Below are 57,671 nucleotides of genomic sequence, written 5' to 3' on the forward strand. Positions count from 1 at the left end.
ACTGGCTCATTTCGTTGCTGTAATGCTGGTTAAGGTAGTTTACACATTCTTGTGCCAGCTGCATGCGGATGGTTTCCAGCTGTTCATCTTCGGGAATGTGCTCGTCAATTTCCTCCACTTTAAGTACCCTGAGGAACACCGGCAGGGTTAGGCCCTGGAATACCAGCGTAACCAGGATGACTACAAAGGTGATAAAAAGGATCATGTTGCGGTGCGGAAATGCCGCCCCGGTATTTAAGGTAAGCGGTATTGCCAGTGCAGAAGCCAGGGAAACTACGCCGCGCATACCCGCCCAGCCAATGATGAAGGGCAGTTTCAGGCCCGGACTTTTTTCTCTTTTGCGGATACGCGGACTTAAAAACCGGGGAATAAAGGCCGAGGCATAGACCAGTATGATCCTGGCAATGATGACAATGGCACTGATGATGAGCGCATATTTAATGGCTTCTTCCATGGAATAGCCCTCCAGTCCGGCCACAATGACCGGCAGTTCCAGTCCGATCAGGATAAATACAAAGCCGTTCAGCAGAAAACCTACAGTGGCCCATACTTCCTTGCCCTGTATGCGGGTATGGTAATTTAGAAAATCACCTGAACGGAAAGAAAGGAATAAACCACCGCTGACTACAGCCAATACGCCCGACCAGTGAAATTCTTCTGCTACGATATACATCAGATAGGGAGCTATTAAGGTGATGGGGGTAGTGATATTGGATGATTTGGCCCAGTATTTCAATACAAAGTACAGGAGGTGAGCAATAACCAGGCCCACCACAACACCCATGATGGCCAGGATGAAGAAATCGGTGACGGCATCCTGCAATACAAACTTACCGGTAAGGATGGCTGCAAGTGCAAACCTGAACACGGTGAGGGATGCGGCATCGTTGACCAGGCTTTCGCCTTCCAGTATGGTTAAGCCTCTTTTGGGCATGCTTACACCCTTTAATACTGAAGTGGCGGCTACAGCATCGGGAGGTGAAATGATCCCGCCCAGCAGAAAGCCAAATGCAAGGGTAAAGCCCGGGATAATGCTGACCGAAAAATAGGCTATGGCCAGGGAAGTGATGAGTACCAGGCCGAAGCCCATCGAAAAGATGGAGCGCCGCCATTTCCAGAAATCATTCCAGGAAGTATACCATGCGGCCTCGAACAAGAGCGGGGGCAAAAAGATCAGGAATACGATATCGGGATTGACGTTGATGACCGGCATGCCAGGTATAAAACTGATGCCGAGCCCGCCAATCACTAAAAATATAGGGTAGGAGATCTTCCAGCGCTGACTGAGCAGAAAGAGCAGGGCCATGGCAAAAAACAGTGCAAGGATTAAAAGAAGGTTGGCATGTATCATGTACTAAAATAGGAATTTGCTTAAAATATTTGTGCTTATCCCGTTAAATTTATCTGAGCGGTGCTGTGCCCATACCGGGAAAAGAAGAAATGCCTGAAAAACAAAAAAGCTCCGGTTAATCCGGAGCTTTTTGCGGTGGAGAATAGCGGAGTCGAACCGCTGACCTCTTGCCTGCCAGGCAAGCGCTCTAGCCAGCTGAGCTAATCCCCCGTGTGGCCTGCCGGTGCTCAAAACCACCAGCGTGGGGCAAAAGTAATTAAATTTAGAAACCCTGCAAATTAAATGTTAAAATATGTTGGCTGACCAGTCATTTATTTAAAGCTAATGCTAACTTTGGTACAACTAAACCCATAACATGAAGAAAATATTATTGCTGTTTTTAGCGCTTTTCATTTCTACTGCCTCATTTTCGCAGGGTATCCTGAATCTTTTTGGCCGTTCACAGGACTTGTTCAAGCTATTGTCGGAAGATAAATATACCGAGGCCTACAGTTATTTTGATCCGGCTTTCCAGGCCAAGGTAACAGAAGCCAATATAAAAGACCTGTGGGCAAAACTCTCAGAGAAATTTGGTAAGATGGAAAATGCAGGGGTGGTAAGCAGCAAAACAGAAGGAGATTTTTACACAGTTATCCTTGAAGTGAAGTTTGCCAATGATTCACAGAATTTTTTACTGGCCTTTAATAAAACAGAAAAAATAGTTGGACTTTATCTGCAACCGAAAAGCTCTGCTGCTGTTTATACGCGACCGGTTTACGCCGATACTGCTTTGTATAAAGAAAAAGAGATTTATGTAAAAACACCGGGTCATAGCCTGGTTGGTATGTTAACTGAGCCCAAAAAGGGGAGTGGCTATCCGGTAGTGGTATTGGTGCATGGCTCTGGGCCCCAGGATATGGATGAAACCATGGGCCCCAACAAGCCCCTGAAAGATCTGGCGCTGGGCCTGGCTTCCAAAGGGATCGCCAGCATACGCTATGTGAAAAGGACAAAGGTCTATCCGATGGATTTTGTAGGTGCAAATACCGTTAAGGAAGAAGTTTTGGACGATGCACTTGCTGCCATTGCCCTGGCCAGAACCCTGCCTGAAGTAAATAAAAAACAGCTCTATCTGTTTGGCCATAGCTTAGGCGGAATGCTTGCACCCAGAATAGCCCTGCTTGCGCCTGATCTGAACGGTATTTTACTGGCTGCTGCCCCGGCAAGGTCTTTAACAGATATTATTGTTGAACAGAACAGGTATTTTTTTGAACTTGCAAAAGATACAACGGCTGCAGGAAAACTGATGCTCGATAGTGTGAACAAAAAGCTGGATGTAACCAGGATTACAAAACTGGGGACTATAAAAGCCGATTCTGCTTTATTTGGATTGCCCGCCGCTTACTGGATAGATCTGAACAATTACAAACAGGCAGAAACTGCTAAAAAGTTGAAACAACGCATTTTTGTTGCGCAGGGTGGCAACGACTTTCAGGTTTCAGTAACCGATTATAACCTGTGGAGTGCTGCTTTAGGAAAGAAAAAGAATGCTACACTTAAGTTATATCCCGACCTTAACCATCTGTTGAGTTCCCAGACAGAAAAAGGTACTTTGCAGCAATATGACAGCCCGGCAAATGTGTCTTCAGTATTGATTGATGATATTGTGGCCTGGATAAAAGCAGGGACCTGAGAATTTATGGCAAAATTGTTGCTATGAAACCATTAGTTAAACGTAAAGCTATTTAAATTATGATCAAAAGAATCCATGTGCTTGAAGATGATGAAGATATCAGATACATTATTGGTGTTTTATTGAAAGATGAAGGGTATGAACTACAGCTTTCCTCGTCATTTGATGAACTAAAAAGTAAACTAAAAGACTCTGTGCCTGATTTATTTATTTTAGATGTAATGTTACCGGACGGAGATGGTACTGATATTTGTACAGATCTTAAAACCGATGCATTTACAAAGCACATTCCGATCATTGTAATGTCTGCGAATGACAAGAATAAAGAGCGGAGCATTGCTGCCGGCGCAAATGATTACATCAGCAAGCCTTTTGATATTGATTACATTGTTAAAAGGATCAATAAACTGCTGAATTAAAAAGGTCTTGTTTTTAGGATAAAAGAAAGCCCGGCAATTTTGCCGGGCTTTTTGTTACAGTTGATATTGGTAAATATGATCAGGCAATGATCACTTTTACGCCCTTGTCTTCTATCATTTTTACTGTTTGCGGAGATACCTTACTGTCGGTAATCACATAGTGCACCTGCTCAAATCCACATATCTTACCCAGGCCCCTGCGGTCAAACTTTGTACTGTCGGCCATAATTACCAGTGTCTGGGCAGTTTCAATCATCTTCTGGTTCAGGGTAGCTTCGGCAATATTGGTAATGGAAAAACCAAAGTCGAGGTCTATCCCATCAACCCCAAGGAACAATACACCACAGGAGATCTCGGCGAGGATCTTTTCGGCGTGTGCCCCGGCCACGGAAGAGGAGTTGGGCCTGATCAGGCCGCCCAGTTGTAACACTTCCACATTGGGGCGGTTGCTCAGCTCCAGCCCAACTTTTAAAGCTGGTGTAATTACGGTTAAATGTTTACTGGGGTATAAGCAGCGCGCCAGTTCAAATACGGTTGTCCCCGAGCCGATGCTGATCGAATCGTTCTGTCCGATAATGGACAGTGCTGCTTTGGCTATCTTTTGCTTTTCTTCAGAATTGATAAATTCTTTTTCATTGATGGTACGTTCTGTTGCATAAGGGTTGTTGATAGACCCACCGCCACGGGTGCGGAAAAGAAGGTTTTTGTCTTCAAGGAGTTTCAAATCCTTTCTTATTGTTACGCCCGAAACCTTCATCAGGTCTATAAGTTCAATAATATTTACTTTGCCGTTTTTCTTCAGCTGCTGAATAATAAATTCATGGCGCTCGGTAATGTTCTTCATTTATTAATGGCTTTAAACACTATTTATAGATTGTTAATATTACGAAATTTCTATAATACAACCTATAATTCTCCAAATATAGTAAACTAAAACAATTCACAATTCTTTAATATGAACAGTATTGCAGATTGATGTTGAAGTTTTATTATTGCTTTCTAAATATTTATTTCTCTTTTATTTTGTTTTATTATGTTTAATTTCATTCTTTTGGTAAAAGAAATATCAGAATACATAAAACGGAACAACGCGAAGGCAGATAAACAAATAACCAAATATAAATGAAACAAGAATTAAACTCAGACAATTCCCTGCTTGGCAGGGCAGGCATCCCAAAGCAGCTGGCATGGGGCTATTTAGGGATCATGATTTTTATGATGGGAGATGGCGTGGAGCAGGGCTGGCTCAGTCCCTACCTGATCGGACGTGGAATGACCATCCAGCAGTCGGCCTCGCTGTTTACGGTCTATGGCATAACCATTGCCATTTCTTCCTGGTTTTCCGGGGTACTGGCCGAAGGTTTTGGTCCAAAAAAGACCATGCTGATGGGCTTGCTGCTTTATATTCTGGGTACTGCAGGTTTTGTGGGCTATGGCCTGCCCGATCTGAATTTTGGGGTGATGTTGATTACTTACGCTATAAGAGGCTTTGGCTATCCGCTATTTGCCTATTCGTTTTTGGTTTGGATAACTTATCGCAGTCCCGGTAAAAAGCTGGGCGCTGCGGTAGGATGGTTCTGGTTTGTTTTTACCGGCGGTTTAAACGTATTTGGCGCTTACTATTCGAGCTGGGCAATTGAGCACCTGGGTTATCTGGATACCTTATGGAGTTCTATCTTCTGGGTATTGCTGGGTGCTTTCTTTGCTTTGGTATTAAATAAAGACAAGTTTGAAGCTTCGGCGGGTAAAAATACCTCTTCCAAAGCTGAAGAACTGGCCAAGGGGCTCATCATCATGAAAGAGGAGCCTAAGGTGTTACTGGGCGGGATTGTCCGCATCATCAATACCACGGCGCAATTTGCATTTCCGGTGTTCCTGCCCACTTATATGGCTGCGCACGGCTTTACTACTACAGAATGGCTGCAGATATGGGGTACAATATTTACCGCTAATATCGCTTTTAACCTGATCTTCGGGTTTGTAGGAGATGGTTTTGGCTGGCGGAATACGGTGATGTGGTTTGGTGGCATCGGCTGTGCCCTTACCACTTTACTGTTCTATTATTCGCCGGTATTGTTTGGCAGCAGTTTCTGGATGGTGATGTTCTGTGGTGTTTTATGGGGTGCCCTGCTGGCGGGCTATGTACCTTTGTCGGCCCTGGTCCCATCCCTGGTTAAAAAAGATAAAGGGGCTGCCATGGCCGTATTGAACCTTGGTGCCGGTCTGGCTGTATTTGTAGGCCCGGCCATTGTGGGTATTTTTATTGGCAGCCTGGGTAATGAAGGTGTGGTGTGGATACTTGCCGGTCTGTACCTGCTGAGTGCCATCCTGACCCGCTTTATCACTTTGCCCGATAATGCCAAAACCGCCCATTCCAATGAGCCTGCAGCGGTTGTTGCGGCAAATTAGCTAAGCATACACACAAATAAGCATTTAACAACAATAATAATAAGCATATATGAGGATACTGATTACGGCCCCTTACAATGAGCAGGGACAACAGACATTAGCAGAAAAACTGGGCGAAGTGGTTTATCGTCCATGGAAGGATCTTGGCCGTGCATTTCATGAAGACGAACTGATTGAGTTGTTGGCAGAGACCAAAGCTGATGCCTTAATTACAGAACACGATCACGTTACCGCAAAAGTTATTACAGCTAATCCACACCTTCAGTTTATAGGCGTATGTCGTGGAACCCCTTCCAACGTATCGCTGGAAACAGCTAAGGCAATGGGTATCCCGGTATTTCATACCCCGGCCAGAAATGCGCAGGCAGTAGCCGAAATGTTCCTGGCAACGGTAATTGACCTGATGAGAAATACTTATGCCGGTGTGGCCTGGTTAAAGGACCGGAACTGGACAGCGGATGCGCACACTTCCTACCTGCAGTTTAAAGGGAACGAAATGGCTGGTAAAACCATCGGTATGGTTGGCTTTGGTGCAGTAGGCCAGCGCATAGCCAGTATGGTCGAGAACTTTCCGTGTTCCATTAAATTTTACGATCCTTACCTGGAAAAATTTGATGCCAGGTATACCAAAACTTCACTGGAAGATGTATTTGCCAGCAGTGATATTGTTTCGATCCACCTGCCCGTAAATGAGGCTACCATAGGAATGATCGATAAAAGCCTGATCTCGAAAATGAGACCTGATGCCATATTTGTAAATACGGCACGTGCCAGCGTAGTAAAACGTGACGACTTGCTGGAAGCCTTGGAAAACAAGCGCATCAGAGGTGCTGTGCTGGATGTATTTGACCATGAGCCGCCTGATGAAAAAGATTACCGCATCATTAACCTGCCGAATGTACTGGCTACGCCGCACATTGCTGGGGCTACGCATGAGGTAGAGGACCACCATGTCGAGATCATGAACAACAGGATCATGACGTGGTTTGCACAGGAAAAGGTAAATTAGGTGGGCGATATACAGATTAAATCAGACATGACAAATCAGGAAGCATATATTGTAATTGACATTGGTACTGGAAATGTACGTGTAGCTGTTGCAACTACTTCAGGAGAGATCCTGGGAATTGAAAGAGAGAACCTGCAGAACCATAAGGATGAACATTATCCGGAGGCACTGTATTTTGACCCGAATGCGCTTTGGGAACAGATCCTGCGTTTGGCAGGTAAAGCATTGAGCCAGGCACCGGGTGTTAAAGTGATGGCTTTAACGGCTACAAGTCAGCGTGAAGGCATTGTGCTGATCGGCAAAAAAGGCGAATCGCTGATTGGCCTGCCAAATATTGATCACAGGGGCAGGGAGTGGGACAGCATGATCAAGGACAAGAGTGCGGTGTATCAGCTAACCGGCCGTTACCCTACTTCATTGTTCTCGGCCTTAAAAATTGTAGGGATTAAACACAGAAGGCCAGAAATCTGGAACGAGTTTGCTACCTTTTTGAGCATTAGCGACTGGGTAGAGTATAAGCTGAGCGGTGTGTTGCACTACGAACATTCTCAGGCTTCAGAGACCTTGCTGTATGATGTAGAAAAGCACAACTGGTCGCAACAACTCTGCAATGTATTTGAAATAGACCCTTCGGTACTGCCCGTGCTTACTTTGTCGGGCACTGTACTGGGTACCATTTTGCCAGCTGAGGCCACCGCACTGGCCATCAACCCGGAAGCAAAAGTGATTGTTGGTGGTGCAGATACGCAATTGGCCATCATCAGTACCAAACCACTGGAAAATGATGTGGTCATTGTTTCCGGTACCACTACGCCGATCATTAAAATTACAGGTGAATACATTACTGATGAGCAGGAACGCACCTGGACCAGTCGACATACTGATGAGCGGAGTTTTATCCTGGAAGCGAATGCAGGGGTAACGGGCCTGAATTATCAGCGCCTGAAAGAAATTTTTTATCCGGTTGAAGGTTATGATGTGATTGAAAGGGAGCTTAAGGAAGTTACCCATTTTCAGTGTATTGCCTCGCTGGGCTCTTTGGTAGCCGATGAGAAAACACCACTAACCCGTGGTGGCTTTATATTTGATGCGCCAGTGTCGCATTTGCTAACCAGGGGCAGCTTTGTATGGGCAACCCTATGGGACATTGCCTGCAGCATCAGTGAGAATTATAAAAGTCTTTGTGGTGTAACCACGCATGAACAGGATTATATATGGGCCTGTGGCGGAGGTGTGCAAAGTGCTACGCTGCGACAATTTATTGCAAACCTGCTGCAAAAAAAGGTAATCATCAGGAACAGTTACAGGCAATCGTCGGTAGTGGGTGGTGTATACATCTGTAATAAAGCTTTGGGCAAAGCGGAAATCGAACCTTTTGTACTGGAAGAAACTGTGCCTCAACAAAATGAACAGCATACACGGCTGTACGAAGAATGGAAAAAAACAAGGGCTTCATTTATAGAAATATTTAGTTAAATATGGCACCTTATTTTATAGGAATAGATATAGGCACACAAGGGGCAAGGGTAGTATTACTGGACGCCGCTGGAACAGTGCTGGCCAGTGCAGCTGAGGTATTTCCCCTGAGTGAAGAGTCGAGGGAGGAGCAGTCGCCCGAGGTATGGTGGGCAGCCTGTGTAACCTCCTTAAAAGCGCTGAAAACCAGTGTTCCTGATGTCGATTTTACGGAGGTACTGGCGATGGCCGTAACTTCTACTTCGGGTACAGTGATCCCTTTGGATGCGCAGCACCAGCCCTTGCACAATGCGATCATGTATAGCGACAAGCGTTCGGGTAAGCAGGCCAAAATATGTACTGCGGCAGCTGTTAAATACCACAATAAGGGTTTTACGGCATTTAACAGTTCAAGTGCACTGGCCAAGATCGTTTGGTTTGGTGATACTTATCCGGAAAAGGCAGCGCAGATAGCTAAATGGATCCATGCGGCGGATTACATTACCGGGAAATTAAGCGGGCGTTGGGGCCTGACCGACTATACGAATGCTTTTAAAACGGGCTATGATGTAAGCGATTACGAATGGCCTGAATATTTATATACCCATCTGCCTTTGAAAAAATCCTGGCTGCCGGAAGTGTTCCCTTCGGGAACGGTGATCGGTACTTTGGATCCGGCTGTTGCCGCCTCACTGGGTCTGCCTGCGAGCATACAGGTAACGGTAGGTATTACCGATGGCTGCGCCTCACAGATTGCATCCGGTGCAGTGAAACCAGGTGAATGGAACACGACGATTGGTACCACCATGGTTATTAAAGGGGTAACGAAAAAGCAGATTGTGGATGAAGAGGGCCGTATTTATAGTCACAGGCATCCTGCTGGTTACTGGATGCCGGGAGGTGCAAGCAATACGGGGGCCGACTGGGTAACGAATGAGTTTGGGGATAACCTGGAAGCATTGGGCAAGGCTGCAGAAAAACTGATCCCTACAGACCTGATTGCTTATCCTTTGCGCCAGCATGGCGAGCGTTTTCCTATGGTGGCTCCGGATGCGGTGGGCTTTGAACCGGAAGGTTTATCTATGGCAGAGCGTTTTACCGCCAATATGGAAGGTGTAGCTTATCTGGAGCGCTTTTCTTTTGAATTGATACAGGGCTTTACCAATGAAAAGATCAGCGCTGTTTTTACTGCAGGTGGTGGGAGCAACAGCGAGGTATGGCTGAAAATCCGAAGCAATGTCCTGAACCTGCCCATTTATAAGATGAAGGAAGTGTCGGGCGCTGTTGGTGCGGCAATTCTGGCCGCATCGAACACCCATTTCAGTTCGCTTGCTGATGCGGTGACTGCTTTAACAACCATTGATAAGGAAGTGCATCCGGAGCCAGAACTGGCTGCCGTGTATGATAAAAATTACCACAGGTTTTTAAACCTGTTACTGGAAAAAGGTTACATTAAAAAGGGAGAACTGCATGCTTAATGTTTATTTGCTCCGTCATGGAGAAACACAATACAATGCCGATGGAAACCGCTATTGCGGCAGAACAGATATAAACCTGACGGCAAAAGGAATGTCCCAGGCCAACCTGGTGTACGAGCAACTTAAAGGGATGAGCTTTGATGCCATTTACGCTTCGCCCCTGAAAAGGGCTTTATATACGGCTGAGATTGCTTCAGGAGTTAAAACTGTACAAACAGATGCACGTTTGATAGAGGTAGATTTTGGGAATTGGGAAGGCAAAACGAAAGAAGAATTTATAGCTGAGCATGCAGGGCTTTGGGATAGCTGGATGGAAGATCCGGCAGTAGCAAAGGCTGGTGGTACTGGCGAGAGTGCAGCAGAAGTAGTGGCCCGTGTGGATGATTTTTATCAGGAGCTGCTGCGTAAACATCCTTCAGGCAATGTACTGGTTGTTGGGCATAACGGGATCAACCGTTTATACCTTGCACATAAGCTAGGTATGCCTTTAAAGCATTACCGCCGTATTGTACAGGAAAATTCTTCCATTACTTTGTTCAGTTTGGATGAAGGTGGAGAGTTGAACTTAAAATTATTAAATAGCAGGATAAAATAACCGTTCTCTGAGAAGGTGATTTTATTTTCTAGAAGGAAGCCTATTGTTCGTGTTTTTATATACTTGGTATGCTTGGGTATGACATTGTACGATTTACTTAAAAAATAGCATATTCCTTCTGAGGCTGGAATAAGTTTTAGGAAGGAAAAGTTGGCCGGCTAGCTTTTAGCAGCTTTAATCTTTGATGGGGTAACCATTTCGAGCAGGCTGTCAATCAGGGAAATTTTTAAGATGGGGTGATTGGTTTTGATGACCTGGTCATCCGCATGCATGTCTTTCCCCTTCCAGTTGATATGGAGGCTCTTGGTGCGAATAGGTTTAATTGGGAAGACCGGATCTTTGAGCCCTATTTTGTTGCTGAGATAGGTCTCCATTTTTTTTCTGTCTTTTTCAGTTACAATGACGACGTCAAAAAAACCATCTTCGGAGTCTGCATCTTTACTTATTTTTAATTGCGGACCCAGGTAAGAAATGTTCATGACCTCGATCATGATGGCCTTGTCTTCGATCAACTGCCCATCAATTTCCAGTTTAAACGGAACGGATTGGTAATTTTTACTGATGGAAAAAAGGGTTTCCAGCGCAAGTTTAAATTCCTGTTCAGGAGTTTTAATGTGGGCGGTGTCCATTTTTTCCAGATCCTTCATCAATCTGGGAAAAATACCAAAGCCAAAAGATTCGATAAAATAGGCTGTTTTCTTTAAGCCGACCACCTGGCCAACATCAAACTTTTTAAGGTTGTACTCTGCCCAGGAATGGATATTTATGGCATTGTCTGAGGGGATGTTTAATGAACTGGCAATGTTGTTTGCTGTTCCAAATGGCAGTAAGGCTATGGGGCGTTTGTACTTCAGTTTTTTATTAAGAAGGGTGATGATGGTTTTTCTGATCGTTCCATCACCACCGGCGATTACGATAAATTCTGTCTCCGGTGATATGGATTTCAGTATTTTGTTTTTAGAGGAGCTGTAAACACAGCGATAACCGTGGGATTCGATCAGTTTAACGATGTTTTTTCTGGAATAATCACCTTCTCCAGCAGTGGGGTTGTGTACTAATCTTACCAATTTACCCGGTTTTTTCATATCGACTGAACAATATGGACCTTAATAAGGTTTTGAATGTACCTAAATAATTTATCATGAAGATCCTGATTACAAATGATGACGGCATATACAGCCCGGGAATTGCCGCACTTGCAAAAATTGCGCTGAGGTTTGGCGAAGTAAGGATAGTGGCTCCTGATGTAGAGCAATCGTCCATGGGCCATGCCATTACCCATTCCAGGCCATTATCCATAAAAAAATCACCTATAGCATTTGAAGGTATGGAGGCTTACCGGGTAAATGGTACGCCTGCCGACTGTGCTGCCTTAGGCTTACACATTTATCCGGATACCGATGTGGTGTTGTCTGGTATAAATATGGGGCCAAACCTTGGCAATTCTATGTGGCACTCCGGTACACTGGCAGCAGCCAAACAGGCCGTTTTACTGGGCGTGAAGGGAGTTGCCCTGAGTACTCCGGTAGGGAAAACCGAGCCGGATTTTGAAGGGCTGGGCAAGTATGTAGAACAGGCACTGGCAGAGTTGCTGAATACTACTGCTCTTGGTTTATACAATGTGAACTTTCCGCCCAAGCCTATTGGGATCAGGTGGACAAAACAATCTGTCCGGCTTTATGATGGCAAGGTGGTGCCAGGAATAGATCCCATGCAAAGAAAGCATTACTGGATCACTGTATCGCCACTGGCAGCGGCAGAAGAAGGAACTGACAGATGGGCTGTTGAAAATGGCTTTGTTTCCATTACGCCTTTGCGGCTTGACCTGACCAATGAGATTGAACTGGTGCAGCATTTAGCTGTTGCAAAGTAAATCGTTGAAAGACCGTTAGTCCTGTTTTTTAATTGAGTGTAAATATAAAATCTGTTTCTGCCGAATTGCCTACAAAAAATTTGAGCGTGGTTTTGGGTGATTTTACCAATGGGGCAACGTGAGAGATCGTATCTGCAAATTGCATTTTTAATACCTCCATGTCGGTTTCTTCGGGTACCCGGATCAAAAGATCGCCACCACTGGTCCTGATCTTCCAATCTTCAAATGCTTCATCCTGCTGTAGCATTTTTTTCCATTCCTGTTGATACTTTCCCATAGCCTGCTGTTTATATAAAGTTAAGAACATTTACAGAAAAATAAGGTTTGGAAATATGGAAAAAGAACAATTGCTGCATCATATTGTTATCACAGATAAAATGAACGAATATGTTAAAATTGAGCACTTCGAAATTAATGCTGACGCTGCTGCTGGTTTTTGGTCTGTCGGCAGCCAGTAAAGCCGATGTAATTACCTTGGTGGTAAAAGAGGACCTGGCCAGTTGTACCGGGGTAGCGCCGATGAGCTGTATGCAGGTGAAATATAAAAACAGCAAAAACTGGGAATTGTTTTACAGCCAGATTGCAGGTTTTACCTATAAACCGGGCTACCGGTATGTATTGCTGGTAAACAGGACCAAAAGGAAAAATGTGCCAGCCGATGCTTCTGCTTATGAATACAAGCTTAAAAAGGTAGTAAAAAAGATAAAAATGAAAATTCCTGCTTCTGCCAATACCGCCTGGGATTTTGTACTGAAACATAAATGGAAACTGATTCAGATGAATGGGGTAACGCAAAAAGACTCCCCGGTGTATATGACATTTGACGGGGTGCAGAAACGGGTTAGTGGTAAATCAGGCTGTAATACTTTTTTTGGTGCTTATGAAAAAAGCGATGGTACGCTGAGCTTTCAGCAAATGGCCGGAACCATGATGGCCTGCAGTGAAGAACTGAATAAACTGGAACATCAGTTTCTGATACTGATTGGTGACCAGACCTTTAAATATGACGTGGCAGAGCAGACCCTGAATTTATACCAGAACAACAAACTGGTACTGATGTTTGGGGTGGACCGGCCTTAGCGTATAGAAACCCTATTTGCTTTCAGTATGTTCCTATTGCTGCATTGCTGGTCTGACGAAGCAAAGCTGGCTTTGGTTTGCCTTTTGTTTGGCATTTGCCCTGCCAGGGCCGAAGATGCAGCGGCCAAAGGCCGGCGCAGGTATAGGATCAGATAGAAGAGTAGATAGTTGTACAATTTGAGAATATCGAAAATTTTATACAGCTTTACGGACAAACGTTTCGTATTTTTAATAGGGTAATTAGAGGTATTTATGGCCATCAAACCACTTTCAAACGAAAAGAAGCTACTGCAACGCATTGCAGCGGGGGATGATCGCGCCTTTGCCGAACTTTTTCGTGCCTATCATGAGCCTTTGGCAAAATATGTATATACTTTGCTCGAATCTGTACAGATGTGCGAGGAAATTGTGCAGGATGTTTTTGTAAAACTATGGGAAAACAGAGCCGCACTACCTGCAATGGGTAAGTTTACCAATTATTTATTTATCCTTACCCGTAATTATACCATAAACTGTATCCGCAAAATCATATCCGATAAAAAGCAAAGTAAGCTATATGTGGATGAGGTGATCCATTCTTCATCGGGCGAGGATATTTTTAGCCTAGATCAGGAGTATCAGGACATTATAGCAAGGGCTGTTGCCCAGCTGCCCCCAAGCCAGCAAAAGGTGTTAATGCTGCGGCAGCAGGGGCTTAAGACCCGCGAAATTGCCGAGCAAATGGGTATTTCTACTGATTCGGTAAAGAAATACCAGCAATGGGCAAGCCAGTCTGTTTCCAAGTTTCTGAAATCGCATGCTGCACTTAGTGTAATCCTGATGCTGATAAAAAATTGAATTTATTTTATTTTTTTATATCCCGATTTTGACTTTCCTGCGTCTTTAGTATCAAAACCAGCTAATCAGGCATTTGGCTGGCTTCAAAAGGGATATGAAACAACGATTAGAAGATCTGTTTAACCGCCAGTTGCTACACCAGAATACGGCCGATCAAAAGGCCGAACTGTTAGTGTTAATGGCTGATCCAGCCCATGAAGAGCAGGTGAAAACACTGCTTCATGCTCATTGGGAAGGTTTTGATGCAGAGGCAGATGATACCGAAAATATATTTCAGCCAAAACAGGGTGAAGAAATTTTAGGCAAATTGCTGGAAAATCATATATATCCTGATCAACAATTAACGCGGAAGGTAAAATTATGGACACGCATTGTAGTTGCTGCCGCTGCGGTAACCGCAATTGTATTCGGCATTTGGTTTTATACTCTCCGTCATTTCGAGGGAAGCGAAGCGACGAGAAATCTGTACACCAGCGACATTGCTCCGGGAAAAAATACGGCAACGCTGAAAACAGCAGATGATAAAATTGTTCAACTCAGCGATACCAGGACCGGGGTAATTATGAAAGATGGTAGTGTGGTGTATAATGATAATACTGCCGTCATCGGTAACGCAGAGTTAAAGCTCTTGAATAGAAAAGACAATAGATCTCTTGGTAACCTCAAGATGACGTTGAGCACCCCACGGGGCGGCACATACAATATTACCCTATCCGATGGTACTGTAGCAACCTTAAACGCCGATTCAAAATTAATTTACCCAGCCTCTTTTGCCAATAGCAGCGAACGCAGGGTTAAAATAGAAGGAGAGGTTTATTTCCATGTTACAAAAAATAAACAGCAACCATTTCGGGTGGAAGCCATGGGGCAAATAACAGAAGTACTGGGTACCCAGTTTAACATTAATGCTTATCCTGATGAAGATGGTGTAAAAACTACGCTTATAGAAGGATCGGTAAAAGTCTCATCATTACGAAGAGGTAGGACGTGGAAATCTCGAACTCTAAAACCCAACCAACAATCTACTTTAAGCGCTGACAATGGCCTGGAAGTTAAACAAGTAGAGCCAACCTCCATAATAGATTGGAAAAACAATGAATTCTACCTTGATAAACTAGATTTTAAGCTTGCTATGCGCAAAATAGCTCGATGGTACAATGTAGAGGTTATTTACAGTGGTTCTGTACCGGATAACCTGGAAGCTGGCGGTTGGATTCAACGCAGCAGAAATTTGTCTGATGTGCTGAAGGCCATCGAAGCTGCAGGTCAGGTACATTTTAACATTGAAGGACGAAAACTATACTTAAGTAAATAAAGGGATTGATCACCCTATTTGATTTATTTAACAGAATTAAAACGGATAAAGAAAGGATAAGACAGAAAACGTTGTCAAGGAAGGATACATAAAAAATACAACCAGACCTTTTAGAAAGATCTGGTTGCGGGTTGGCATTAGCCGACAAAAAATATCAACTGTTTGAACTGCAGCATGCCGAGTTTTCGACGACGCAGGCATACTGCCAATTACCAACTAAGCAAATGTATAAACTTTTTAATAAACCATATGGTATGCCTATGCGGCTATACCAGAAAATATTGCTAATTGTGCGCCTAACCACCGTCATTTTAATAGCGTCTCTATTGCATGTCAGTGCAGCAACATTTGGCCAGCGCATTACCATGTCTCAAAATAGCAGGCCACTAAAAGCGGTACTGCGCGAGCTTACCAAACAAAGTGGATATGATTTTTACTATAATGGTAAAACCATTAGCGACAATCAGAAAGTTACGGTAATACTCTCCAATGTCGAATTTCAGAATGCTTTAAACAGCGTACTAGCAGGGCTAAATTTAAGCTACGAGATTGAGGGTAAGATCGTAACCATTAAACCCAAGAAGCCTTCTTTTCTGGATAGGGTGGTATCTGCTTTTGCCAGTATTGATGTTAGGGGTCGTGTGGTTGACGATAAAGGAAATCCGCTTGTTGGCGCTACTGTAGCCATTAAAGGCAAGAACAGATCAGTCAGGGCAGATCAAAACGGCGCATTTTATTTGGAGAATGTCGATGAAAATGATAAGCTGGTGATTAGTTATATCGGTTATCAGACCAGGGAAGTTGATGCTGCTTCTGATATGGGGAGTTTGACGATGACTGTTGCAGATGCAAAATTGGAAGAGGTAGAAATAAATGCAGGATATTATAGGGTAAAGGATCGGGAAAGAACTGGCTCTATTGCAAAAATAACTGCCAAAACAATCGAAAAACAACCCATCAACAATGTCCTGATGGGATTACAAAATCGGATTTCAGGTTTAGATATAATTCAACAATCGGGAGTACCAGGTGCAGGGTTTAACATTCAGATACGAGGTAGGAATAGTATTGGCAGTGGAACCCAACCACTTTATATCATTGATGGTGTACAATATCCATCTACGGGCATAAACACTGCAAATTCTAGCGCAATTTTGCAAAGTAGCAATCCCTTAAGCCTAATAAATCCAAATGACATTGAAAGCGTAGAGGTTTTGAAAGATGCGGATGCAACGGCTATCTATGGATCTAGGGGGGCAAATGGAATAATCCTGATCACTACCAAAAAAGGACAATCTGGGGAAATGGCCGTAAATGCATATATCTCCCAAGGTTTCAGTCAGGTTGGACGGCGCACAGAACTTATGGACACCAAAGAATATCTGGCAATGAGAATGGAGGCATTTAAGAATGACAATCTAAATCCGTCTCCAACTGACTATGATGTGAATGGAGTATGGGATAAGGATCGGTATACTGATTGGCAAAAGGAACTAATTGGAGGGAATGCAAACATAACAAATTCTTCAGTCAGTTTATCTGGTGGGAACGGTACAAGCAAATATCTTGTAAGTGGGAACTATTATAAAGAGGGGACCGTATTCCCGGGCAGTTTTGGTTTTAAGAGGATTGGGGTTCATACCAATCTGGACTTTGGTGCAATTGAAAGCCGATTTAAAGCCAATTTTACTGCTACCTATAGCAATAGCATTAGTAATCTAATGTCTACCGATCTGACAAGCTATATAGCATTGGCACCAAATTCACCAGACCCTTATGATGAATACGGAAAATTAAATTGGAACTACAACGGTTCTCCGGTAGTTTTTAATCCAATGTCGTTCCTGTTATATACGATAGATGCCAATACTGATAACCTGATAACAAATGCAAATCTAAGCTATAGATTGCTTAAAAATCTGCATATCAAAGCTTCTATTGGATACACTACCATAAAAAGAGAAGAGATTGCCAAGTCGCCATTAGAGGCACTCTCACCAAGCTATAATCCAACACCAGCAGATCGATCAAGCCAGTTTGGTAACACTGATAATAGTTCATGGTTAGTTGAACCCCAATTATCTTATGAAAAAACATTTAAGAATAGTAAACTACAGGCCCTTGTTGGGCTTACTTTCCAGCAAAACTCCGCTGATTATAGAAATATAAGGGCTTCTAATTTTAACAGTGATGAATTATTGGGCAATATATCATCTGCATCAGTATTCAGCATAACCCAATCAGATAGCTTTAAATACAAGTATGGAGCGTTGTTTGGTAGATTAAATTACAACTTACATGATAAATATTTTTTTAATTTAACAGCAAGGCGTGATGCCAGTAGCAGGTTCGGTTCGGGAAATCAAATTGCAAATTTTGGCGCAATTGGTACAGCATGGATATTTTCAAAGGAAAAATTCCTTCAAAATTCCGTTTCTTTTATCAGTCTCGGTAAATTAAGGGCGAGCTTCGGAATTACAGGGAATGACCAGATTTCTGATTACCAATACCTGCAATTGTATAACAGTAGTACACCCTATCAAGGTATTCCAACTTTAATCACAACCCGTATATCTAACCCAAATTATGGATGGGAAACCAATAAAAAGTTAGAAATGGCCTTGGAGCTTGGCTTTTTTAAAGATAAAATTACCATGCAAACCGCCTATTTTCACAATAGGTCGTCAAATCAATTGGTAGGAAACCCATTGCCGCCCAGTGTGGGTGCTACTATCATTACCGCAAACCTGCCTGCTATAGTTCAAAATTCAGGTTGGGAATTTGATGCAAGTTTTCAGATCGTTGATAACCAAAATTGGCAATGGACTACCAATTTTAATCTATCAATTCCTAAAAATAAACTTGTCAAATATCCCGGTTTAAGTACTTCAGGTAATTCAACACTATACATTATAGGCGAACCACTTGGTATTAAGAGATATTTAAATACGAGTGTCGATACCCAAACGGGTTTATATATTTTCGATGATACGGATAAAAATGGTCTCCAAAATGATGCGGATAAATACTTACATAAATTTATAGGCCAAAGCCTATATGGGGGACTAGGTAGCACAATTAGCTATAAGAACCTCTCTTTGGATTTCATGTTTTCTTTCTCCAAGATGAACGGCTTTAGTTATTTAAATAACCTTAATTACGCTCCTGGCTATTTTTCTTCAAGTATCCCTTTAAACAACCAACCAAAGGAAGTATTGAGTCGATGGCAAAACCCAGGGGAAAAATCTGATTTGCCTAAGTTTTCTACCACCACATCCAGCTACCTCAACTTTCTTATCGGTAAAGCAAACGGAATCCAATCCTTAGCTGACAATTCGTTTGCAAGGCTTAAAAATGTTTCTATAAGCTACAGCCTTCCAAAAACTTTGATTTCAAAACTTAAAGTTGATCATGTAGCGCTTACCCTTCAGGGGCAAAATATATTTACATTAACAAAATACCCAGGTTTAGATCCCGAAAATAATCAGCTGATCAGCAGGTTGCCCCCGTTAAGAACCTTTCTGATGGGGTTAAAGGTTGCACTATAATAAAAAAGAAAGATGAAAAATTTTAAAATAATTATAACAGTAACGATGTTGATCGTTGTTGGTATTAGCTCATGCAAAAAGTTTGTTGAGATTGACCCACCCAAAAATAGCCTTGTACCAGCAACAGTTTTTAAAAATGATGAACTTGCCACATCAGCTTTGCTAGGCATTTACCAACAAATGGCCCTAAACGATTTCGCTTGCAATGGTGCCAGAAGCATTTCAACACTTTGTGGATTGACAGCCGATGAGCTCATTGGCTACAATGTCCAGACCTATAAACCTTTTTTTGAAAATCAGGTAAATCCTGAAACTTCTATGCTAAGTGCAATTTGGGATACCCCTTATAAAAGGATATTCGATGCAAACGGTATTATAGAGGGGTTATCAAACCAATCTACAGTAACTCCGCAAGTAGTTACACAATTAAAAGGAGAAGCTTATTTCATAAGAGCTTTCTGCTATTTTTATCTGGTCAATCTCTTTGGAGAAGTTCCCCTGCATCTGTCAACAGATTATGAAACAAACAGAAAAGCAATGAGGGTTTCCAAAGAGCAGGTCTATAAGCAAATATTAGCTGATCTTGAAAATGCTGAAAAGTTGCTGGACGAGAGTTATATAACTACCGAGCGCATCAGACCTAATAAATCAACCATACAAGCACTATTAAGTAGGGTTTACCTGTATTTAGGTGATTGGATAAATTCAGAAAAATATGCAGGTTTGGTAATTTCAAAAAGCAATACCTACCAACTTGTCCCTTTAGATAAGGTATTTTTAAAAAATAGCCCAGAAGCCATTTGGCAATTGATGCCAGCGCCAAATTCAAATACTGTTGCCGGAACCTTTTTTATCCTAACCACTGCTCCGGTAAATGTTTCAATACGGCCGGACTTTATACAAAGCTCATTTGAGACGAATGACCTTCGGAAAACTACTTGGATAAAAAGTATTGTAAGCTCTGGTGTCGAATATTCCTACCCATATAAATATAAAGTCAGATCATCTACTGATGTTACGGAATATTCTATGGTTTTTCGTTTAGCGGAACAATATCTTATACGTGCAGAGGCAAGAGCACAACAAAATAATTTAGAAGGAAGTATAAACGACATAGATAAGTTAAGAAGCAGGGCTGGTCTTACATTAATAAAAGATGTAAATCCAAATATTGACAAAGGATCATTGTTAACCGCTATAGCAAAAGAGCGAAAAAGTGAACTTTTTTGCGAATGGGGCGACAGGTGGTTTGATCTGAAACGTACAAATAAATTAAGCTCAGTTCTTTCTGGAATTAAAGCAGGTTGGAAACTCCACTATGAACTTTTCCCAATAAGAATTGCAGAAATCAATAACAATAGTAATATCAGCCAAAATACTGGTTACTGATCTTTTTATGCCATACATGCTTTTTATCCTATAAGTGTGTGTGGCCCTTTTATTTAATTTTATGAAAAATTTATTCAAAGCGCTGTTCGCTTTAGCGATGTTATATCAGCAATCAATCGTTTTTGCCCAAAGACCACAACCAACTTTTAAAGGAACTGTATCTGTAGACGGAAAAAGAAGCTCAGGTATTGATACCATTGAGGTGATTTATCTTAAACCATATAGCCCATACAGAACTAATTATGAAAGCATTTCTGTAACAACTGATACAGCTGGAAATTTCTGCTTTAAACTTCCATATTACATTGAACCAGGCACAATGGGTTTTTGGATGATGAGTAAAGGCAGAGCAATTACCGAAATGGCGAGAAAACGATATTTTTTTGAGAACACAGATGTTATTGAGATTGACATCCGTAAAACTGCCAGCACTTATACCATAAATTTTGCAGGTAAGGGTGCAGAAAAATATACCATTGTTAATAAACTTGCAAAATTAGGCTCACCAGCAGAGATCGATACTGAATTTAGAGATGGGGCGAAGAAATTGCAATTGGGCAAAAAGGATAGTTTAGAAACTAAACTCCATCAGTTAGAAGAATTAACCAGACAATTGGTTAGAAAAAAGGAGGTTATAATCAATAATTCAAGGTTAAGTGAACGGATGAAAAAAATGATCACCTATGAGTACGCTCCAATCTACTCCGATTGGAAACTCAGAATGGAAGGTTTATATATGAGAGCCTACAGAAAGGATCCAGGAAGTCGTTTGTTGATTAAGAAAAATTTTAGTTCAAACAAGGAAAAATTCAAAAACGAATATAACAGCGACTTAGCGCTATGTCCAAATCACTTAAATTTTCTGGCTCTTGAAGAAGCCCGTGATTTATTGATCAACTCACCTACCGATAGCATTTCATTTAAAGAGTTATATAATCTCCTTACTAACAAATATTCTGGTTTAATACGTGAAAGGCTGATAGCGAATTTGTTCCTAGGATTTTCAGGTTATATCCCTGAAATGAAACTTGACAATCAAGTAATTGAAACCCTAATGGAAGATGGAAAAAAATACATAACTATACCATTCGTTAAGCGTATTTATACTTCCCAACAGAAATTAGCTATAGGGAAGCGGGTTTACAATGCCTCATTTAAAGATTTAAAGGGAAATTCAATCAGCTTGTCTTCTTTAAAAAACAAAGTGGTTTTTATAGATGTTTGGTTTACTGGCTGTGGTGCCTGTGCAAAGTTCCATCAGGGTTTTCATCAGGTTTTTTACCCCTTGCTCAAAGGCAATGACAATTTTGTATATCTTTCGATCAGTGCGGATAGTAGCATTGACAAATGGAAACAAGGCATAGGTAAAGTAATTTATACCTCTATGGATTATTTGAATGTACGTGCCGAAAATGGCTTTAACCATCCCTTTCTAAAGCATTATGAATTAAGTGGAGCGCCATTTCTATTGCTTTTAAATAGAAAAGGACAGATTTATGCAAATATTATAAACGGTGCTAAAGATGCTTATGAATTGATACAAGAGGCATTAAAAGCTGATTTATGATCAGCTGTTGATTGGGCTAATATACTGGCTAGCCCAAAAGTGAAGCTAGTATGACCCAGCCCTGCTTTAGCAATGCCTTACCGTCTTCCAGAGCTCGTTTTGGTGGGCAGTGGAACAGTTCATTTCGCAAAAACACATCGCCAGTTTTATGGGTACTACACCGGAAAACCTGAGCAGGATCAGAAGGGAAGGTGGCTTTGGGGATAAGAATTTTAGGGGCTAAAGCAGGTGTTTTTGGAAATGCGGTGAATAGACTGGGAGATGGCTATAGCGAGTTTATTTTGGTGAAATAGAATTTAAAATGCTATTTTTGTAATGGCTGTTATTTTAATAGATGTTAAGATAATGGATGTTAAATAGTTTGGTATGAAATTCTACGGCAGAAAAAAGGAACTTGAAATATTAGAACTTAACCAGGTTCAATCTAAAAAAACGGCTTGTTTTACAGTTATGATTGGACGCCGGCGTATTGGTAAAACCTCGCTGTTACTCGAATCTGTTAAAAATAAGAAATATCTGTATTTATTTGTTTCCCGTAAAAACGAACAGCTCTTGTGTGCGCAATTTCAAAAGGAAGCGCAAGAGGTATTGGGATTGCAGATATTTGGTTCAATTACAGCATTCCAGGATATTTTTGAACAGTTGTTGATTTACTCGACCAAAGAAAATTTCAGCTTAATTATTGATGAATTTCAGGAATTTGAATATGTAAACGCTGCAATTTTTAGTGACATCCAACGGTTATGGGACAAATACAAGGATCAGTCGAAGCTTAATTTCATTGCATGTGGTTCTATTTATTCCATGATGCTGAAAATATTCGAGAACAGAAAAGAACCGCTATTCGGGCGTTTAACGTCAAAGATGGTTATCCAACCCTTCTCCGTAGGGGTAATGAAAGAAATTCTAAAGGATTATAATCCAAAATATACACCAGAAGATTTGCTTTGTATGTATGCGATTACGGGTGGGGTGGCAAAATACATTACTTTGTTAATGGAAGCGGGTGCAACGACTGAGGCAGCGATGTTTGATTTGATAACCCGTCCGGATTCTCCTTTTCTTGTTGAGGGGAAAGACTTGCTCGTATCAGAATTCGGCAGAGAGTATGGCACTTATTTTTCCTTATTGCAATTGATTGCATCTGGAAAAACCACACAAACAGAGATGGATTCTATAGTTGGCAAAAATACCGGGGCCTATCTGGTTAACCTGGAAAAGGAATATTCTCTGATCAATAAAAACAAACCTATGTTTGCGAAGCCGGAGAGCAGGAAGGCGCGGTGGAGCATCAGCGATAACTATATGCGGTTTTGGTTTAGGTTCATTTATCCAAGCCAGTCTATGATTGAACTGGGGAAACACGAGCTGCTCCGTGAATACATTGTTCAAAATTACGAGCAATATAGTGGCTTGATGCTGGAAAAGTATTTTAGGGAAAAACTTTCTGAAAGTGAACGAATTACTGCAATTGGCAGTTATTGGGATAATAAAGGAGAAAATGAGATTGACCTGATTGCGATTAATGATCTGGATAAGACTGGTATTGTAGCTGAAGTGAAACGGAATCCAAAAAAAATAAATATAGACTTACTAAAGATTAAAGCCCAAACTATACAGAAAGAACTGTCCAAATATAAAGTTGAAGTTATGGGTTTTTCTATCAAGGATATGTAGTTGTATTTTCAATTATACCTGATAACGGTATTGAATTTTAGACAGCATACTACACCGGAAAACCTGAGCAGGATTAGAAGGGAAGGTGGTATTGGGGTGATAAGTGAAGACAAATCAACGTTATAGTAATTATTCGAAAATAAATTCATAAGATTGTCGAAGATAAGCTTATCATCATGGCTGGTTATAGCACATATACAGATCTGGAACTTACTGCCTTGCTAAAGGCGAAGGATCGTGCAGCGTTTGAAGAGACTTTCATTCGTTACGAACCACTGTTGTTAAATTTTACCTATAAAAAAATCAATAACCGTGATGAGGCTAAAGATATCCTGCAGGATATTTTTGTGCAGCTTTGGAATAATTTAGATGGGTTGAACATTAGCAGTTTGAGCAGTTACCTGTATACTGCGGCACTTAATAAAATCAGAGACCGGTATAAGCATCAGGTTATCCATGATGAGCACATTGGCAAATTGCAGCAATTGATTGATGGGGCTGCAGCGGGGGCTGATTACCTGATCAGGGAAAAGGATATTACATTGCTGATTGAAAAGGAGATTGCTGCGCTTCCTGAAAAGATGCGGGAGGTATTTTTATTACGGAAAAATGCTTTTTTAAGTAATAAAGAGATCGCAGAAAAATTAGGTATAGCTGAGCAAACAGTAGAAACCCATATGAAACGTGCTTTGAAAACTTTAAAGAACCGTTTGGGACCAGCTGTTGTATTGACCTTCCTGTTTTTGAACTAGTTTGTTCCCAGACTTAAAGCTATTTTAATATTTATTTTACATTACAGTACCCACTACCTTTTTTTGAATCGTCCTGTTTATATAAGGGGTAAAAGAGCAATTTAAAGGTAATATGAAAGCAGCAAAAGCACTTCTGGAGAAATATAGGGCGGGAACCTGTACAGCGGAAGAAAATAAGCTTATTGATAAATGGCTTTTAGAAATCCATGCCGGTGAAGCCAGCGACTTAAAGCTTACCGATTTTGAGCAGATACAGCATGAATTGTGGGTAAATATTGAACGGGAAACAGAAGAACCAAGGGAAACGATTAAACTTTGGCCAAGGATTGCAGTGGCGGTCGCTGCAGTCGCGGCTATTACTTTGGGTATTTGGTTTTATACTGGTAACCCAAGTGTAAATCGTAATTCTGAAATCGTTAATCAAAATGATGTGGCTCCGGGTAAGCATACTGCAACGCTGACATTAGCAAACGGAAAAACGATTCAACTTAGTGATACAAAAAGTGGGATAATTATAGGTGCGAATAAATTGAGCTATAATGATGGGAGCGTGGTTCAGGCTTCTTCTGGTATCCGAGAGCAACTCAGCGCAAGCACTCCCCGTGGCGGTACCTACCAGATCATCTTACCAGACGGCACAAAAGTCTGGCTAAATGCCGATTCAAAAATTTCTTTTCCTTCAGCGTTTTCTGGTAAACAACGCAAGATTTTGCTGGTAAATGGTGAGGCTTATTTTGAAGTTGTTAAAAATAAAAGGATACCCTTCCTGGTTGAAAGCAAGGGACAACAGGTAGAAGTGCTAGGTACCCACTTTAACATTAGTGCATATAAAGATGAACTAAGTACTAAAACAACCTTGTTAGAAGGGAGTGTGCGTGTAGCGAGTTTAGGCTCTGAGCAAATCGCTAATCGTAAATCCGAAACTGTAATTCTCGTGCCGAACCAACAAGCTATCCTCCCTGCTTCGGGAAATGATGGGGCAGCTGGAGCTGGTAAAATAACTGTTAAACAAGTAGAAGCCAGTGATGCAATCGCATGGCAAAAGGGATATTTTGAGTTTAGCAATCAAAATCTGGAAAGTATTATGCGGCAAATTGCCAGATGGTACAATGTTGATGTCAGTTATACAGATCGCGGCCTAAAGGAGAAAACACTAAATGGATCAGTGTCAAGATATGACAAGGTCTCTGGAATATTGAATGTTTTAGAACAGACGGGGGTGGTGAAATTTAAAATTGAAAACAAGAAGATTGTGGTTATGCCATCAAATAAAAACTAAACCAAAGCAATGAAAGCATTTTATAGAGACGATCCATAGCAGCATCCCAGTAAAAGAACAAAGCCAGAAGTGGTTGCACACTTCCGGCTATACGTTCAGGTTAACGAGGTTAACAATGCGAATTATATAAACAAGTAGAACCTAAACAATTCAAACATAATGAATTTTTATAATATTAGCCTATACCGGCCGCGAGCAGGTATGGCGAAAATTTTGTTGGTGATGAAGTTAATCATAGTGCTACTCACAACCGCCATATTACAGGTAAGTGCATCTTCTTTTGCGCAAAAGCTTACCTATACCCAAAAAGGAGCCACACTTAAAGACCTCTTTAAAGAGATTAAAAGACAAACTGGTTATTTCGTCATCTATTCCGTTGATAAAATTGATGACAGTAAAAAGATCAATGCCCATTTTAACAATACAGATTTGAAGGATGTACTGGATGACCTGGTTAAACATGATGTGTTAAACTACTCCATTATAGATAAGAATATTGTTATTAAACCCAAAGCGCCTTCCTTTCTGGAAAAGGTGGTTGAACGGTTTCGGGCGATTGATATCAGGGGCAAAGTAACCGACGAACAGGGACTACCGATGCCACGCGTATCGATACGACTGAAAAATACAGATAAAATAACCCAAACGAATGACAATGGAGAATTTTCAATCGAAGTTCCTGATGCTAAATCAATATTGCAATTTAGTTATCTAGGCTATGCCTCGGTCGAGAGGATTATTGAAAACAACTTTTTTTTGAATGTTACACTAATACAAGAAACGAATACGCTTAGTAGTGTAGAAGTTAATGCAGGATATTACAGAGTAAAAGATAGAGACAGGACTGGCTCTATTTCAAAAGTGACAGCAGAGACTATTGAAAAACAATCAATTAATAATCCAATTATGGCGTTGGTCGGTACTACCACGGGTGTTCAAGTCACCCAACAAAGTGGTGTACCAGGCCGTAATATTAACGTCCAAATTAGAGGCAAAAATAGTATAACCCGAGGCAGTGAGCCACTATATATAGTGGATGGAGTAATTTTTAGTTCATCTCCATTACCAACTGGAGCAGGAAGTAATATACTTGGTGCGGATGGGACTAGTCCGTTAAGTATGATTAACCCTGCAGACATAGAGAGTATAGAGATATTAAAAGATGCAGATGCAACATCAATTTATGGTTCGAGAGGTGCAAATGGCGTAGTACTCATTACTACTAAAAGAAATAAAGAGGAGAAAATAAAAGTAAACGCTTCTATTATTAAAGGAATATCTGAAGTTGGGCATACGGTTAAATTGCTAAATACTTCTCAATATTTACAGATGCGAAAAGAAGCCTATAAAAATGATGGGCTTAACATCGGGACAGGGGATTATGACATCAATGGTACCTATAGTCAAGAAGGATATACAGATTGGCAAAAGGAACTTATTGGAGGAAAAGCACAAAATATTAACACTTCCCTAAATGTTAGTGGTGGAAGCAAAAACATGAGTTATTTATTTTCTGGAAATTTTTACGATGAAGGAGTAGTATTTCCTGGAAATTTTGGTTTTAATAGGGTATCTCTAAGGTCAAATATAAATATTGGTTCTATTGCAGACCGTTTTAGTGCATCTTTTGTCGCTAATTATAGCCATTCAAGAAGTAAACTTCCAACAACTGATTTAACCGGTTATATACTACTCGCCCCCAATGCTCCAAATCCTTACGACGAATTTGGTAGGTTAACTTGGATGAATAATACAGTTGTTGTTAACCCTATGTCTTACCTTCTTAATACTTCGGATTCAGGGACAGGAAATTTTGTCGGAAACCTTACATTGAACTATAACATTTCTAAAAAGCTCACATTTAAAACATCATTAGGATATTCTACAATAATTAAAAATGAAGTTCAAATTAATCCATTATCGGCAATTTCTCCATTTTCTACAAATTACCTAGCAACTCGAAGAATTACATATTTTACCGACGTTTCAAATAAAAATTTTATCGCTGAACCAATAATATCTTTCATTTCTAAGTTATTTGGAGGAGATTTTAATGCTTTAGTCGGAATGAGCCTACAAGACAATCACAATAACGCTAGGTCAATTAGGGCTTCTAATTTTACAAGCGATGATTTAATGGAAAACATTGGCTCTGCCTCTCTCTTGGAAACGAGCCAAAACGGTATTTCCCAGTATCGATACATAGCAGGCTTTACCAGATTAAACTATAGCTTGAATAATAAATACTTTTTAAATGTAACAGCAAGGCGAGATGGTTCAAGTAGATTTGGACAAGACAAGCAATTTGCAAATTTTGGCGCAATTGGTTTAGCGTGGATTTTTTCTGATGAAAACCTATTTAAAAACAATTTATCAATCCTAAAATTCGGTAAGATCAGAGCAAGCTATGGCATAACTGGCAACGACCAAATATCGGATTACGGTTATCTTCAAGTATGGAATACAGGAAGCACCTATCAAGGCTCCCCAACAGTTACCCCTAATTTTTCTGCCCCAAATCCTGACTTCTCATGGGAGCTTACAAAAAAATTAGAGATTGGATTGCAATTAGGATTTTATGATAATAAATTAAAATTAGAAACTGCATTCTATAGAAATCGTTCATCTAATCAACTTCTTAATAAATTTTTACCACTTAGCACAGGTTTGAGTGCAGTTGTAATGAATTTACCAGCTACAGTACAAAATACAGGATGGGAATTTGACAGTAGCTTTCAACTTTTAAAAACCAACACTTGGGAATGGATAACCTCGGTAAATTTAACTTTGCCTAAGAATAAACTATTGTCATATCCAAATCTGGATAAATCAAATGATGCGATAAACTACCAAATCGGAGAACCTCTATCCATTATAAAGGTCTTTAATGTTTCTGTAAATCCACAAACAGGGCTTTATGAAACGGAAGATTACAATAAAAATGGAGCCAGAGATAATGGCGATAGATATATAGTGAAATTTCTAGGCCAGAATTTATATGGAGGTCTATCCAATAAACTAAGCTACAAACAATTTAGTCTTGGACTACTACTATCATTTGCAAAGCAAAATGGAAGAAGTTATTTGTTAACCTCTACACAAACTCCAGGTGTCGGTTTCCCAACGGGGTCTGCTTCATTAAGCAATAGGTTCACAGAGGTGCTAAACCGTTGGCAACAACCCAATGAAATTACTTCTACACAAAAATTTAGTACATCATCCACCAACAGTAGCTTGTTTGCTACAATTAGCAGAAATGGAAATATTTCAGTTGTGGATGCGTCTTTCATAAGGCTTAGAAATATCTATTTGAGTTATTCACTTCCTAAATTATTTCTTTCTAAAGTGAAGATCAGCAGTGCTGAAATAACACTACAAGGGCAGAATATCTTCACTATTACAAACTATGTTGGCTTAGACCCTGAAACGCAAGCCTTGACGCTTCCCCCTCTACGAACAATATCTCTTGGTTTAAATGTTACATTTTAAGTTGATTAATTATGAAACCTATCATTATAAAAATCCTTTTTTTAGGATTTCTTACCCTAAGTTTTTCCTGTACTAAATTCTTAGAAATCGATCCACCTAAAAGTAGTTTAGTTCAAGAAACGATTTTTCAAACCGATGACCAAGCAATTTCCGCGGTAACAGGAATATATGCTAAAATGTCGGCAACAAACAGCTACGCATCAGGCGGCTCTTTAAGCATTTCTTGTCTTGCTGGATTATCATCTGATGAATTAATAGGGTATAACTCCTTAAATATTCCTTTTTATGAAAATCAACTGTCGGCAGAAAATAGTAACATATCAAATCTATACTCAGGCCTATATAACTCTATATACAGCGCAAATGCTGTTCTCGAAGGCTTAATCGCTTCCAACGGAGTTACTGCGCCTGTCAAACGTCAATTAGAGGGCGAAGCTTACTTTATACGTGCATTTTGCTACTTCTATCTTACTAATTTATTTGGAACTGCACCCCTGCAACTTACAACAGATTACAGGATAACACAAGTTGCAAAAAATTCACCCATTGATTTAATATATCAACAAATGACAATGGATTTAAAAGCATCTGAAGCTTTACTGGAAGATGTCTACGTTACAAACGAAAGAGTGAGACCCAATAAGTCTACCGCCCAAGCATTGCTTGCAAGGATTTATCTTTATATGCAGGACTGGGAAAATGCTGAAAAATATGCTTCCACTGTTATTAATAAAAGCAATTTATACTCTTTAGAAAATTTAGATAACGTATTTCTCAAAACTAGTAAAGAAGCAATTTGGCAAATCTTTCCCTTGGCAAATACAAATGCCCAAGACGGTGCTTTATATATACTTACAGCAAATCCAACCTTTGTTTCATTAAAACCCAGTTTTGCATTAAACGCTTTTGAAGTCAACGATAAAAGACAAACCAATTGGGTAAAAAGCATAACTGTAGGGTCAAATACCTACTACTACCCGTTTAAATACAAAATTCGAAGTGCGACAACACCAACTGAATATACAACAGTATTGCGATTAGGTGAACAATATCTTATCCGTGCCGAAGCAAGAATTAACCAAACAGGTAAATTAGTACTTGGTATTGAAGATCTAAATAAAATTAGAGAGCGAGCTAGACCAACTCCAACCATAACCAACCCAAATCCATTACCACCTTTGCTTTTAACAATGGAAAAAAAGGACGCGTTGCTTGCAGTCGAACAAGAACGAAAGGTAGAGTTATTTACCGAGTGGGGGCACCGTTGGTTTGACCTCAAGAGATTAAACAAGGTCAATTCTACACTAATTCAAGTGAAATCCAATTGGCAAGCCACAGATAGTTTATATCCATTTCCTTCAACTGAAATAGATAGAAACTCAAATATTAAGCAAAATGATGGGTATTAACAATATGCTTTTTAATAAGCAGAAACTTATAATATTGATTGCCTTTCTTGGTATTGTTCCAAAGTCTAGTCATTCTACACCAAAAAACGACTCGATCAGCTATAAGGGGATGATTAATTTCAATAATATCGATAATCATTTAGGAGAAATGTATATCCAATACACAACCGATGATGGGTTCAGCAGTCCAGGAATTGGGAAACAATATTTCGTATATCCCCAAATCTCTGATAAAGGATACTTTGAATTTAAACTACCAAACTTAAATAAGCCTTACAAAATTGGCATAGTTATTAAAAGTAGCTCAAAAACAACGTTGTTTTGGCAAAAATACTATACCGAAACAGGTGATAACATATTTATGGACATTACTTTAAAGGATTCAAGTTCAGTTCAATTTTCAGGCAAAGGTTCCGAAAAATTTAGCCTTTTAGAAGATTTGTCAAGTCTATACAATGAATTTTATTTAAAACGCATTGCCATTGGCCTAACTTCAACAGCATCAAAACTTAGCAGTTTAGCAGAGCTTAATCGTAAATCGGACAGTTTAGCCAATTTGATACGAGAATTTAAGGTAAGAAGAAATAACCTCTTGAATATTTCTTCACTAAACATTAAAACGAGGGCACTTTTAAGATATGAATTTGCAGATTATAATTCAATTTGGAGAGCAAATGCTGAACAATTAAGAAGAAAATATCCTAATTACTGTAACCAAATCTATTCAAATTACTATAAATATAATAAGGAATTTTCCGATGATTTAGATGAACAAGTAATATTATGCCCAAATTTTATTAGCAACTTAATTTTTAAAATGATATTCGAGGCGTCAAGTTGTGAAACCAAACCAAATGCTTCACTGCTTTACTCCAAAATCAATTCTATACCCGATACCAACCTTAGAGACAGGTTAATAGGCGATTTTTTGCTACAAAAAAAGTTGTACCTACAGGTCGGCAATTCTGATGATCTAATTCGAGATTCCTTATTAATGAATGCTTCCAACAAGGTTGGAAACAGCGTAATTAAATCAGAAATTGTAAAGAGGATAAGAGAATTACAAGCAGTTAGAGGAAATCAAAAGATTATAAATGCCAAATTTATCACTCTCGACGGCAAGGATTTTGATTTAAGTTCCTTAAAGGGCAAGGTTGTGCTAATTGACACCTGGTTCCTAGGCTGTTTCGGCTGTCTAATATTTCACGAGGAATTTGATAAAGATATTTATCCTTTATTTAAGGATAATGAAGCTTTTAAATTATTGAGTATCAATATTAGCACGAAAAAAGAAGATTGGCTTGAGGGCATTAGTTCAGGAAAATATACTTCAGATAGTTATATCAATGTTAATACAGGAATTGGAATAGGTATAAACCATCCCTTTATGAAATACTATGGTATCAGATCTGCGCCATATTTTATGCTTATAGACAATACTGGAAAAATTGTGTATATCCCACAACAATTTGATAAGAATGAAATGATCAAAAAAATAAAACTTGCATTGTTTGATGTCCAAAAAGAAACAAAAGTTTTAGAAAACCAGTAGTATTAATCAGGATGCCAAATTGCTTAAAATTATTAATTGGCATTCTGATTTTCATTAACCTTTTAAAAACTATAAGTAACCAGATTGTACCCAAAAATTCCTAGGAATTTATTACCATATATTTTAAAATGGCTAAGCTTTAACAGGCTATATTTTGGTATATGAAAGCTGTACAAATATCGACCATCCTTAATATTATAAACATCAACTATTGGTTACTTTAAAATTGTAATACTCCTCATTACGTAATTGTATACACTGCCTGTCATTTTTTACTCAAACCATAGAATCAAATAAACTTATTTATATTTCAACTGAAATCATTAAACTTGATGTTTATTATTCGAACTATCCCTCACTTTAAATTCAAGTAATTTACTATGGTAATTCTTAGGGATATAAAAACTGTAAAGATAGCGACCATTATTTGTTGAATACATGGGGATAAGAATTTTAGGGGGTAAAGCAAGGTGTTTTTGGAAATGCGGTGAATAGCGACAGTAATCTCCGCAAAAATGCGGCGAATAATACTTATATTTACCGCAAGATTATATAAGGCCCATGACAAAGTACATCTACCAATATAAAGCCTGGACGAATTTTACGTGGAACGATAGGACAATTAATGCCATATTTGGCGAAGTTCGTCACCTGCAGGGAAAGATATCTGGTCAGATGAATTCGCTTGGTTTTTCGACTAAAGAAGAAGCTACCCTTACCACACTTACACTTGATGTTGTAAAATCGTCAGAAATAGAGGGCGAACTGCTTAATTACGAACAGGTACGTTCATCAATTGCAAGGCGCCTGGGAATTGATGCAGCAGGATTAGTGCCTACTGATAGAAATGTGGAAGGTATAGTGGAAATGATGCTGGATGCTACGCAGAATTACGAAGCAGCTTTGACTGAGGATCGCTTATTTGGATGGCATGCTTGTTTATTTCCAAGTGGAAGAAGTGGTATGTATAAAATAGAGGTAGCACGTTATCGCAGCGAAGAAATGCAAATTGTATCTGGACCGATGGGTAAAGAAAAAATTCATTATGAAGCAGTGGCACCAAAAGCTGTAAAAGCAGAGATGGATAAGTTCCTTGACTGGTTTAATAACGAAGAAAAATTAGACTTTGTATTAAAGGCGGCTATTGCTCATTTCTGGTTTATCATTATTCACCCTTTTGATGATGGAAACGGAAGGATTGGAAGGGCAATTTCCGATTTGCTACTTACGCGTGCTGAGGGCAGTCCGGAGCGATTTTATAGTATGTCAAGCCAAATTCTTATAGATCGGAAACGCTACTACGAGGTATTGCAAAAAGTTCAACATAGTAGTGGTGACATTACCGAATGGCTAGACTGGTTTTTACATTGTTTGAAAAATGCATTATTAAAAACTGAAAGTAGCTTAAAGACTGTTTTGGAAAAAGCGGAGTTTTGGAAAAATCACGAAGATACTTTATTTAATGAGCGGCAGCGTTTAATGCTCAATAAACTGTTAGATGGGTTTGATGGAAAATTAAAATCGTCAAAATGGGCTAAAATAGCAAAATGTTCTGCTGACACCGCTTTACGGGATATACAGGATTTAATAGACCGTGGCATACTTGTTAAGGAAGAAGGTGGTGGCAGAAGTGCGAGTTACGCATTGAAGCAGTAATTTATAGATACCACCCTGAAAACCTGAGCAGGATTAGAAGGGAAGGTGGCTTTGGGGATAAGAATTTTAGGGGGTAAATGTTTGCAACAGGTTTGTTTAAGAATGCTACATTTCAAAATGTTGGTTATCGACATTTTGTCGACAACTGAAAATGGAATCGGCTGATGGGAAAAAATATGCTACCGATTGTGCTAATACAGAAGGGCTGCTTCGCATTATACAATCTGTTCCTTCACCAAAAGCAGAACCCTTTAAAATGTGGCTGGCCAAGGTTGGGTATGAGCGAATGCAGGAGATCGAAAACCCGGAACTTGCCGCGCAAAGAACCAGGGAATTGTATAAACTTAAAGGTTATCCGGATGACTGGATTGAAAAACGGATGCGGAGCATCGCCATCAGGGAAGAGCTAACAGGTGAATGGAAGGATAGAGAGATAAAAGATCAGAAAGACTACGCTATATTAACTGCAGAAATATCTAAAGCCACTTTTGGCATCACACCCTCGGCAGAAAGTAGCGGACAAGTATATCGACAGCTTTTATGCCAGCAGCCAGTATAGCCAGGTATTTGCAGACCACCTGATCAGGGAAAAGCTGAATGCCCAATTAATCATCTCATTATTTTTAAATAAGGGTTTAAATGTAAGCAGAGCCTGAATATTATACGGAGGGTGTGCGCCAGAAAAGAATGGATTCATATGTTCTGCTTGCGCAGTAAATTTTATTTATCTTGCAGCTTTTAAAACCAATATGAAAATTGTAACGCTGATCCTGGTATGCTTAAGCATGCAGTTTACCGCTCTGGCACAGGAGGCCGAACTGGGCATTAAAATTGAGCAGGAACCCACTGAATGGGCACATTTTCTGAAAAAAAAGAAAAACCATCAAGTCAAAAAACAGGTATTTCTGTTTTCGACCTTAAGCTCAGGTTACAAACCCGATACCATTAACATCGAATATTATGATCCTCAGGGCGGTCTTAGCCGCGTAATCAGATTTTCAGATCAAAAACGGACAAGCATATCGGTATACGAAACCAGCAAAGACAGAAAAATTACCAAATGGCATACCACTAACTTAAAAGACAAAACAGCCTCGGTAAGTACCCATGCTTTTCATGCCAGCGGTAAACCAGCATGGTCTAAAAGTGCTGAAATCAATGCTAAAGGTGATACCACCTCGCGCTCATCGGTAGCCTTTAAATACAACAGCAAACAGCAACTGGTTGAGCGGGCCGAGCAGATCAGGGGCATTAACACCACAAAAAAAACCTATATCTACAACGGTAACCAGGTAGTGAAACTGGTAATCAGGCCAGAGGGAACAATCTGGTACGAATACGTTTACAATGCAGATCAGCTCCCCATTAAAAAAGAACAGCACCAATCCGGCTCCTGGGGCACTGCAATTACCAAAATGTTCAACTACACTTATTTGAACGGGCTGATGGCCACAGAACGCTATACAGATGCAAACGGAGATCAAAAAGATACGGAAGTTAGTTATACCTATGATGCTGAGGGACGGACCAAAAGCTTCAGAGCCGTACGCGATACGCTGTTCCGTGAGGTAAGTTTCGAATTCTCAGGCCCGCTGCTCAAACAGATCAACGTAAAAGGAAACACGACAAGAGGGTTTACGCGCGAATACGCTATCAATATCGGTGCTCCTTATACCGAAAAAAATGAGCCTTTCGTTTACCGTCAGGATTTTGATTACGATGATAAGGGGAACCTTATCCGGTCGGCCCAATTCTTAGACGGTATTAAGTACCTACAAATGGATTATCAGCTGGAATATTAGCAAGAGGATACCAGCTTGCCCTGGAGAAAGTTTACTGAAATGTTTAGTCTACCCCCAGGTTTGAAGAAGAGCCGGGCGAATTACAATATCCGCTTTCAGTGCCCAGACCATTGGTTACCAACTGGGTTTTAGCGATCCGAGTAATTTCAGCAGGTTTATAAAGGAGCACACCGGGATGACGCCACGCGCTTACAGAAAGCATTTTACCGAGTACTTTATTTTAAATGAAGTGGATACTATAGTTTTAAGGCCTGGGGAGATAGCGGACATGGCCTATTGGCCAATTGAAGGCTACATCAGAACTTTTAGGGAATATAAACCTGAAGAGGACAGGGAAAAACTGGAACAGAAAACCATTGATATATCTTTACCGGGGAAGGTATGGCTGCCGGCCACAAGTTTTATGAACCGAACACCAGTTGATTATTACCTGGAAGTTGAAAAAGGAAGCAGCTTTGTGGGGATAGGCTACAGTTCGTTTATAGCAATGGGGCAGGCCATACCGGAAGTGAGGATGCTGGCCAATAGGGTTATTGCTGCTGCAGAAGCAGACTGGCACATTAAAATGGATATTTGCCGGGTTTTTAATAAGGATGGTTACCTGGCTTTCAGACAGTATTTTTGCGAACAGGTGGAACAGTTTATTTCGCAAAAGCACATTGCCAGTTTTATGGGTACCACACCGGAAAACCTGAGCAGGATTAGAAGGGAAGGTGGCTTTACTGGGGTACAATTTGTACCCTGGTTGATATGAATGCTGGTGAGGCCTTTTGAGGATTATATGTACCTTAGCGTTTGGGAATTCTAAAATGACTGATCTAAGTAGTGCTTCTGACGGGGAACTTGTCGCTCTTTTAAAGGGTGCTGACCATGCTGCGTTCACGGAGATTTATGAACGTTATTGGGAGAAACTCTATTACAAGGCGGTGAAAAAATTAGGGGACGAAGCAGAAGCGCAGGAATCGGTTCAGGACATTTTTTTTTCGTTGTGGAAGAACAGAGAAAATTTCCAGTTGCGTGAAAATCTCGAGAATTATCTTGCCGTTGCTGTTAAGTTTCAGGTGATCCAAAGGCTTGCTAAAAGCAGACGCCGCCATGTAGTTGTTCAAACCCTGGTTAAGGAAGCAGAGCAAGAGCGCTTATCCGGATTTGCGGCGGAATGGAACCAGGAGGATCTGGAAATCCTGCAGGCAAAGTTAACTCAGGTTATAGATACCCTTCCCAAAAAATGCAAACTGGTATTCAACATGAGCCGCAACGAAGCGTACACCAATAAGAAAATTGCGGCGGAACTGGGTATTAGCGAAAAGGCAGTAGAAAAACATGTTAGCCATGCATTAAAAGTTCTGCGCAGCAACCTCGGTCATAAATCTATGATCATACTCCTGCTAAACCAGCTTTTATAGTTCCTGGTTTATTATTTATTAACCCCATATTAAAAAAACTTTAAGAAAAAGGTAGGGTATTCCGGCATTCATCACACTTATGTATAAAATGCCCGAAAAATGGATCATCAACGTATCATTCAACTTGCACAGAAATTCGTCGACGGTAGCATCACCGCAATTGAACTTGAAGAGTTTAACAGGTGGTATTACAGTGACGAGGGGGAACAGTACAAGGTTAATGCTTTTGATAGCAGGGAAGCACTGGCGGTGGATATGTTTAAAAATGTGATTGATCGTGCAGGACTGCGTGTTGAAAAACCTAAACCATATAAATTGTGGCCAGGCATTGCGGTAGCGGTAGCTGTGGCTACTGTTATTTTCGGTGCAGGGTTATTCTATTTTAATAAGGATGTTAAACAGGTTACGCCCGATCAGGTTGCTTTGGTGAATGATGTGGCTCCGGGTGTTTCGGGTGCTACGCTGACTTTAGGTAGCGGAAAAAAAATCAGGCTTTCAGATGCGTCCAGTGGGGAGCTGGCTCAGGAGGCTGGTGTGCATGTTTCTAAATCTGCTGATGGTAAATTGGTTTATGAAGTTACACCGGGTACCGGAGTTTCTGAGAACTTAGGCGCGATCAACACCCTGTCTACGGATAAAGGTGAGACTTATCAGCTGAAATTACCTGATGGTACAATGGTTTGGCTAAATGCGGCTTCGTCTTTAAAATATGCGGCGAACTTATTGGCGTATGGAAAGCGTAAGGTGACGCTCCAGGGGGAAGCCTATTTTCAGGTTGCCAAGGATAAAGCACATCCTTTTATTGTGGAAAGCGGTGGCCAGCAGGTGGAGGTTTTGGGAACGGAGTTTAATGTGAATGCCTACAGGGACGAGCGGGTGTTTAGAACGACTTTGCTGGAAGGCAGTGTGAAGTTGTCTGAAAATGGTGAATCAAAAATACTGGTACCAGGTATGCAGGCAACGAATGCAAACGGCCGCATCAGGATGAGCATGGTGGATACTGAACTGGCTGTGGCCTGGAAAAACAATAAATTCATATTTGACCGCTTACCGATTGAGGAAATCATGCGCATGATCGCCCGATGGTATAATGTGGAGGTGATTTACCAGGGCGAGGTTCCTTCGGGTACTTTTTGGGGTTCTGTTTCGCGTTATGACAACATATCTAAAGCACTGATGCCGTTAGAAGCTGCCGGTGGGGTTCATTTTAAAATTGAGGGGAGGAAAATTTATGTGCTAAAATGACGAATTGAAAGCGTAGCTGGTATAAAACACCAAATCCCGATTGGAGTCGGGAAATGGTTGTTGCTGGCTTCGATAATGAATTATCAACTTAAACCGCAAATGCCCTTAGTTTTCGAGGCGAAAGGCATATTGCAATAAACCAGACAAACAAACTTAGGCAATATTGCGCGATAAAACAATGTTGAAGGTCTCTCATTTGGCCGCTAAGATTTTGTCGAACCAAAATGAAAAATGTTTAGAAAGCAAACTATGAAACGGGATGTACCGAAAGGTTATGTCCATAAAATTTGGCTGATCATGCGATTAACCACCGTTATTTTAATAGCTGCCATTATGCAGGTCAGTGCTGCCGGCTTTGCACAGAAGATCACTATATCCAAAACGAATGCTCCTCTTGAGGCGGTAATTAAAGAACTGAGGCTACAAAGCGGATATGATTTTGTGGTTAGAGGGGAACTGCTGGATAAGGCAGGTTCTGTGAGTATTAGGGTTAAGAATGTTGAATTTAAAAAGGTTCTGGACCGGATTTTTGAAAATCAGCCTATTAGCTATGAGATTAGTGATAAAACAGTGATTCTGAAGGAAAAGCGCTTTTTTGAGAACCTGGCAATGCGATTTCGGGCGATTGATGTCAGGGGTAAGGTTCTGGATGAGAAGGGGGAGCCTTTGGTAGGCGCTACGGTAGCTATAAAAGGAAAGAACAGGTCTGTTAAAACCGACCAGAATGGTATTTTTTTTCTGGAGAATGTAGGAGAGAAGGATAAGCTGGTGATCAGTTATATTGGCTATCAGACCAGGGAGGTAGATGCGGCTTCGGATATGGGTAGTTTGACAATGGTTATCGGTAATAAGGAACTGAATGAAGTTTCGGTCATTTCGACTGGCTATCAGACAATCCCAAAGGAAAGGGCAACAGGATCATTTGTCCAAATTGACAATGAACTTTTAAACAGAAGGATCAGTACAAACATAATAGACAGGCTTGAAGGAGTGGTGCCTGGACTTATATTTAATCGTAACGCGTTGCCTTCTGGAGAAAACCTTGGAATAAGCATTCGCGGGAGAAGTACAATATCAACAAATGTAAATGCAAATCCGCTAATAGTAGTAGATAACTTCCCATATGAAGGGGATATCGGAAATTTAAACCCGAACGATATCGAAAGCATTACAGTATTAAAGGATGCCGCCGCCGCATCAATATGGGGAGCCAGAGCGGGAAATGGGGTAATAGTCATCACGACAAAAGGGGGCAAGTTCGGCAGGCCGCTCCAGGTCAATTTTAACTCCAACATTACTGTCGGCCGAAAGCCAGATCTCTTCTACTCAAAAAGTTTCATCAGTTCCTCAGAGTATATTGATATTGAACAGGATCTTTTTACCAAAGGTTTTTTCTCCAGCGACCTTACTGGTACTGGCAAGCCGATGGTATCCCCTATTGTCGAGCTACTAGAGCAGGTACGACTTGGCAATATCCCAAAGTCTATGGCTGATATCCAGATTGCACAATTAAAAAACTACGATGTACGTAATGATTATGAGAAGTATGTCTATCAAAACAGTTCCTTTCAGCAATATGCACTTAATCTAAATGGCGGTAGTGATAGAAACAGCTACATGGTCTCAATCGGTTTTGACAAGAACCAGGAAAATCTTGTCAGGAACGACCTGTCAAGAACAACCCTAAATGCTAGGAATACCTTTATTCCTGCCAAAAACCTTGAGCTCACAGCTGGCGTAACATTTGTGCAGACCAAAAGAAATAATAACAACGATGATACGGCATTTGGCTTTTATAATGGCACGACTAAGTACAGCACGATCTACCCCTACGCAAAACTGGCTGACGAAAACGGAAATTCACTGCCTGTAGCGATGGGCTACCAGACTGGATACAAGAACTCGATGTCTTCATCGGGCTTTTTAGATTGGAATTACAGACCATTAGATGAAATTGCAAATTCGGATCGTACCGCTAAAACAACGAATATACAGTTAAGGACAGGGCTAAAATATCAACCCGCGATCTTCCTGAATATTCAGGCGCTATACCAGTATGAACAGCAGCGCACGGATACCAGAAATCTGTACTCCCAGCAGACTTATTATGCTAGAAACCTGATAAACCGATATACTATAAGGAACAGCAGTACAGGAGAGCTGACATACCCAATTCCAGTTGGCGGCATAATAGAACTTGGCAATACAGTGCTTAATTCCAATAATTTTAGGCTGCAAACAAATATTGATAAAACCTTCGACGAAGATCATAATATTAATGGGATTGCAGGGGCAGAAATCCGTGAGGTAACTGTTGATGGGTATGGCCGCACATCATACGGATACGACGACAATCTTGGCCTTGCCGCAACGAACATCAACTACGCCATGCTATACACTTTAAATCCTAGTGGAAGTTCGACCATCAGTGGTCCCAGTAATGTAACTGGTTTGGTTAACCGTTATATATCCTATTTTGCAAATGCGGCATATGCTTTTCAGCAAAAGTATATTCTTACGATCAGTGGAAGAAAGGATGGCTCTAATATTTTTGGAGTCAATACAAATGACCGCGTCACGCCCCTCTGGTCTGCGGGTATCGGCTGGGTAATCAGTAAGGAAAAATTTTATCAGTCCAAATTACTTCAATATGCGAAGTTACGGGCAACATACGGCTATAATGGAAATATTTATAATGGCTCCGCATATCTGACCTTTACAGGGACGACAAGAAGCCAGACCACCGGACTGACCTATGCAACTCTGGGAAGGGCTCCTAATCCAGACCTAAGCTGGGAAAAGGTCAAGAATATAAATATCGCCCTCGATTTCGAATTTGTTAAAAATGTTATTTCTGGCGCTATAGAAATCTATAGAAAAGATGGCCAGAACCTTATCCAAGATGAAGCGTTACCTCCTACATCTGGATATAGTACTTATCAGAGCAATTCTGCGGCAACACGTGCTGACGGCATCGATCTGACAATAAACAGCAATAACCTGAGTGGTAAATTAAAATGGCAGACCACTTTTATATTCAGCCACTTAAAGGACAAGGTTATTGAGTTCGAAAGATCTTATTCCGGAAGTCAGCTGGTAGCAAGCGTCAATTCAATATCTTCAAACAATGTAGCACTGAGTGTATTTCCAGTTGTAGGCAGGTCCATGTTTGGAGTTTACAGCTATAAATGGGCGGGGCTTGATCCCTTGACTGGAGATCCGATGGGATATTTGAATGGTATTCCAAGCAAAGACTATTTGGGTATAATCAATGGCGCTAGACCTGACAACCTGGTCTATCACGGCTCGTCAAGGCCGACATTTTTTGGTTCGCTCAGGAACAGCCTTACCTATAAAAACTTTTCATTGTCTGCAATGATTACGTACAAAATGGGATATTACTACAGAAGGCTTTCGACGGGCATAAACTTGCAGGAAACGCTATTAAAATATACAATGCATGGCGATTACTCTAAAAGATGGCAACAGCCTGGCGATGAAATTAACACCTCAGTTCCTTCTATTGTTTATCCCGCCAACGCAAATAGATCAAATTTTTATAGATATTCAGATGTGTTGGTTGACCCAGGAGATCATATAAGACTGCAGGATATAACCATATCGTACAACCTCAACAAGGCTAACTTAAAAAAATCGCCTTTTAATTACATGCAACTATATCTGTATGCTAACAACATTGGCATCCTATGGCGAGAAAATAAAAATGGGATTGATCCCGACTATTATACTTATCAGGGATATCCCACTCCCCGAAGCTTAGCGTTGGGGCTTAAAATTGGACTATAGTTATTTAGATATGAAAAAATTATTTTTAATTCTACTCCTTGTTGTAAAATTAACAAGCTGTAAAAAACAGGATGAGTGGCTGAACAAAAAGTCTAACAAGTCAGACATCATTCCAACAACCATTGCTGATTTTCAGACAATATTGAACAATGATATTCTAATGAATGCGTCCGATGGTTTTGTAACCATTGGGAGTGATAATTATTTTGTTCCTCTTGCAACTTGGCAGTCACAATCAGAAGAAATTCGGGATGTATATATATGGAAGCAAAAGATTGCGATAATACCTGCGTCAGCTGGATGGCAAGAAAATTATCGCAGAATCAATAATACCAATATTGTTTTGGATGGCCTTGATAAGATTGGTAGAAACACTCAAAACGAACGCCAATGGAACGAGCTTAAGGGTATTGCCTTGTTCTTCCGCGCATTTGCCTACTTTGACCTAGTCGAAGCTTTTGCAAAGGGATACGATAAGGAGACTGCCTCAGCTGATTTAGGCTTGCCATTAAAGTTGAGGGTCAATGTCGCCGAAAAAATTACAAGGGCGTCTGTTCAGCAAACCTATAATCAGATTATTGACGATCTAAGCCAAGCTAAAAATTTACTTCCCTTAACCGCGAGTATTAAGACGCAACCCTCAAAAGTAGCAGTGTCAGCGTTGCTTGCAAGGATATATCTGTCAATGGAAAATTACGATCAAGCATACAATGAATCAAACATTGCCTTAGGGACTATGAATTATTTAATAGATTACAACAACCTTAATGTATCTGCGGCAATACCTTTTCCAACTTTCCAGATGAACAATCCAGAAATTATTTATTATTCTGAGCCAACAATATGGATCCCCGTATCATCTACGAGGGTGGACCCAATCTTATACAATAGTTATAGTACTTCAGACCTGCGTAAAGTACTACTATATCAAAACAATGGAAGTGCTGGTGTGGTTTTCAAAGGTTCTTATGCGGGAAAATCAGGCAAATACTTTTCGGGACTGGCGTCTAATGAGCTGTATTTTATAAGAGCTGAGGCAGGAGTCCGCACTGGAAAATTGTCCAGCGCTTTGGAAGATTTAAATGCGGTGCTTGCTAAAAGATGGGATAAAAATGCAATATATATTCCATATAGTACTGCAGATGAAAAAGAAGCGCTTATAAAAATACTGCAAGAACGCAGAAAGGAACTTCCATTCACCGCAAACCTGCGGTGGAGTGATCTTCGTAGATTGAATAAGGATACAAGGTTTGCTGTTAACTTAAGTAGAAGTATAAATGGGCAGATTTATTCATTGCCTCCAAATGATAAGAGGTATGTACTTCCTATTCCAGACATTGAGATCAAATTAAGCGGCATACAGCAAAACGATAGATAATTAGAAATGAAAAAGTATATAACCATCTTTTTAGGAATTTTGGTATTCCTAGACATTTATTCATTTGCCCAAAAGGCAAAGGACAGAGATATTCAATCTCGACCAGTAACTTTCAAACTCAAAGTAGTAAATTACCTTAAAGTTCCAGATACGATGTCCATTCTATTGATGACCGATCCATTAAAAATTGGAGATGGCGACACATACATTGCGATTAGGGATTCTTCCAACCAGTTTACTTTTAAACTGCCAATACTAAAAGCCCCTGCCAGGCTTTTTATAAAAACCATAATTAATCCAAATATACTCCGCGAATATTGGGTCGAGCCGAGCGATGATGTCTTGCTAGCAATAAAAGCACAAGGAAAAAATACGCTTATAAATGTAACTGGATATGGCGGGGGAAAATACAGATATAGCGTTTTTCTAGATAGCGCATATAAAGCGAATAGAAGAATTGGAAAAAGGCACCCATATAGTCCAGAATTATTAAACAATGACATATCGTTCTCTGATACGACCTTTAGTTTTGGTAAGGCGATCTTAGATAAGTTTAAGCAAGATATTACACCAGCTATGTATAAAATACTGCATGCTGAATTTGTCGGAAAAAATATTAAAACTAAATGGACATACGCATCTATTTACAAGTCAGCAGCGCCCATCGATAGCGGGATAACAAACCGTATTCTGGCATTGGAAAAAGAACCGATAATTGATACAGTAAGTATATCCGCAGCAATCAGCGCTCCTAACTATATCGACGGAAGCAAACTAGCCGCAATAATTTACAACAAGACTAGATATGCTGGAGCAAACAGCGTTATTGCACAAACTTATGATTATCTAAAAGCAAAATATACTGGTGCCCTGCAGGAATATCTAATAACGTCGTATCTTATTGATCGTCCAAAAGGAAGTTCTACCGAATTCAAGAGCGTGCTAATTGATGCTGTATCTTTTGTTAAGGACAAAAAACTGAACTCAAGGTTGCATGAACTCCTATCGGCCTTATCATACGACAGTTCATCCTACCCACACATTTTTATGGATGCTGAAGGAAAAAATAGAACTCTTGCGGAATGGAAAGGAAAGGTCATACTTATAGATTTTTGGTTTAACGGATGCGTTCCTTGCAAGCACTTTTCTAAAGTTTTCGAGGAGAAGATACTGCCTGTCTTTAAGGATAGCAGGGAGGTAATTTTTATCGGTATAAATATAGATCAGGATAAAAAGAAATGGATTTCTGGCATTAAGTCAAAGGAATACACATCTGATGAGACAATCAATCTTTCAACGCTTGGGCTAGGATTTGCCCATCCGTTTCCCAAAATGTTTAATGTCATGAGTGCCCCAACTCTGTTTCTTATTGGAAAAGATGGTCGCCTTATTACAAGTAATTTAACTAAGGATGCAGACCAAATTATCCAACAAATAAAAAATGCGATCTTAAAATAAAAAGGGGAGCGAATTGCGCTCCCCCCTATTTTTCAAGTTTAGTTTGGTTGCCAAACTTGACTGTCTAAAGCCTGAAAATCATCTCCAATTTTCTCAAAGTGACAACCAGGTCCTGAAGCACCACATTCGCCCGGCCCCTCTGTTCCAAGGGGTTCATACACTCCTTCCGAAGTACGCACATAAATATCTTGTGATGAGCGTTGCGTTGTAAACGCGCTGCCTGCACCAAGCACAACGGCCAAAGCAAGCAATAATTTTAAATTTTTCATGACGTATAGTTTATTATGATCAATCAATCCATCTTCTTTATCCAAAGCCAAGGCAAAGGGAAGTTTGTGAAAATTAAAAAGGATGAGATTATCTATTTAGAGAGTAAGGCCAATTACTTGCATATCCATATGATAGAGGATTCATATCAAACCTATCTTACAATGGCTGAGATTGCTGTTATACTACCCACCAGCGAGTTTATCCGTGTGCACAAATCTTTTGTTGTGAACCTGACACATTTGGTTAGCATTAACGGAAATTATATTCATCTTAAAAATGAAATAAAGATCGCGCTTGGTCGTAATTACCGAGCAGCATTTTTCGATAAAATAAATCCATTGCTCATCAAAAGCAAACGGTAGATGCTATGAAAAGCAGAAAGCACAATTACGTCGAATCACGCTTTTTATACAACAAATAATGGCGTTTGTGTAATTTGTTGGTTGTCATTTCTGAGTAGTTTAATTTGTGTTTAGTTAAAAATGATTGTTCAAAATCAATAACTAAGTCATTCATTTAACCACTAATTATAAACTATTAAAATTATGCCATTATCTCCATTTACACCAGCAGGTGTTACCGCCAAATGTGCCACCCTTTATGCATTGCCAGACTATGATTTGTTTGCGGAAGCAGATGCAGTTAAAGCTGATTTCCGTACCTGGTTAACTGCCAATTTTAGCCTGGACACAAATCAGGAACAATTTCTCAAAGACATCAATGATAGTGCTGTAAAGTATTACGGCGATCAATGTTCGATCTGCTTTCGCAACAGGCTTTCTATTAGTTTAATCTATCCTGTTCCAACACCAGGTTATTCCAAATGGAATGTAGTAGAAAATACAATTGTAATGAAGGCCAATGATACTGGTATAGTTGAAGTTTCGGGTTCCTTAACCTTTACTATGGAATTCCGGCCGTAGATAAGCTTATGCTGGTGAAATGTTCCAGGTGAAGCAGTTATCAAAAACGAATTCTAGAAAAATGAGATTCTGATACCTTGAATTATGAAAAGAAAACCCAAAGTACCTGTAATGCCCAAACTCTCAAAAAGCTTTATGGATGAGCTTGTGGTTCTTGCGGATGGGGTACACGGCAGGCCCTTTTCTACAAATTTTGCCCCCGAATGGGAGGTTTCTGTATACGAAGCCAGGTATCTGCTTCAGCTTATGCTTGAAAAAGATATGATTACCATTAAATGGCAGCCAGAAAAGGAAGAACTGTATTATGTGAGGGAGTTCATGTAACCTGATTGGGGTTACTGTTTTAGACGGGAAGGGCGAGTAAGGCCTTTCCCGCTTTTTATTTATAGATGGTACAATAAAATTTTGATAAAAAATGCATATTCATCCCGGTTATTACAATGATTTGCTGGCCTATTTATTGGCTTTTATGCCCATGCCCCTGGTGTTTAAGCCCCTTCTTTTTATGCATTTAACAAAGCCTGTTAGCTATGAAGTGGATACTATAGTTTTAAGGCCTGGGGAGATAGCGGACATGGCCTATTGGTCAATTGAAGGCTACATCAGAACTTTTAGGGAATATAAACCTGAAGAGGACAGGGAAAAGCTGGAACAGAAAACCATTGATATATCATTACCTGGTAAGGTATGGCTGCCAGCCAAAAGTTTTATGAACCGAACACCAGTTGATTATTACCTGGAAGTGGAAAAAGGAAGCACCTTTGTTGGGATAGGCCACAGTTCGTTTATAGCAATGGGGCAGGCCATACCGGAAGTGAGGATGCTGGCCAATATGGTTATTGCTGCTGCAGAAGCAGACTGGCACATTAAAATGGATATTTGCCGGGTTTTTAATAAGGATGGTTACCTGGCTTTCAGACAGTATTTTGGCGGGCAGGTGGAACAGTTTATTTCGCAAAAGCATATAGCAAGTTTTATGGGTACTACACCGGAAAACCTGAGCAGGATTAGAAGGGAAGGTGGCTTTGGGGATAAGAATTTTAGGGGGTAAAGCAAGGTGGTCTGGAAATGCGGTGAATGCTTATATTGAGGATTTGCCATAAACTACTCATCAATGCTTGAAAAATTGTCGGTATCAAAATTCCTATTATAACATGAATTTAGGTTTGTGTAGAAGTAGATTTATATTGATTGGATTGATTTTACTAGTATAATGTGAATTTTGTTGTATTTTCTATTTTAAATGTATATTTTTATATGAAAATCACATTATAATGTTAATTTCTTTGGGAGAATCTATTAGAATGCGTAGGAAGGAACTTAAGTTGTCACAGTCTTATGTTGCCGATCTTGCTGACGTTAGTCTAAATACGATTTCTAAGATTGAGCGTGGGGAGGCTAATCCTACGCTGGATGTTTTGCAAAAGATTGGGGATGTTTTGGGGATGGAGCTGAAATTGGAGATTAAGGGTTTAAATAAATTAGGTTATGCGTTCGGGTCAGGTATTTCTGAATAGTAGGTTGGCTGGTACACTGACGGAGGCAAGCCGTAAGATGTATGTTTTTCAGTATGACCAGGAGTATTTTGATGATCCTGCTGCTCCAGCAGTAAGCCTGACTTTACCGAAATCAAAACAGGAGTACAGGTCTGCTTATTTGTTTCCTTTCTTTTTTAATATGCTGGCTGAGGGGGTAAATAAGGAACTTCAAAGCAGGCAGCTTAGGATTGATAAGGAGGATGCTTTCGGATTGTTACTGGCGACAACCGGGAGTGATACCATAGGTGCGGTTACAGTTAAACCATTGAAAAATGATGAGCTTACCAGAAATAAATAATTGCCCAGGGACATTGGCAGTGGGTTTTGATACTTATAGTCCTTTGGCTTTGCGCAGGGTGTTTTCCGGGAAGAAGGTGAGCCATATATTGCCTTATTCTTCCCCGGATAAGCAGGGGAAGGATATGGAGCAGTTTATTGAAAACCGGAAAAGGATTTCGATATCCGGGGTTCAGGAGAAGATGTCTTTGTTGATGGAAAAAAATAAGCTCCGGCTTACTTTGGAGGGGGAGCAGGGGACTTATATTTTAAAACCTATTCCCCGGGATATCAAGCATGTGGATCAGGTTCCGGCTAATGAGCACCTGACCATGCAGATTGCCAGGCAGGTATATGGTATTCCTACTGCTGAAAATGCGCTGATCTTTTTTAAGGATGGGGCGCCTGCTTATATCACGTTAAGGTTTGATGTCAGGCCGGACGGTGGTAAATACCGGAAGGAGGATTTTGCCAGTCTGGCGGGTAAGTCTAAGGATACAGATGGGGTTGATTTCAAGTACCATTATAATTATGAGCAGTTGGCGGGTCTGATCAGGGAATTTGTGTCTTCCTGGAGGGTAGAGATGGAGAAGTTTTTTAAGCTGGTGGTTTTCAATTATCTTTTTTCTAACGGGGATGCGCATTTAAAGAATTTTGCGCTGCTGGAAACGGCTTCGGGCGATTTTGTGTTGAGTCCGGCTTATGATCTGCTGAATACGCGCTTGCATGTGGATGATCCGCATTTTGCACTGGATGGGGGACTTTTTGCAGATGGTTTCCAGTCATGGAAGTGGAAGAAAAAGGGAGGGGCGCCTTCGGGATTGGACTTTATTGAATTTGCTAATCGTATTGGTATTCAGAAAAACAGGATTGACTTATTGCTTGCTCCATTTTTGGAACGACAGCCATCAGTGGAGGAACTCGTTTCCAGATCGTATTTGAATCCTGAACAAAAAAAGGGCTACCTGTTGTATTACAACCGCAAGAGAAATCTTATGAAATAATCTGGAAAGAAAAGACGGTAGTATCTGTGTACTGCACTGAAAATGGAATCGGCTGATGGGAAAATATACTACCGATTGTGTTAAGAAAGGCTGCTTTTGCTTAACATTTGTCAATTGCAGGTATGTAAAGTTGGTGTTAATTTTATACATCTAACTTAACATTCTTCTTATGAACACAATTGACGCCGAAATGCACATAGCTGCATTTTTTATAGTTCTTTTTTTGACCAATGTATTTTTTGTGATTATTTTGACCATGCTGATGCGTAAAATGCTGTTGCGGAAACGCCTGCAGTTTAACTGGTATAAGCAGGTGTTTTTTGAACGTAACCGCCCAGGTATTTTTAAGGAAAACTGCCTGCATTACAGATTAACCAAAACAGAAATTACCATTATAGAATTGTTGTACCTGGGGCTAAGCAATAAGATGATTGGTGACAGGACCTGCATATCGGAATCAACGGTTAAAAAGCATATACAGAATATCTTTTTTAAAACCAATACAAACAACCGGGCCAGCCTGATTTACCTGATGCAGCAGGGCAGCGAAACCGACAAATAGTACTTTTGACATAAATATATCTGAAAGGTGTATACAGTGTATACCGATTGATTATTGATCTGCAGCGGATTGCTGCAGACCTTTGGGTTATGAAGAAAGAAACCCTGATAACCTTGATTACGGCCAGTTTAGCCTTGTTATTTTTTTATGCTGCGGTGACCAAGCTGATGCATTACGAACAAAGCAGGTATGAAATGTATAAACAGCTGTTTGCGAGGGATATTGCTGAAGTATTGACCTGGCTGTTGCCGGTAACTGAATTGCTGCTGGTATTGCTGCTGCTGATTAAAAGCACCCGCCTGAAGGGGCTATATGCCACACTGATAGTACTGATCGTTTTTACGATTTATATTGCGGTTGCCATGAGTGGCATATTTGGCAAAAAGCCTTGTGCGTGTGGTGGTGTTATAGAATGGCTGAACTACTGGCAGCACCTGGGGCTTAATTTCTTTTTCATTGTTGTGGCAGCATTGGGTATTGCCCTTGAAAAGCAATGGAAGCCAATTAACAGATGGTTTCATGTTGTAAATGGAAAGGAGGGTACTGGCCTCAATTAACCCGATAGCAGGGTTAAGCGCTTGCCCTGCGATAAGCAAATTAGAGAAATATGCTGCTGGTATGAAGTGCTGGTATATGTGCAGCAAGACAATTGTTAAAAACTAAGTTTTATGAAAAATTTATTAAAAAAAATCAATGTTTTTGGATTAGCTGTAATCCTTGTTTGTGGTGTTATTTTTACTACGCAAAGTGCTTTTACAACATTAACTCCGCCAGCTGATGGCTGGTATGAGATTAGCATAACCAATCCTTTATTTCCGGAGGTAGCGGCAAACCAGTCAATTATTAGCACAACACCCCAAACTGCGCCACTTGTAGAAAATGAGGATGGTTGTGCACAGACCTTGAACACAGGTAATAAATGCTTTGTGTACCTGGATTTTGAAGATACAGCTTCTACAATTCCGGCAACTGTTGCTGATGTAGATAATGTAAATGTAAGTGTTTCGGCTACGGCAAGACAGCCTGAATAAGAAGTTTTTATAGGTAATAAGTAGTTACAAAACAGGCGGCTGGATGGCTGCCTGTTTTGTTTTTTAGGGTTTAAGCTCTTTTTCGGCTATTTTTTTTCTGAGCAGCTTACGAAGTGCAAAATTAATTGGTTCGCCATTAATAGCCTTACGAATGTTCTCGGCTGTTACAGATTGCTTAAGTGGTGCTGCAAGCAGTTTGCCATCTTTAATCCAGATGGTGCCACCACTAAATGAATAGTTTTTCATCATGTCTAATCCAATGGTGGTATCACCTACAATACACGGCCATTTATAGCCTTTTTTTATCATAAAAGGATGGGCTTTTTCTATCCTGTCGTTCATCAGTACCGGAATAACTACCAGGTCATCTTTAAAACTTTTACTTAAGGAATCCATCAGATCAAGGCTTTCGATGCAGGGGTGACAATTTGTGGCCCAAAGATCAAGAATAATGAGTTTGTTGCCAAACTGGCTAAGTTTCATAAAACTTATAGGATTGGGATGGTTAATAATTGCGAAATTCCTGTTCCATATTTGATCGGGGATTTTTTCGCCTATTGCAATGGGCTTCAGCTCGCAATTGTTATAAGCCAAATTGCTTTGTGCTTTGGCGTTAAAGGAGAGTGAGAGCGTAGTGATTAGTAAGGTAATTAGGATTTTCATATCAGTTTTGAATTAAGTTGCTTAAGGTGATTTCTTTATCTGGTACAGGCCAGGTATAGCGGTTATCGTTAGGCGCTAGCATGCTGGTAATGCCGTTTATTGTTCGGGTTAAAGTAATGGCAAACTCTGCTTCCTGATTTAACCTGCGCAGATCTTCCCAGCGGGTGCCACGGAACAGGAGTTCTTTACGGCGTTCGGCTATCACCAGTTTTAAAGCTGCATTTGCATCTGCTGCCCTAACATCAGCATAGCTGGCTTTGGCGTAGCGGTTTTTGCGCAAGGTGTTCAGGTCTTGCAAAGCCTTTTCTGTTTGATTTGTTCTTGCAAAGCATTCGGCCCTGATCAGGTATAGCTCATCTGTTGCGATACCTGTAAAAAATCCGCCACTGGCCCGGTAAGAACCTTTAAAGATGACACGACCATCGGTATTGTTGAGGAAGTAAGCCTGTTTACGCAGGTCGTTTGCAGCATAGCTGTTTATCAGTGCGGGCAGGATATTAACCCTTGTGGTGCCTGTAACTGCGTTATTGAGTGGGGATAGCACGAAAATAACCTCGACATTGGTATTGAAATCTGTAAATGGATAACGTGGGCTAAGATCTACGGTATTGAAATCCAATAGTTCTGATTTGATGTTGAGGTATTTATTAGCCTGCTCCAATACTTTTTCATATTCACCCATCTGTAAATAAGTTTTGGCGAGCATGGCATAAGCTGCAGCTTTGCCGGGCCGGAATTTGACTATTGGGTTTGCCGGTAACAATGCTGCAGCCTTTTCCAGATCGCTGATGATCTGGTGATAGCTTTGCTGTAAAGTGCCCCTCCCCACGGTAAGGTTGATGTCTTCTTCCAGCCGTAGCGGGATACCCGGATCTGTGCTTGCGGTTGTGGCATGATAAGGCTTGCAAAAGGTTTGGGCCAGCTGGTAAAAGTTAAGCCCGCGGTGAAAAAGGGCGCAGCCTTTCAGGTTGTTTAGGGCTTCAACATCACTGCTGTTTTTGAGCTTTTCTGCTCCTGAAAGGGCGGTATTGGCATACAGGATATGCCAGTAGTTGTAATTCCAGTCGTCTACTTCGGTATTGGGGTAAGGGTCTTTGTCCCAGCTGTAAATGGTTTTTAAATGTGGTTGGGGCAAAGCGTTATAGATGGCATCAGTAAGGAAATATTCGTCGGCACCTATTATGCCCAGGGTATGGCCAGAGGGGCCATTCATTACGGCAGTATTGTCCATTAAGCCCTGGTAATCTTTTAGTGTTGTAGGGATAACCAGGCTTTTGTTTTGCTTTAGTTCAAGGAAGCTTTCTTTACAGGCCGATAAGGTTATAATGAGGCCTAATGCCAGTGGTAATATGGTTTTTATGTTCATGTTGTTCGTTGTTAGGGTTAAAATGCGATGGCTAAACCGAGTGCATAACTTGTGGGGCTGGGATAGGCTGCAGTTGGCATATCAGGGTCCAGGCCCTGTTTGTTGGCCCGCCATAAAATACCCAGATCACGTGCATAGGCATAAAATTTGATCTTTGGGTTGGCCAAGGTGTAGCTCAGGTTGATGTCCTGCAAACGGATATGATCGCCTTTGCTGATCAGCGCTGCCGAACTGCCATAAAGCTGACCTAAATAGGTATCTGCCGGGCCAGCCACAGGTACATCGGTCTGTTGTTCATCGCCTGGCTGTTTCCAGCGTTTAAAGTAATCGGCATGGTAGTTTGGCGGATCTATGTATTCCTGGCCGGGATAGAAAGTCTCTCTTCGGAATAAATAACCTGCTTTAAAAGATACTACGGCACCCAGCTGCAGGTTTTTGTAGCTGATGGTATTGCGGATAGAGCCAAAATAGGGCGGTACGGTTAAACCGCTAAGGAGTTGGTTGGGCTGGTAATTGTCTAAATAAGCGCGGTAGTTTTCTACCAGGACAGGTTCCTGACCGGGGATTAGCGGCTTTCCCGTTTGCGGGTTTAGGCCTGCCCAGGGCATCCAGTAGATCACATCCCTTGATTTACCGGTTTGCAGTGGTGCTGTAGTATTGAAGTAAAAACTGGTAGGTAGCGCGGTATTGCCACTGTAATTGGTAATGGTGTTTTTGACATGGCTGAACAGAAAATTGCTTTCCCATTTGAGCTTGCCGGTAAGGTTTTGGGTACTGAGCTGTACATCTACCCCTTTTGTGCGCATGTTGGCGTAATTGACCTGGTTAACAATGAGCAGACTGATGCCGGGGATGATACCCGTAGAGGGTGCCATGAATTTTTCGCCAATCAGGTCGCTTGCTTTTTTGACATAATATTCAATGCTGCCCCTGATGCGCTCGTTTTTGCTGCCTGCATCAAGGCCCAGGTTAAGGGTTTTGACCAGTTCCCAGCGTAAGGCCGGGTTGCCCGCACTGCGGATGGTGGTTTCGGGCAGGCCGGTTTGCGTATTGCTGGTATAACTGATAACCGGATAGGTGGTTACGGTTTTGTTTACATTGCCCGCACTTCCGTAAGTGGCCCTTAAGCGCAGGTAGGGCAGGAGGTTATGGAGGGTGTAAAAAGGTTCTTTGCTGATTTCCCAGCTGGTGCCTGCCGACCAAAGGGGCACACCTTTCTGGTTGGTTTTTACCCCAAACAGGTTAGAACCATCCCAGCGTAAACTACCGGATATCGTGTATTTTTTATTGTAGGTATAGGCTACATTGGAGAAGTAAGACAGGTACCGGTCTGCATATTCGCTAAGCTGGTAAGGGGGCTGCGGAATGGAAGCACTACCGGCAGGCCTTTGCGGGTACTTTTTGGTATAATCGAACAGGGTTGTTCCGGTAAGTACTTCCGGATCGTAATTGTACAAGGTAAAGCCTGGCAAGTAATTTTCTGTATGCTGGCGGATTTCGGTACCGGCAAGTGCCGTAACCTGATGAAGGTTTTGGAACTCCTGCTGGTAGCTCAATTGCAGACGGCCCGAATGTGTGAGGGTTTCGGCCTTGCCATTGCCGCTAAGGATAGCGTTGTATGGGATGATCTGTGTGCCATCGGTTTGCGTAAAACGGTTAACCAGGTTGCGTACATAATAGCTTTCTTTAGGGTAATAGCTTTGGCCAAAGCCATTGTTTTGAATGTATTGGTAAGTAAGGTTGGCGTTAAAGTGTTTAAAGAAACTGTATTTAAGGCCTCCGTTTAAGCGGAGTTCTGTACTGCCAAAGGTTTTATCTGACAATCGGATTTCATCCAGTGGGCGATAATTCCAATCCAGCAGTTTACTGGCGGGGGCCAGATCTACGTAGGCCTGCCTTAGCTGATATGGAATGGCAAGGGCATTCCCGTTTTCATCTTCAAAGCGGGTGTAAGGGGAAATGCCGGAAGGGGAGCGGTTGGTAAAGCTGCTTAAGGTAAGCCCGTTGTTTTGATTGTTTTGCCTGGTGTAAATTACTGCCCCATTGATTTCGAGGTTTTGCAGTGGTTTGAAGGTATTTTGCAGGTTAAGGTTGAGGCGCTTACCCTGATTGCCGATAAGGTATGCCCGGTTTTGGTCATAACCGAGGGATAGGTAATAACGATAGGTTTTCTCGCCACCATTTATGCTGAGGGCATATTGCCGGTTGATGCTTTGCTGGTAAAGGGATTTGAGGGCTTCGGTACGGCTATCTGTATTTTTCATAAGCGTTTCCTGCGTGTTGAAATCGGCATCGCTAATGGTACCGGCTTTCTTTTTGAAGAGCAGTTCTACATAAGCTGGTAATGGGGTTTCGGGAAGCTGGGCATAGGTGTTTTTATCGAACAGTTCTTTTTCAAAGCCCATTACAGTTTGGGATGGTAACCAGCGCTGGTTGTAATACAGATTGGGCTTATTGCCGATGGTGACATTGCTGTTGATATTGATGCTGTTTTTTTGGTGGTATTTGCCCTGTTTGGTGGTGATGACGATAACGCCGTTGCCTGCCCGGGCACCCCAGATGCTTGCTGCTGCAGCATCTTTAAGGATGGTAACACTTTCTACATCATTGGGATTGATGTTGTTGATATCGCCTTCGTAAGGGAAATTATCGACGACAATGAGCGGGGCTTCGTTAGAATTGATGGTGCTGAGGCCGCGTACACGAAGTGATGGGGCATTGACGGTTTCCCTGGTATTGCTTCTCCTGTCGAAGTGCAGGCTGCTGCTGATACCCTCGAGACGGGAAATGATGTTGCTGCCGGTGCTGCGGTTGATCAGCAGGTTATCGATATGGTCGAAAGAACCGGTGGCCCGTTCTTTAGGGGTTTGGTAATAGCCGGTGTTGATGACGACTTCTTTAAGCTTAATGGTATCTTTTTGGAGCTTGCTGCTGTCTTGCTTTAAAGGTTTTTGTTTTGGAATGTGCTGGGCATAGCCCTTGCCGGTTGTAGTGGCAAGCAACAACACAATGATATATTTGTACATAGCTGGTTTGGTTATTGGTTTTTTCCTTTTCGGTTAATGAACTCTACAGGCTCACCCTGTATTATTTTGCGGATGGTTTCGGCATTGAACTGTTTTTTGCTGGGCACTGCCAGTAGCTTGCCATCCTTAATCCAGGCTATACCATATCCGGTTAAATACCGGAGCAGCATTACTTTATTGAGTAAGGTATCGCCGGTTATGGAAGGCCAGATCCAGCCTTTCTTTTGCATGAAAGGGATGCCTTTTGCTGCACGGTCATAAACCTGCACAGGTATTACTACCAGCTGATCTTTAAACTCATCTTTTATGGAATGCAGGTAATCGAGCGATTCTACGCAGGGATGGCAGTAGGTTGCCCAGAAATCGAGAATGATGAGTTTGTTGCCGTAATCTTTAAGTTTAAGCGTTGGCTTGTTTTGAGGATGGTTGATGACTGTAAAATCCTTGTTCCATAAAGTATCGGGAATTTTATCGCCAATTTTGATGGGCTGGATTATGCTTGGCTTTTGTTTGATTGCCTGGGCATTGGCTTTGAGGCTGAAATTTAGGCAAAGCGCGGCCAGGACGATGAGTTTTGTCGTTTTAAACATGTGAGAATAGGTTTGTTAGTTAATTGATTAATTCGGAAAAACAGGGTGTGATTGGGCAGGCCCCGCTAATCTGGTGGACAGATAATGAGTAAGAAGGAACGGTTTTGGTTGGCTTGGTTGGCATTTCTCATATTTGTTAATTGTTTTTGCAATTTAAAATATGAGCCTCTGGTAGCTAGTGCCGGTGCACAAAAAATGGATGCACTATAGCGGGCTCTAAATACCGCACTTCCAGGCTTCTCACGGCCTTGGGAACGGATTTACAATAGAGCCCATAACGCTATAGTGCACCCCTAAAGGTATGCAAAATATTCGTTATGGGCATTAATCTATTGTCTCTTCCCTTGAATTGTGAGAATTTGGAAGTCGAGACTCTTGATTAATACTTCATTTTAGAAGCATTATGTTGTTTTTCTGTTTAATTTAATCAATATCTATATGGTTAATTGTTATATGTAAATATAGGAAATAATTATGTATTTGCCAAATAATTTAAGTGAAAATTGCTATTTAATTTAGTAATTGTTTTTTGGTTGTTTTCTGATTGTTGTTATGCCCTGGTTTGCCAATGGCAAGCAGTTGTTTGTAGGTGTAGGATGGGTGTTTAAGGACGAATGTTTATTTGAAAAGGATGGGGGAGTAAATAACGGAAATTTTTAGTAACTTACTATAAAGTGCCGGAGTACCCTGCTTAGCAATCGGATGGTGCTATGTTTTAATCCCGCAGGGTTATTTTGGCAATTTTTAAAGGGATTGGATCTCTTTTATGGAGAGGCCGGTATATTTCGAAATCTTCTCAATGGGCTCGTTATCCGCTAACATTTTACGAGCTATAACAACGGCTTTTTTGTGTTCGCCTTTAGCTTCGCCTTCGGCTTTATTTTTTTGCAATAGATATTCTTCCGTTCCCATAGGTATAGTTCTTCCTAATAGTTGTTCAACTTCTGTTTCAAAGATACTCATCATTTTCTTACTTTTAAATTGTACATAGTATTTAATAAAATTCATAATGCCTTTATGTTTAGCATTATCTATGTTCCTTCTGGTCAGTTCAAAGTTCAATTCATGTTTGATTGCCTTTAGGTCCAGATCATCTGCATTTTGATTTTTGATGGCCGCCAGGGCTACCAGGATAACAATGGCAAAGGGATTAGGGTTTGCTTTTAGCGCTGCTCCATCCTGATCCAATATTTTATAAATATTGTATTCGTAGCTGAGTTTGGTCCCTAAATATTCTTCTACATAAGGCTTGGGCCTGAATTTTTTATTACTGCTTGTTAAAATGGCCAGCGCTGTTATAGATACATTGTACTTGTCTTTCATCAGGTACCAGTAGCGGAGCATTCTTGTGCTGAAATCTTCTTTACCTTTTTGATTTTGTACTTCTATATGGATGGAAATCCATTTTCAGCTCCATCTTTCAGGAAAACCTTAACCAGTTTATCAACGTAGCGTACACGCCCGGTACCATCTTCTTCATTGGGGAAAAAGGAATCAAATTCTTTGTCCAGGTAC

At 40.8% G+C, this 57,671-nt stretch carries 51 protein-coding genes and 1 tRNA gene (2 of these 52 cut by a window edge); 40 read left to right on the forward strand and 12 right to left on the reverse strand.

All coding sequences use genetic code 11. The features are described 5' to 3' along the window. Both HDC92_RS18315 and HDC92_RS18320 read right to left on the reverse strand, forming a co-directional pair. Nucleotides 1-1,351, reverse strand: the 5' portion of a protein-coding gene (locus tag HDC92_RS18315; RefSeq protein WP_183876580.1) for a Na+/H+ antiporter. It extends 254 nt beyond the left edge of the window; 1,351 of the gene's 1,605 nt are visible here — the first part of the coding sequence; it begins with the start codon at nucleotides 1,349-1,351; its stop codon lies off the left edge, out of view. A 136-nt stretch (nucleotides 1,352-1,487) separates the two neighbouring features. Further along, nucleotides 1,488-1,561: transfer RNA gene (locus HDC92_RS18320), tRNA-Ala, on the reverse strand. Between the two features lie 145 nt (nucleotides 1,562-1,706). Here HDC92_RS18320 and HDC92_RS18325 point away from each other — a divergent pair. Next, entirely contained in the window at nucleotides 1,707-3,023 is a 1,317-nt protein-coding gene (locus tag HDC92_RS18325) for an alpha/beta fold hydrolase (protein WP_183876581.1), read from the forward strand. A 59-nt stretch (nucleotides 3,024-3,082) separates the two neighbouring features. Next, complete coding sequence (locus HDC92_RS18330) at nucleotides 3,083-3,442, forward strand: response regulator transcription factor (protein WP_015809308.1); 360 nt, start codon at nucleotides 3,083-3,085, stop codon at nucleotides 3,440-3,442. Between the two features lie 79 nt (nucleotides 3,443-3,521). On the opposite strand, the gene HDC92_RS18335 is transcribed toward HDC92_RS18330, so the two are convergent. Next, on the reverse strand, nucleotides 3,522-4,286 hold the full coding sequence (locus HDC92_RS18335; RefSeq protein WP_015809307.1) for a DeoR/GlpR family DNA-binding transcription regulator: 765 nt from the start codon (nucleotides 4,284-4,286) through the stop codon (nucleotides 3,522-3,524). A gap of 278 nt (nucleotides 4,287-4,564) precedes the next feature. Here HDC92_RS18335 and HDC92_RS18340 point away from each other — a divergent pair, with 278 nt between their 5' ends. The 5 genes from HDC92_RS18340 to HDC92_RS18360 are packed head-to-tail and all read left to right on the forward strand — an operon-like array spanning nucleotide 4,565 to nucleotide 10,388. Then, entirely contained in the window at nucleotides 4,565-5,851 is a 1,287-nt protein-coding gene (locus HDC92_RS18340; protein WP_015809306.1) for an MFS transporter, read from the forward strand. A 49-nt stretch (nucleotides 5,852-5,900) separates the two neighbouring features. Then, complete coding sequence (locus HDC92_RS18345; RefSeq protein WP_183876582.1) at nucleotides 5,901-6,860, forward strand: 2-hydroxyacid dehydrogenase; 960 nt, start codon at nucleotides 5,901-5,903, stop codon at nucleotides 6,858-6,860. Nucleotides 6,861-6,887: 27 nt separating this feature from the next. Beyond that, nucleotides 6,888-8,336: an FGGY-family carbohydrate kinase gene (locus HDC92_RS18350; RefSeq protein ID WP_183876583.1), complete on the forward strand. Its 1,449-nt coding sequence runs from the start codon at nucleotides 6,888-6,890 to the stop codon at nucleotides 8,334-8,336. Between the two features lie 2 nt (nucleotides 8,337-8,338). Continuing rightward, the gene (locus tag HDC92_RS18355; RefSeq protein WP_183876584.1) at nucleotides 8,339-9,793 is read left to right on the forward strand and encodes an FGGY-family carbohydrate kinase; all 1,455 of its coding nucleotides are present in this window, start codon (nucleotides 8,339-8,341) and stop codon (nucleotides 9,791-9,793) included. Continuing rightward, nucleotides 9,786-10,388: a histidine phosphatase family protein gene (locus tag HDC92_RS18360; protein WP_183876585.1), complete on the forward strand. Its 603-nt coding sequence runs from the start codon at nucleotides 9,786-9,788 to the stop codon at nucleotides 10,386-10,388. The genes HDC92_RS18355 and HDC92_RS18360 overlap by 8 nt, the downstream gene beginning before the upstream one ends. Nucleotides 10,389-10,546: 158 nt before the next feature. On the opposite strand, the gene HDC92_RS18365 is transcribed toward HDC92_RS18360, so the two are convergent. Further along, nucleotides 10,547-11,455, reverse strand: coding sequence for a diacylglycerol/lipid kinase family protein (locus HDC92_RS18365; protein WP_255484586.1), 909 nt, complete (start codon nucleotides 11,453-11,455; stop codon nucleotides 10,547-10,549). Nucleotides 11,456-11,529: 74 nt separating this feature from the next. On the opposite strand from HDC92_RS18365, the gene surE reads away from it, so the two are divergent. Then, nucleotides 11,530-12,261, forward strand: coding sequence for a 5'/3'-nucleotidase SurE (surE, locus tag HDC92_RS18370; RefSeq protein ID WP_015809300.1), 732 nt, complete (start codon nucleotides 11,530-11,532; stop codon nucleotides 12,259-12,261). A 28-nt stretch (nucleotides 12,262-12,289) separates the two neighbouring features. Here the strand turns inward: surE and HDC92_RS18375 are convergent, their stop codons facing one another. Further along, nucleotides 12,290-12,538 (reverse strand): hypothetical protein, encoded by a 249-nt coding sequence (locus tag HDC92_RS18375; RefSeq protein WP_143715770.1) that lies wholly within the window; start codon nucleotides 12,536-12,538, stop codon nucleotides 12,290-12,292. Between the two features lie 110 nt (nucleotides 12,539-12,648). On the opposite strand from HDC92_RS18375, the gene HDC92_RS18380 reads away from it, so the two are divergent. The 22 genes from HDC92_RS18380 (at nucleotide 12,649) to HDC92_RS18485 (ending at nucleotide 44,907) form a co-directional block, all read left to right on the forward strand. Continuing rightward, nucleotides 12,649-13,341 carry a DUF4377 domain-containing protein gene (locus HDC92_RS18380; protein WP_183876587.1) on the forward strand — a complete coding sequence of 231 codons (693 nt, stop codon included), beginning with the start codon at nucleotides 12,649-12,651 and terminating at the stop codon, nucleotides 13,339-13,341. 252 nt (nucleotides 13,342-13,593) lie between these two features. Then, a complete protein-coding gene (locus tag HDC92_RS18385) occupies nucleotides 13,594-14,178 on the forward strand; it encodes an RNA polymerase sigma factor (RefSeq protein WP_183876588.1) in 585 nt (194 codons plus the stop codon). A gap of 94 nt (nucleotides 14,179-14,272) precedes the next feature. Further along, nucleotides 14,273-15,493, forward strand: a complete 1,221-nt coding sequence (locus tag HDC92_RS18390) for a FecR family protein (RefSeq protein ID WP_183876589.1) — start codon at nucleotides 14,273-14,275, stop codon at nucleotides 15,491-15,493. Between the two features lie 224 nt (nucleotides 15,494-15,717). After that, on the forward strand, nucleotides 15,718-19,041 hold the full coding sequence (locus HDC92_RS18395) for a SusC/RagA family TonB-linked outer membrane protein (RefSeq protein WP_183876590.1): 3,324 nt from the start codon (nucleotides 15,718-15,720) through the stop codon (nucleotides 19,039-19,041). Between the two features lie 12 nt (nucleotides 19,042-19,053). Beyond that, complete coding sequence (locus tag HDC92_RS18400; RefSeq protein WP_183876591.1) at nucleotides 19,054-20,430, forward strand: RagB/SusD family nutrient uptake outer membrane protein; 1,377 nt, start codon at nucleotides 19,054-19,056, stop codon at nucleotides 20,428-20,430. A 61-nt stretch (nucleotides 20,431-20,491) separates the two neighbouring features. Continuing rightward, nucleotides 20,492-21,997, forward strand: coding sequence for a TlpA family protein disulfide reductase (locus tag HDC92_RS18405; protein ID WP_183876592.1), 1,506 nt, complete (start codon nucleotides 20,492-20,494; stop codon nucleotides 21,995-21,997). Between the two features lie 109 nt (nucleotides 21,998-22,106). Next, nucleotides 22,107-22,220, forward strand: a complete 114-nt coding sequence (locus HDC92_RS18410; protein WP_183876593.1) for a helix-turn-helix domain-containing protein — start codon at nucleotides 22,107-22,109, stop codon at nucleotides 22,218-22,220. 143 nt (nucleotides 22,221-22,363) lie between these two features. Further along, nucleotides 22,364-23,674 (forward strand): ATP-binding protein, encoded by a 1,311-nt coding sequence (locus HDC92_RS18415; RefSeq protein ID WP_183876594.1) that lies wholly within the window; start codon nucleotides 22,364-22,366, stop codon nucleotides 23,672-23,674. A 176-nt stretch (nucleotides 23,675-23,850) separates the two neighbouring features. Further along, nucleotides 23,851-24,426 carry an RNA polymerase sigma factor gene (locus HDC92_RS18420; protein WP_183876595.1) on the forward strand — a complete coding sequence of 192 codons (576 nt, stop codon included), beginning with the start codon at nucleotides 23,851-23,853 and terminating at the stop codon, nucleotides 24,424-24,426. Nucleotides 24,427-24,538: 112 nt separating this feature from the next. Beyond that, complete coding sequence (locus HDC92_RS18425) at nucleotides 24,539-25,705, forward strand: FecR family protein (RefSeq protein ID WP_183876596.1); 1,167 nt, start codon at nucleotides 24,539-24,541, stop codon at nucleotides 25,703-25,705. A 222-nt stretch (nucleotides 25,706-25,927) separates the two neighbouring features. Next, entirely contained in the window at nucleotides 25,928-29,194 is a 3,267-nt protein-coding gene (locus tag HDC92_RS18430) for a SusC/RagA family TonB-linked outer membrane protein (RefSeq protein ID WP_183876597.1), read from the forward strand. An 11-nt stretch (nucleotides 29,195-29,205) separates the two neighbouring features. After that, nucleotides 29,206-30,603, forward strand: coding sequence for a RagB/SusD family nutrient uptake outer membrane protein (locus tag HDC92_RS18435; protein WP_183876598.1), 1,398 nt, complete (start codon nucleotides 29,206-29,208; stop codon nucleotides 30,601-30,603). Beyond that, a complete protein-coding gene (locus tag HDC92_RS18440) occupies nucleotides 30,590-32,155 on the forward strand; it encodes a TlpA family protein disulfide reductase (RefSeq protein ID WP_183876599.1) in 1,566 nt (521 codons plus the stop codon). Before HDC92_RS18435 ends, HDC92_RS18440 begins: the two co-directional genes overlap by 14 nt. A 561-nt stretch (nucleotides 32,156-32,716) precedes the next feature. Next, nucleotides 32,717-33,811, forward strand: a complete 1,095-nt coding sequence (locus HDC92_RS18445) for a Fic family protein (protein WP_183876600.1) — start codon at nucleotides 32,717-32,719, stop codon at nucleotides 33,809-33,811. Between the two features lie 109 nt (nucleotides 33,812-33,920). After that, a complete protein-coding gene (locus tag HDC92_RS18450) occupies nucleotides 33,921-34,370 on the forward strand; it encodes a BRO family protein (protein ID WP_411267841.1) in 450 nt (149 codons plus the stop codon). A 190-nt stretch (nucleotides 34,371-34,560) separates the two neighbouring features. Further along, nucleotides 34,561-35,613: a hypothetical protein gene (locus tag HDC92_RS18455; RefSeq protein ID WP_183876602.1), complete on the forward strand. Its 1,053-nt coding sequence runs from the start codon at nucleotides 34,561-34,563 to the stop codon at nucleotides 35,611-35,613. A 229-nt stretch (nucleotides 35,614-35,842) separates the two neighbouring features. Further along, nucleotides 35,843-36,367, forward strand: coding sequence for a Crp/Fnr family transcriptional regulator (locus HDC92_RS18460; protein ID WP_255484588.1), 525 nt, complete (start codon nucleotides 35,843-35,845; stop codon nucleotides 36,365-36,367). 55 nt (nucleotides 36,368-36,422) lie between these two features. Then, complete coding sequence (locus HDC92_RS18465) at nucleotides 36,423-37,019, forward strand: RNA polymerase sigma-70 factor (protein WP_183876603.1); 597 nt, start codon at nucleotides 36,423-36,425, stop codon at nucleotides 37,017-37,019. Between the two features lie 99 nt (nucleotides 37,020-37,118). Beyond that, nucleotides 37,119-38,264, forward strand: coding sequence for a FecR family protein (locus HDC92_RS18470; protein WP_183876604.1), 1,146 nt, complete (start codon nucleotides 37,119-37,121; stop codon nucleotides 38,262-38,264). Between the two features lie 249 nt (nucleotides 38,265-38,513). After that, complete coding sequence (locus HDC92_RS18475) at nucleotides 38,514-42,071, forward strand: SusC/RagA family TonB-linked outer membrane protein (RefSeq protein ID WP_183876605.1); 3,558 nt, start codon at nucleotides 38,514-38,516, stop codon at nucleotides 42,069-42,071. 10 nt (nucleotides 42,072-42,081) lie between these two features. Then, nucleotides 42,082-43,449 (forward strand): RagB/SusD family nutrient uptake outer membrane protein, encoded by a 1,368-nt coding sequence (locus tag HDC92_RS18480; protein ID WP_183876606.1) that lies wholly within the window; start codon nucleotides 42,082-42,084, stop codon nucleotides 43,447-43,449. A 6-nt stretch (nucleotides 43,450-43,455) separates the two neighbouring features. Further along, a complete protein-coding gene (locus tag HDC92_RS18485; RefSeq protein WP_183876607.1) occupies nucleotides 43,456-44,907 on the forward strand; it encodes a TlpA family protein disulfide reductase in 1,452 nt (483 codons plus the stop codon). A gap of 38 nt (nucleotides 44,908-44,945) precedes the next feature. Here HDC92_RS18485 and HDC92_RS18490 read toward each other — a convergent pair whose 3' ends face one another. Further along, complete coding sequence (locus tag HDC92_RS18490) at nucleotides 44,946-45,176, reverse strand: hypothetical protein (protein ID WP_183876608.1); 231 nt, start codon at nucleotides 45,174-45,176, stop codon at nucleotides 44,946-44,948. A 15-nt stretch (nucleotides 45,177-45,191) separates the two neighbouring features. Here HDC92_RS18490 and HDC92_RS18495 point away from each other — a divergent pair, with 15 nt between their 5' ends. The 10 genes from HDC92_RS18495 to HDC92_RS18540 all read left to right on the forward strand — a co-directional run bounded on the left by HDC92_RS18495 (nucleotide 45,192) and on the right by HDC92_RS18540 (nucleotide 50,511). Next, the gene (locus tag HDC92_RS18495) at nucleotides 45,192-45,539 is read left to right on the forward strand and encodes a LytR/AlgR family response regulator transcription factor (protein ID WP_183876609.1); all 348 of its coding nucleotides are present in this window, start codon (nucleotides 45,192-45,194) and stop codon (nucleotides 45,537-45,539) included. Between the two features lie 183 nt (nucleotides 45,540-45,722). Beyond that, nucleotides 45,723-46,100, forward strand: coding sequence for a hypothetical protein (locus HDC92_RS18500; protein WP_183876610.1), 378 nt, complete (start codon nucleotides 45,723-45,725; stop codon nucleotides 46,098-46,100). Between the two features lie 84 nt (nucleotides 46,101-46,184). Further along, the gene (locus HDC92_RS18505; protein WP_183876611.1) at nucleotides 46,185-46,424 is read left to right on the forward strand and encodes a hypothetical protein; all 240 of its coding nucleotides are present in this window, start codon (nucleotides 46,185-46,187) and stop codon (nucleotides 46,422-46,424) included. A gap of 91 nt (nucleotides 46,425-46,515) precedes the next feature. Continuing rightward, on the forward strand, nucleotides 46,516-47,151 hold the full coding sequence (locus tag HDC92_RS18510; protein ID WP_183876612.1) for a Crp/Fnr family transcriptional regulator: 636 nt from the start codon (nucleotides 46,516-46,518) through the stop codon (nucleotides 47,149-47,151). Nucleotides 47,152-47,374: 223 nt separating this feature from the next. Continuing rightward, nucleotides 47,375-47,617: a helix-turn-helix domain-containing protein gene (locus HDC92_RS18515; RefSeq protein ID WP_183876613.1), complete on the forward strand. Its 243-nt coding sequence runs from the start codon at nucleotides 47,375-47,377 to the stop codon at nucleotides 47,615-47,617. Beyond that, nucleotides 47,589-47,936, forward strand: coding sequence for a HipA N-terminal domain-containing protein (locus HDC92_RS18520; RefSeq protein ID WP_183876614.1), 348 nt, complete (start codon nucleotides 47,589-47,591; stop codon nucleotides 47,934-47,936). Before HDC92_RS18515 ends, HDC92_RS18520 begins: the two co-directional genes overlap by 29 nt. Further along, entirely contained in the window at nucleotides 47,911-48,918 is a 1,008-nt protein-coding gene (locus HDC92_RS18525) for a type II toxin-antitoxin system HipA family toxin (protein WP_255484589.1), read from the forward strand. Before HDC92_RS18520 ends, HDC92_RS18525 begins: the two co-directional genes overlap by 26 nt. Before the next feature lie 169 nt (nucleotides 48,919-49,087). Then, the gene (locus tag HDC92_RS18530) at nucleotides 49,088-49,480 is read left to right on the forward strand and encodes a helix-turn-helix transcriptional regulator (protein ID WP_183876615.1); all 393 of its coding nucleotides are present in this window, start codon (nucleotides 49,088-49,090) and stop codon (nucleotides 49,478-49,480) included. Nucleotides 49,481-49,569: 89 nt separating this feature from the next. Further along, nucleotides 49,570-50,037: a MauE/DoxX family redox-associated membrane protein gene (locus HDC92_RS18535; RefSeq protein WP_183876616.1), complete on the forward strand. Its 468-nt coding sequence runs from the start codon at nucleotides 49,570-49,572 to the stop codon at nucleotides 50,035-50,037. 111 nt (nucleotides 50,038-50,148) lie between these two features. Further along, the gene (locus tag HDC92_RS18540) at nucleotides 50,149-50,511 is read left to right on the forward strand and encodes a hypothetical protein (RefSeq protein WP_183876617.1); all 363 of its coding nucleotides are present in this window, start codon (nucleotides 50,149-50,151) and stop codon (nucleotides 50,509-50,511) included. A 63-nt stretch (nucleotides 50,512-50,574) separates the two neighbouring features. Here the strand turns inward: HDC92_RS18540 and HDC92_RS18545 are convergent, their stop codons facing one another. The 6 genes from HDC92_RS18545 to HDC92_RS18570 form a co-directional block, all read right to left on the reverse strand. Then, nucleotides 50,575-51,174 carry a TlpA family protein disulfide reductase gene (locus HDC92_RS18545; RefSeq protein WP_183876618.1) on the reverse strand — a complete coding sequence of 200 codons (600 nt, stop codon included), beginning with the start codon at nucleotides 51,172-51,174 and terminating at the stop codon, nucleotides 50,575-50,577. A 1-nt stretch (nucleotide 51,175) separates the two neighbouring features. Then, nucleotides 51,176-52,540: a RagB/SusD family nutrient uptake outer membrane protein gene (locus HDC92_RS18550; protein ID WP_183876619.1), complete on the reverse strand. Its 1,365-nt coding sequence runs from the start codon at nucleotides 52,538-52,540 to the stop codon at nucleotides 51,176-51,178. A 17-nt stretch (nucleotides 52,541-52,557) separates the two neighbouring features. After that, nucleotides 52,558-55,566, reverse strand: a complete 3,009-nt coding sequence (locus HDC92_RS18555) for a SusC/RagA family TonB-linked outer membrane protein (RefSeq protein ID WP_183876620.1) — start codon at nucleotides 55,564-55,566, stop codon at nucleotides 52,558-52,560. A gap of 11 nt (nucleotides 55,567-55,577) precedes the next feature. Then, nucleotides 55,578-56,156 (reverse strand): TlpA disulfide reductase family protein, encoded by a 579-nt coding sequence (locus HDC92_RS18560; protein WP_183876621.1) that lies wholly within the window; start codon nucleotides 56,154-56,156, stop codon nucleotides 55,578-55,580. A gap of 744 nt (nucleotides 56,157-56,900) precedes the next feature. Next, entirely contained in the window at nucleotides 56,901-57,500 is a 600-nt protein-coding gene (locus HDC92_RS18565) for a hypothetical protein (RefSeq protein WP_183876622.1), read from the reverse strand. Nucleotides 57,501-57,541: 41 nt separating this feature from the next. After that, nucleotides 57,542-57,671: the 3' end of a hypothetical protein gene (locus HDC92_RS18570; protein WP_183876623.1), read on the reverse strand. It continues 176 nt past the right edge of the window; 130 of the gene's 306 nt are visible here — the last part of the coding sequence; its start codon lies off the right edge, out of view — the gene reads right to left on this strand; it ends in the stop codon at nucleotides 57,542-57,544.

Source organism: Pedobacter sp. AK017 (assembly GCF_014200825.1).
Taxonomy (GTDB): domain Bacteria; phylum Bacteroidota; class Bacteroidia; order Sphingobacteriales; family Sphingobacteriaceae; genus Pedobacter; species Pedobacter heparinus.

Coding starts and splice junctions, on each gene's coding strand:
- HDC92_RS18515 (WP_183876613.1), top strand. CDS start 47,375: ATGTTAATTTCTTTGGGAGAATCTATTAGAATGCGTAGGAAGGAACTT.
- HDC92_RS18505 (WP_183876611.1), top strand. CDS start 46,185: ATGAAAAGAAAACCCAAAGTACCTGTAATGCCCAAACTCTCAAAAAGC.
- HDC92_RS18405 (WP_183876592.1), top strand. CDS start 20,492: ATGAAAAATTTATTCAAAGCGCTGTTCGCTTTAGCGATGTTATATCAG.
- HDC92_RS18395 (WP_183876590.1), top strand. CDS start 15,718: ATGTATAAACTTTTTAATAAACCATATGGTATGCCTATGCGGCTATAC.
- HDC92_RS18520 (WP_183876614.1), top strand. CDS start 47,589: ATGCGTTCGGGTCAGGTATTTCTGAATAGTAGGTTGGCTGGTACACTG.
- HDC92_RS18345 (WP_183876582.1), top strand. CDS start 5,901: ATGAGGATACTGATTACGGCCCCTTACAATGAGCAGGGACAACAGACA.
- HDC92_RS18525 (WP_255484589.1), top strand. CDS start 47,911: ATGATGAGCTTACCAGAAATAAATAATTGCCCAGGGACATTGGCAGTG.
- HDC92_RS18385 (WP_183876588.1), top strand. CDS start 13,594: ATGGCCATCAAACCACTTTCAAACGAAAAGAAGCTACTGCAACGCATT.
- HDC92_RS18325 (WP_183876581.1), top strand. CDS start 1,707: ATGAAGAAAATATTATTGCTGTTTTTAGCGCTTTTCATTTCTACTGCC.
- HDC92_RS18355 (WP_183876584.1), top strand. CDS start 8,339: ATGGCACCTTATTTTATAGGAATAGATATAGGCACACAAGGGGCAAGG.
- HDC92_RS18560 (WP_183876621.1), bottom strand. CDS start 56,156: ATGTTTAAAACGACAAAACTCATCGTCCTGGCCGCGCTTTGCCTAAAT.
- HDC92_RS18490 (WP_183876608.1), bottom strand. CDS start 45,176: ATGAAAAATTTAAAATTATTGCTTGCTTTGGCCGTTGTGCTTGGTGCA.
- HDC92_RS18555 (WP_183876620.1), bottom strand. CDS start 55,566: ATGTACAAATATATCATTGTGTTGTTGCTTGCCACTACAACCGGCAAG.
- HDC92_RS18500 (WP_183876610.1), top strand. CDS start 45,723: ATGCCATTATCTCCATTTACACCAGCAGGTGTTACCGCCAAATGTGCC.
- HDC92_RS18380 (WP_183876587.1), top strand. CDS start 12,649: ATGTTAAAATTGAGCACTTCGAAATTAATGCTGACGCTGCTGCTGGTT.
- HDC92_RS18565 (WP_183876622.1), bottom strand. CDS start 57,500: ATGCTCCGCTACTGGTACCTGATGAAAGACAAGTACAATGTATCTATA.
- HDC92_RS18495 (WP_183876609.1), top strand. CDS start 45,192: ATGATCAATCAATCCATCTTCTTTATCCAAAGCCAAGGCAAAGGGAAG.
- HDC92_RS18545 (WP_183876618.1), bottom strand. CDS start 51,174: ATGAAAATCCTAATTACCTTACTAATCACTACGCTCTCACTCTCCTTT.
- surE (WP_015809300.1), top strand. CDS start 11,530: ATGAAGATCCTGATTACAAATGATGACGGCATATACAGCCCGGGAATT.
- HDC92_RS18375 (WP_143715770.1), bottom strand. CDS start 12,538: ATGGGAAAGTATCAACAGGAATGGAAAAAAATGCTACAGCAGGATGAA.
- HDC92_RS18445 (WP_183876600.1), top strand. CDS start 32,717: ATGACAAAGTACATCTACCAATATAAAGCCTGGACGAATTTTACGTGG.
- HDC92_RS18425 (WP_183876596.1), top strand. CDS start 24,539: ATGAAAGCAGCAAAAGCACTTCTGGAGAAATATAGGGCGGGAACCTGT.
- HDC92_RS18475 (WP_183876605.1), top strand. CDS start 38,514: ATGAAACGGGATGTACCGAAAGGTTATGTCCATAAAATTTGGCTGATC.
- HDC92_RS18480 (WP_183876606.1), top strand. CDS start 42,082: ATGAAAAAATTATTTTTAATTCTACTCCTTGTTGTAAAATTAACAAGC.
- HDC92_RS18550 (WP_183876619.1), bottom strand. CDS start 52,540: ATGAACATAAAAACCATATTACCACTGGCATTAGGCCTCATTATAACC.
- HDC92_RS18390 (WP_183876589.1), top strand. CDS start 14,273: ATGAAACAACGATTAGAAGATCTGTTTAACCGCCAGTTGCTACACCAG.
- HDC92_RS18470 (WP_183876604.1), top strand. CDS start 37,119: ATGGATCATCAACGTATCATTCAACTTGCACAGAAATTCGTCGACGGT.
- HDC92_RS18330 (WP_015809308.1), top strand. CDS start 3,083: ATGATCAAAAGAATCCATGTGCTTGAAGATGATGAAGATATCAGATAC.
- HDC92_RS18485 (WP_183876607.1), top strand. CDS start 43,456: ATGAAAAAGTATATAACCATCTTTTTAGGAATTTTGGTATTCCTAGAC.
- HDC92_RS18465 (WP_183876603.1), top strand. CDS start 36,423: ATGACTGATCTAAGTAGTGCTTCTGACGGGGAACTTGTCGCTCTTTTA.
- HDC92_RS18435 (WP_183876598.1), top strand. CDS start 29,206: ATGAAACCTATCATTATAAAAATCCTTTTTTTAGGATTTCTTACCCTA.
- HDC92_RS18400 (WP_183876591.1), top strand. CDS start 19,054: ATGAAAAATTTTAAAATAATTATAACAGTAACGATGTTGATCGTTGTT.
- HDC92_RS18440 (WP_183876599.1), top strand. CDS start 30,590: ATGATGGGTATTAACAATATGCTTTTTAATAAGCAGAAACTTATAATA.
- HDC92_RS18350 (WP_183876583.1), top strand. CDS start 6,888: ATGACAAATCAGGAAGCATATATTGTAATTGACATTGGTACTGGAAAT.
- HDC92_RS18535 (WP_183876616.1), top strand. CDS start 49,570: ATGAAGAAAGAAACCCTGATAACCTTGATTACGGCCAGTTTAGCCTTG.
- HDC92_RS18455 (WP_183876602.1), top strand. CDS start 34,561: ATGAAAATTGTAACGCTGATCCTGGTATGCTTAAGCATGCAGTTTACC.
- HDC92_RS18430 (WP_183876597.1), top strand. CDS start 25,928: ATGAAGTTAATCATAGTGCTACTCACAACCGCCATATTACAGGTAAGT.
- HDC92_RS18340 (WP_015809306.1), top strand. CDS start 4,565: ATGAAACAAGAATTAAACTCAGACAATTCCCTGCTTGGCAGGGCAGGC.
- HDC92_RS18420 (WP_183876595.1), top strand. CDS start 23,851: ATGGCTGGTTATAGCACATATACAGATCTGGAACTTACTGCCTTGCTA.
- HDC92_RS18540 (WP_183876617.1), top strand. CDS start 50,149: ATGAAAAATTTATTAAAAAAAATCAATGTTTTTGGATTAGCTGTAATC.
- HDC92_RS18510 (WP_183876612.1), top strand. CDS start 46,516: ATGCATATTCATCCCGGTTATTACAATGATTTGCTGGCCTATTTATTG.
- HDC92_RS18335 (WP_015809307.1), bottom strand. CDS start 4,286: ATGAAGAACATTACCGAGCGCCATGAATTTATTATTCAGCAGCTGAAG.
- HDC92_RS18360 (WP_183876585.1), top strand. CDS start 9,786: ATGCTTAATGTTTATTTGCTCCGTCATGGAGAAACACAATACAATGCC.
- HDC92_RS18415 (WP_183876594.1), top strand. CDS start 22,364: ATGAAATTCTACGGCAGAAAAAAGGAACTTGAAATATTAGAACTTAAC.
- HDC92_RS18530 (WP_183876615.1), top strand. CDS start 49,088: ATGAACACAATTGACGCCGAAATGCACATAGCTGCATTTTTTATAGTT.